Origin of the sequence: uncultured Veillonella sp. (genome assembly GCF_963551295.1) — a bacterium.
Taxonomy (GTDB): domain Bacteria; phylum Bacillota; class Negativicutes; order Veillonellales; family Veillonellaceae; genus Veillonella.
The window spans coordinates 1-43,365 of the sequence record NZ_CAUVFT010000019.1; the positions used below are offsets into that span (position 1 = coordinate 1).

Annotated in this window: 37 protein-coding genes, 1 tRNA gene and 1 pseudogene; 34 read left to right on the top strand and 5 right to left on the bottom strand. The window is 39.9% G+C overall.

The features are described from left to right. From RYO55_RS06385 to RYO55_RS06400, 4 genes and pseudogenes are all read left to right on the top strand, one after another. A pseudogene (locus RYO55_RS06385) lies at nucleotides 1-83 on the top strand (30S ribosomal protein S18); the annotation flags it as partial. 437 nt (nucleotides 84-520) lie between these two features. Beyond that, nucleotides 521-1,384 carry a substrate-binding domain-containing protein gene (locus RYO55_RS06390; protein WP_012863908.1) on the top strand — a complete coding sequence of 288 codons (864 nt, stop codon included), beginning with the start codon at nucleotides 521-523 and terminating at the stop codon, nucleotides 1,382-1,384. Continuing rightward, nucleotides 1,377-2,183 carry a 4Fe-4S binding protein gene (locus tag RYO55_RS06395; protein ID WP_314984698.1) on the top strand — a complete coding sequence of 269 codons (807 nt, stop codon included), beginning with the start codon at nucleotides 1,377-1,379 and terminating at the stop codon, nucleotides 2,181-2,183. The genes RYO55_RS06390 and RYO55_RS06395 overlap by 8 nt, the downstream gene beginning before the upstream one ends. Nucleotides 2,184-2,185: 2 nt before the next feature. Then, the gene (locus tag RYO55_RS06400) at nucleotides 2,186-3,016 is read left to right on the top strand and encodes a radical SAM protein (RefSeq protein WP_314984699.1); all 831 of its coding nucleotides are present in this window, start codon (nucleotides 2,186-2,188) and stop codon (nucleotides 3,014-3,016) included. A 43-nt stretch (nucleotides 3,017-3,059) separates the two neighbouring features. Here RYO55_RS06400 and RYO55_RS06405 read toward each other — a convergent pair whose 3' ends face one another. Continuing rightward, nucleotides 3,060-4,214 carry an aminotransferase class V-fold PLP-dependent enzyme gene (locus RYO55_RS06405; RefSeq protein WP_314984700.1) on the bottom strand — a complete coding sequence of 385 codons (1,155 nt, stop codon included), beginning with the start codon at nucleotides 4,212-4,214 and terminating at the stop codon, nucleotides 3,060-3,062. A gap of 120 nt (nucleotides 4,215-4,334) precedes the next feature. Here RYO55_RS06405 and yedE point away from each other — a divergent pair, with 120 nt between their 5' ends. The 13 genes from yedE to RYO55_RS06470 all read left to right on the top strand — a co-directional run bounded on the left by yedE (nucleotide 4,335) and on the right by RYO55_RS06470 (nucleotide 17,085). Beyond that, nucleotides 4,335-5,396 carry a YedE family putative selenium transporter gene (yedE, locus tag RYO55_RS06410; protein ID WP_314984702.1) on the top strand — a complete coding sequence of 354 codons (1,062 nt, stop codon included), beginning with the start codon at nucleotides 4,335-4,337 and terminating at the stop codon, nucleotides 5,394-5,396. Nucleotides 5,397-5,537: 141 nt separating this feature from the next. Next, nucleotides 5,538-5,786 carry a DUF3343 domain-containing protein gene (locus RYO55_RS06415; protein WP_295816227.1) on the top strand — a complete coding sequence of 83 codons (249 nt, stop codon included), beginning with the start codon at nucleotides 5,538-5,540 and terminating at the stop codon, nucleotides 5,784-5,786. Nucleotides 5,787-6,246: 460 nt separating this feature from the next. Next, nucleotides 6,247-6,933, top strand: coding sequence for a carboxymuconolactone decarboxylase family protein (locus RYO55_RS06420; RefSeq protein ID WP_004697971.1), 687 nt, complete (start codon nucleotides 6,247-6,249; stop codon nucleotides 6,931-6,933). A 201-nt stretch (nucleotides 6,934-7,134) separates the two neighbouring features. Continuing rightward, nucleotides 7,135-7,794 (top strand): tRNA (guanosine(46)-N7)-methyltransferase TrmB, encoded by a 660-nt coding sequence (trmB, locus tag RYO55_RS06425; RefSeq protein ID WP_221741346.1) that lies wholly within the window; start codon nucleotides 7,135-7,137, stop codon nucleotides 7,792-7,794. 1 nt (nucleotide 7,795) lies between these two features. After that, nucleotides 7,796-9,139 (top strand): putative peptidoglycan glycosyltransferase FtsW, encoded by a 1,344-nt coding sequence (locus RYO55_RS06430; protein ID WP_314984704.1) that lies wholly within the window; start codon nucleotides 7,796-7,798, stop codon nucleotides 9,137-9,139. Between the two features lie 110 nt (nucleotides 9,140-9,249). Then, nucleotides 9,250-10,533 (top strand): uracil permease, encoded by a 1,284-nt coding sequence (gene uraA, locus RYO55_RS06435; protein WP_278604930.1) that lies wholly within the window; start codon nucleotides 9,250-9,252, stop codon nucleotides 10,531-10,533. 199 nt (nucleotides 10,534-10,732) lie between these two features. Further along, a complete protein-coding gene (locus RYO55_RS06440; RefSeq protein WP_314984705.1) occupies nucleotides 10,733-11,197 on the top strand; it encodes an NfeD family protein in 465 nt (154 codons plus the stop codon). A gap of 36 nt (nucleotides 11,198-11,233) precedes the next feature. Then, the gene (floA, locus tag RYO55_RS06445) at nucleotides 11,234-12,190 is read left to right on the top strand and encodes a flotillin-like protein FloA (RefSeq protein ID WP_314984706.1); all 957 of its coding nucleotides are present in this window, start codon (nucleotides 11,234-11,236) and stop codon (nucleotides 12,188-12,190) included. A gap of 8 nt (nucleotides 12,191-12,198) precedes the next feature. After that, entirely contained in the window at nucleotides 12,199-12,855 is a 657-nt protein-coding gene (locus RYO55_RS06450; protein ID WP_314984708.1) for a hypothetical protein, read from the top strand. A 252-nt stretch (nucleotides 12,856-13,107) separates the two neighbouring features. Continuing rightward, a complete protein-coding gene (locus RYO55_RS06455; RefSeq protein WP_221741341.1) occupies nucleotides 13,108-13,839 on the top strand; it encodes a sortase in 732 nt (243 codons plus the stop codon). Between the two features lie 54 nt (nucleotides 13,840-13,893). Continuing rightward, complete coding sequence (locus tag RYO55_RS06460) at nucleotides 13,894-14,832, top strand: hypothetical protein (RefSeq protein WP_308521600.1); 939 nt, start codon at nucleotides 13,894-13,896, stop codon at nucleotides 14,830-14,832. Nucleotides 14,833-14,980: 148 nt separating this feature from the next. Continuing rightward, nucleotides 14,981-15,574, top strand: coding sequence for a DNA glycosylase (locus tag RYO55_RS06465; protein WP_221741339.1), 594 nt, complete (start codon nucleotides 14,981-14,983; stop codon nucleotides 15,572-15,574). 260 nt (nucleotides 15,575-15,834) lie between these two features. Next, nucleotides 15,835-17,085: an MFS transporter gene (locus RYO55_RS06470; RefSeq protein ID WP_195394446.1), complete on the top strand. Its 1,251-nt coding sequence runs from the start codon at nucleotides 15,835-15,837 to the stop codon at nucleotides 17,083-17,085. Nucleotides 17,086-17,163: 78 nt separating this feature from the next. Here RYO55_RS06470 and pepT read toward each other — a convergent pair whose 3' ends face one another. Continuing rightward, the gene (gene pepT, locus RYO55_RS06475; RefSeq protein ID WP_314984710.1) at nucleotides 17,164-18,387 is read right to left on the bottom strand and encodes a peptidase T; all 1,224 of its coding nucleotides are present in this window, start codon (nucleotides 18,385-18,387) and stop codon (nucleotides 17,164-17,166) included. Between the two features lie 246 nt (nucleotides 18,388-18,633). Between pepT and RYO55_RS06480 the strand changes: the two genes are divergently transcribed. The 3 genes from RYO55_RS06480 to mmuM all read left to right on the top strand — a co-directional run bounded on the left by RYO55_RS06480 (nucleotide 18,634) and on the right by mmuM (nucleotide 22,810). Continuing rightward, on the top strand, nucleotides 18,634-20,571 hold the full coding sequence (locus RYO55_RS06480; protein ID WP_314984711.1) for an OPT family oligopeptide transporter: 1,938 nt from the start codon (nucleotides 18,634-18,636) through the stop codon (nucleotides 20,569-20,571). A 351-nt stretch (nucleotides 20,572-20,922) separates the two neighbouring features. Then, complete coding sequence (locus RYO55_RS06485) at nucleotides 20,923-21,708, top strand: basic amino acid ABC transporter substrate-binding protein (RefSeq protein WP_314984712.1); 786 nt, start codon at nucleotides 20,923-20,925, stop codon at nucleotides 21,706-21,708. Between the two features lie 76 nt (nucleotides 21,709-21,784). Continuing rightward, entirely contained in the window at nucleotides 21,785-22,810 is a 1,026-nt protein-coding gene (mmuM, locus tag RYO55_RS06490) for a homocysteine S-methyltransferase (RefSeq protein WP_314984714.1), read from the top strand. Nucleotides 22,811-22,899: 89 nt separating this feature from the next. On the opposite strand, the gene RYO55_RS06495 is transcribed toward mmuM, so the two are convergent. The 3 genes from RYO55_RS06495 to RYO55_RS06505 all read right to left on the bottom strand — a co-directional run bounded on the left by RYO55_RS06495 (nucleotide 22,900) and on the right by RYO55_RS06505 (nucleotide 28,355). Beyond that, nucleotides 22,900-22,990 (bottom strand) — tRNA-Ser (locus tag RYO55_RS06495). Between the two features lie 223 nt (nucleotides 22,991-23,213). Beyond that, complete coding sequence (locus RYO55_RS06500) at nucleotides 23,214-24,449, bottom strand: FprA family A-type flavoprotein (RefSeq protein ID WP_221741334.1); 1,236 nt, start codon at nucleotides 24,447-24,449, stop codon at nucleotides 23,214-23,216. Between the two features lie 165 nt (nucleotides 24,450-24,614). After that, the gene (locus tag RYO55_RS06505; RefSeq protein WP_314984717.1) at nucleotides 24,615-28,355 is read right to left on the bottom strand and encodes a phosphoribosylformylglycinamidine synthase; all 3,741 of its coding nucleotides are present in this window, start codon (nucleotides 28,353-28,355) and stop codon (nucleotides 24,615-24,617) included. A 283-nt stretch (nucleotides 28,356-28,638) separates the two neighbouring features. Here RYO55_RS06505 and RYO55_RS06510 point away from each other — a divergent pair, with 283 nt between their 5' ends. From RYO55_RS06510 to menH, 14 genes are all read left to right on the top strand, one after another. Further along, nucleotides 28,639-29,544: a LysR family transcriptional regulator gene (locus RYO55_RS06510; protein ID WP_012863926.1), complete on the top strand. Its 906-nt coding sequence runs from the start codon at nucleotides 28,639-28,641 to the stop codon at nucleotides 29,542-29,544. 254 nt (nucleotides 29,545-29,798) lie between these two features. Continuing rightward, nucleotides 29,799-30,374 (top strand): xanthine phosphoribosyltransferase, encoded by a 576-nt coding sequence (locus RYO55_RS06515; RefSeq protein ID WP_004693737.1) that lies wholly within the window; start codon nucleotides 29,799-29,801, stop codon nucleotides 30,372-30,374. A 27-nt stretch (nucleotides 30,375-30,401) separates the two neighbouring features. Beyond that, nucleotides 30,402-30,848 carry a hypothetical protein gene (locus RYO55_RS06520; RefSeq protein WP_012863927.1) on the top strand — a complete coding sequence of 149 codons (447 nt, stop codon included), beginning with the start codon at nucleotides 30,402-30,404 and terminating at the stop codon, nucleotides 30,846-30,848. 11 nt (nucleotides 30,849-30,859) lie between these two features. Further along, nucleotides 30,860-31,300: a hypothetical protein gene (locus tag RYO55_RS06525; protein ID WP_012863928.1), complete on the top strand. Its 441-nt coding sequence runs from the start codon at nucleotides 30,860-30,862 to the stop codon at nucleotides 31,298-31,300. Nucleotides 31,301-31,735: 435 nt separating this feature from the next. Further along, a complete protein-coding gene (gene purE, locus RYO55_RS06530; RefSeq protein ID WP_314984719.1) occupies nucleotides 31,736-32,227 on the top strand; it encodes a 5-(carboxyamino)imidazole ribonucleotide mutase in 492 nt (163 codons plus the stop codon). A gap of 112 nt (nucleotides 32,228-32,339) precedes the next feature. Further along, a complete protein-coding gene (purC, locus tag RYO55_RS06535) occupies nucleotides 32,340-33,068 on the top strand; it encodes a phosphoribosylaminoimidazolesuccinocarboxamide synthase (RefSeq protein ID WP_295816190.1) in 729 nt (242 codons plus the stop codon). An 11-nt stretch (nucleotides 33,069-33,079) separates the two neighbouring features. Then, the gene (gene purF / locus RYO55_RS06540; protein WP_314984720.1) at nucleotides 33,080-34,498 is read left to right on the top strand and encodes an amidophosphoribosyltransferase; all 1,419 of its coding nucleotides are present in this window, start codon (nucleotides 33,080-33,082) and stop codon (nucleotides 34,496-34,498) included. Beyond that, nucleotides 34,485-35,546: a phosphoribosylformylglycinamidine cyclo-ligase gene (gene purM / locus RYO55_RS06545; RefSeq protein ID WP_314984721.1), complete on the top strand. Its 1,062-nt coding sequence runs from the start codon at nucleotides 34,485-34,487 to the stop codon at nucleotides 35,544-35,546. The genes purF and purM overlap by 14 nt, the downstream gene beginning before the upstream one ends. Further along, nucleotides 35,539-36,162: a phosphoribosylglycinamide formyltransferase gene (gene purN, locus RYO55_RS06550; protein WP_314984722.1), complete on the top strand. Its 624-nt coding sequence runs from the start codon at nucleotides 35,539-35,541 to the stop codon at nucleotides 36,160-36,162. Before purM ends, purN begins: the two co-directional genes overlap by 8 nt. Before the next feature lie 26 nt (nucleotides 36,163-36,188). Next, the gene (gene purH, locus RYO55_RS06555) at nucleotides 36,189-37,718 is read left to right on the top strand and encodes a bifunctional phosphoribosylaminoimidazolecarboxamide formyltransferase/IMP cyclohydrolase (protein ID WP_314984724.1); all 1,530 of its coding nucleotides are present in this window, start codon (nucleotides 36,189-36,191) and stop codon (nucleotides 37,716-37,718) included. Nucleotides 37,719-37,864: 146 nt separating this feature from the next. Beyond that, nucleotides 37,865-39,127, top strand: a complete 1,263-nt coding sequence (gene purD, locus RYO55_RS06560; RefSeq protein ID WP_314984725.1) for a phosphoribosylamine--glycine ligase — start codon at nucleotides 37,865-37,867, stop codon at nucleotides 39,125-39,127. A 263-nt stretch (nucleotides 39,128-39,390) separates the two neighbouring features. Then, on the top strand, nucleotides 39,391-40,533 hold the full coding sequence (locus tag RYO55_RS06565; RefSeq protein WP_314984726.1) for an isochorismate synthase: 1,143 nt from the start codon (nucleotides 39,391-39,393) through the stop codon (nucleotides 40,531-40,533). Between the two features lie 40 nt (nucleotides 40,534-40,573). After that, the gene (gene menD, locus RYO55_RS06570; protein ID WP_314984728.1) at nucleotides 40,574-42,445 is read left to right on the top strand and encodes a 2-succinyl-5-enolpyruvyl-6-hydroxy-3-cyclohexene-1-carboxylic-acid synthase; all 1,872 of its coding nucleotides are present in this window, start codon (nucleotides 40,574-40,576) and stop codon (nucleotides 42,443-42,445) included. After that, complete coding sequence (menH, locus tag RYO55_RS06575) at nucleotides 42,442-43,302, top strand: 2-succinyl-6-hydroxy-2,4-cyclohexadiene-1-carboxylate synthase (protein ID WP_314984730.1); 861 nt, start codon at nucleotides 42,442-42,444, stop codon at nucleotides 43,300-43,302. The genes menD and menH overlap by 4 nt, the downstream gene beginning before the upstream one ends. Nucleotides 43,303-43,365: the final 63 nt, after the last annotated feature.

Here is a 43,365-nt window from a genome sequence, read left to right on the forward strand (position 1 = left end):
CTTGCGCAAAACATCAACGCAAATTGACTACATCTATCAAACGTGCACGTGCAATTGCTTTATTGCCATTCACTGCTGAATAATTGATGAATCAAGGCGGTACAACCATTTGGTTGTGCCGCCTTTTTGCGTTTTTGGGGAGGGAATATAATACTAATAATTTTATTTCTCCTAATGAATGATACATTGTAATTAAGAATTAACCATAGTTGTGAGGGATATAGTCTATAGAGCCAATAAGCCCTTTTTAGTTATGCGTTGTGAGCATAATATGATTTAAAGTATTGATACTCTTAGTAAACAAGTATATTCATTGAGTGTAATAAATATTCAAGAAATTAGATATAAAAATATATCTTAGAAATTTATAATAATACCATTAAAAATAGAACTTATATGCCTAATCTATATAACTAAATTAATCAACCAAATCTATATGCTCATAAAAACTTATAGGTTTTATACTATAATAAAAGTATATACATATTTACTGTAAAGTTCAGTGAAAGGTGGTAAGTACATGGGATTTTTGAAAAAAGATATATCCCGTCGCCAGTTTATTGGTGGTGCTTTAGCTTTAGCGGCGGCCTCAGCGGTACCTTCGTTTATACGTGGTGCCTACAAGCCAACGCAGTCTGACTCCCTTCAAGTGTGGACTTGTGGTGGGTTATCGGAAGCATTTCTTGATTTGAATCAGGTCTATACGATGCACACAGGGCATAATATCCAGTACACTGGTGCCTTTGCAGGGGCTATTGGTAAATCTTTGTTGGCAGAAAAAAGTCGTACCGAAATCTTTGGAGCTCGCGGATTAGAGTTAGCAAAAAATATGCGCAAAAAAGGGATAAGTATCGCTTTTGAGCCGCTGTGTTTTACAGACTACGTCATAGTCACACCTAAAGGTAATCCTGCCGGTATTCGTGATCTTAAAGATATGGCGGAGCCCGGTGTACGCGTCATGTTGCCGTTGGGTGCATCTCCTCCAGGTAGTGCATCTGTAAAGGGCGTCATGAAACTGTCTGGGTTAACCGATGGCATCATGAAAAACTTGATAGCAGAAAATGCTTGTGTTATCTCCATGATGTGTGATCTCGTAGAAGGCAAGGCCGATGTGTCCATCATTGAAAAACGCCTTACCACACATGACCGGTTTAAGGATCGTATCGAATATTTCGACATACCTGCACAGTTTGTGCCACCTGCACCACTGACTTTCACCATTAACACGATGAAATATGTACAAGATCGTGCGTTGGCTGCCGATTATATTGAATTTACACGTTCCCAAGAAGGACAACAAATCTTAGAAAATCACGGATTTACATCCGTTCATAGTGCGAGAGGTCTCGATTTGATAGAAAGGTTTGGTGTAAAAGATGTGTAATCAATGTCCATCATCTACAACCTGTGGGGCTCAAACAAGCTCTGGTATATCTGGATCTAAGGCTCCTAAGAATTTAACGCTTTGGCGTCGTATTGTTCAATTTATCTTTCTCTTTATCATGGGGAAATGGGTATACTTTGGTGTGTTTCGCTGTCCCTATATCGTACCCTTTGTGAGCTGTGAAAGTTGCTCCATGATCACTTGCTGGGGGCGCATCACAACGTATTTTTACGCGTGGTGGATCATCCTGCCGATTATGGTTGTTTTCTTTGGCCGCGCTTTTTGTAGTTGGTTCTGCCCAAGTGGATGGGTCAATCAAATGCTCGGCAAGATTTCTATGGGGCCACTAAGAAATCGTAAACATTATATGCGTTTCCTTCAACTAGGCATGGTAGCAACAATAATTTTAGGTCTCGTAGTATATTATAAATTTGGCAATCCCCGTATCATGATTCCTATACGGACGAGCGATGAATACTTTAATGCTGTTATTTTATCCATGCAGTTTTCCGAATGGTATTGGGCGGCTCGTACCATATCCGTAGTTTCAATTATTGCTGGTTCTCTCATTATCGCCAATGCTTGGTGTCGCTTTGTATGTCCTTTTGGGGGCGTTATGGAATTGCTTCGCAAGATTTCTATTTTTAAAATTTATAAAACGAAAGATTGTGACAATTGTGATGCATGCTTGCGCGTATGTGAAATGGGAACACGACCAAATGAAATGAATTGTACCAATTGTGGTGACTGCTTGCATGTGTGTCATAAGGATGCCATTAGATTTGGTCGGAAAGGTTAGCTATGAAAGAGATTCAAGGACAAAGTTTCCTACAAAACCATCCGTGTTACAACAAGGATGCTTCTGCTAATTGGGGCCGTTTACATTTACCAGTAGCTCCGAATTGTAATATTAAGTGTAATTATTGTAATCGCATGTACGACTGTGCGAATGAAAATAGACCTGGTGTAACGCAACATGTATATACGCCATATGAGGCAGCGGCCTTTGTACATAAGGTATTTGATGCTCGCAAGGATATATCTGTTGTTGGTATTGCAGGACCAGGGGATCCTATGTGTGATGTGGATAAGACGCTTGAAACGTTCCGACTTGTGAAAAAAGATTTTCCTCATGTTATGCTTTGTCTATCTAGTAATGGGTTGGCAGTGCCTGATTATGTTGATGAAATTGCTGATTTAGGGATTACACATGTAACGATTACGGCTAATGCCATCGATCCAGAAGTTGCAAAAAATGTATATGCTATGGTTCGTTACGATGGGAAAATCTACAAAGGTATCGAAGGGGCGCGTATTCTATTAGAGCGTCAGGCTGAAAGTATCCGAAAACTAAAGGAAAAGAACATCATTGTTAAAATTAATACGGTAGTAGTGCCTGATGTAAATATGGACCATGTGCCAGCTATTGCTAAACAAGCGGAAACATGGGGCGTAGATTTGATGAACTGTATTGCGATGATTCCTGTTCACGATACGGCCTTTGAAAATCATCGTAGTCCAACATCAGAGGAAATCGACAATATGCGTCAATTTATTGGTCATTACGTACCGCAAATGACACATTGTAAGCGTTGTCGTGCTGATGCTATTGGTCGATTGTGTGAAGCATAAAAGGCTATATACTTAAAGTACATAGCCTTAATAGTTTTGATTATTAGATCTTATTTGCTATTGTTGTTAACGCAGATAATGCAGTTTCAATATCCTCCATTGTATTAGCATAGCCAAAGGAAAAGCGCACGGTTCCTTCAGGATAAGTACCTAAAGTTTGATGTGCTCGTGGTGCACAGTGGAGTCCAACGCGCGTCATGATGTGATAGGTTGATTCTAGTTCGTAAGCAACGCTCGCAGCATCAGCTCCATCAATTGTAATTGAGACGACAGCAGTTCGGTCCTGAACATCTTGCTTACCAATGATGTTAATGCCATCTATCGGTCGTAAGCCTTTGAGGAAGGCTTCTGTTAAAGCCAGCTCGTGGTTGTGAATGTTTTCCATACCCTTTGATTCAATAAAGGTGAGACCTTCGTTGAGACCTATGATGCCTGGTAGGTTTAATGTGCCTGACTCAAAGGCGTCGGGCATATTCGTAGGCATCGTTTCTAAATGTGAGAAACTACCAGTGCCACCAGCAATAAGAGGAGTTAAGGATTGAGCCATTTCTTTGGTTAAGATCATGCCACCTATACCTTGAGGGCCTAATAAGCCTTTGTGACCTGTAAAGCAGAGGGCATCTATTTGAGATTCTTTTACATCGATAGGTATGATACCAGCCGTTTGTGCTGTGTCTACAATAAAATGTAGATTATGATCTTTGCAGATTATACCGATTTCTTTAATAGGTTGTATGGTTCCACATACATTGGACGCGTGATTAACAATTATAGCTACTGTATTTGGACGAATGAGTGACTCAATAGCGTCTAATTTGATAGAACCTGTAGTATCACAAGGGATAGTATCAAAGGTAATACCTTCATTGAGTAGCTGTGTGAGCGGTCTCATGACAGCATTATGCTCCATAGAGCTAATCAGTACATGGTCTCCTGCTTTCAATAGCCCCTTGATAACCATGTTTAAACTCATCGTCACATTTTGAGTAAAAAAGACATGAGAAGGATCGTGTCCGTTAAATAAGCTGTTTAATCGCTGCCGTGTTGTATAGATAATATCCTCTACATAATAGGCGAGGGCATAGGAGCCACGATTGATATTGATGCCTCTATTCGTTATATAGTCTGACATAGCACTAGCCACAGTTGGTGCCTTTGGAAAGGTGGTACTAGCATTGTCTAAATAGATAGATCTCATAGGTAATCTCCATGAATAACAAGGTGTATTTATGGTTATTATATCATGAGTATAATGTTTGATAGGATAAGAGCGTATACTCATATAGTTATAGTGTAGTTAGGGTGAAAGGAGATTATTATGAGTGGGTCTCATGAAAAACGAAATTTAATTATTGCAGGCCTTATTATTGGCGCTATTGCAGCCTTCCTTGTATTAGCTGGTAATCCGGCTAATATGGGCTTCTGCATTGCCTGCTTTATTCGCGACACCGTAGGTGCTCTTGGGATGCATCGTGCTGCACCTGTACAGTACATTCGTCCAGAAATTATCGGTCTTATATTAGGGGCTTATGTATTGTCCATGATTCGTGGCGAGCACCAAAGTAGAGGTGGTTCATCTCCAATTATTCGTTTTATTCTCGGCTTCTTTGTTATGATTGGTGCGTTAATGTTCCTTGGATGTCCACTTCGCATGATTTTGCGTCTCGGCGGTGGTGATTTAAATGCCTTATTCGGTATTGCCGGTTTTGCAGGTGGCATTGGCTTTGGTACTATTTTCTTGAAACGAGGCTATTCCTTACAACGTACGTATGCGTTGAGCAAATTAGAATCTGCTATGATGCCTGCTATTCAAGTAGCTTTGCTCGTACTTGTTGTAACAGCACCAGCATTTATCTTCTTTAGCCAAAAAGGTCCTGGCGCTATGCATGCTCCATGGCTCATTTCTTTGGCGGCTGGTCTTGTCGTAGGTGGCTTATCTCAATTTAGCCGACTTTGTACGGTTGGTGGCTTCCGTGATTTATTCTTGTTCAAAAAATCTATTCTTATTTTTGGGTACCTTGCAGTACTTGTAGGTGTATTTGTAGTAAATATTAGTTTTGGTAATTTCCATCTTGGCTTTGAAAACCAACCAATTGCTCATACAGATGGTTTGTGGAACTTCCTTGGTATGGCTCTTGTAGGTTTCTGTAGTGTATTGCTCGGTGGTTGCCCATTACGTCAATTGATCATGACTGGTGAAGGTAACTCTGACGCTGCTGTTACTGTGCTTGGCCTTGCAGCTGGCGCAGCATTTGCTCATAACTTTGGTTTAGCTGCTTCTGGCGCTGGTCCTACATTGAATGGCCAAATCGCTGTAGGGATAGGTTTTGTAGTGGCGCTCATCATTGCTGTGCTTAATACAAAACGTTCAAATGCGTAAATTGAATATGCTTAGGTTACATATGATTAGAGTGTAAATGTTTAGATTATGTATGGTATGATTAACGTAAAGCATGATTATCGTATACTATAATTATGCTTTACTATCCTATTCGGTATTGTTAGCTAGAGTTGAGTGTCTATGAAATATATTGCTACTTTTTACTCTCACTTCGGTGCGATTCGCTTCAAGCGAGAAGCTCCTGAAGGGGTAAGTAATATAGAACTTCGTCCTGTGCCGCGCGATTTGAGTTCCTCTTGTGGGACGAGTGCATCCTTTGATGCTGGTGAAAGTTTTACTTTTACGGAGGATCCAACAGAGGAAATTGAACAAATCGTGGCTGTTACGACAGGCGGCTATAAAACTATATATGAAAGCCCAAATAAGTAAATATGTAATTTGGCCTTGTTTTATAAATCAAAAAATGACACAAATTCATATCGTATTATGTGTAATTTATGGTGCATAGAAGTAGATATCCTTTTGGGGATATCTACTTTTTTTATGCAGAGAACTTACTTATATAAATCTTGATTTGTGGTGGTAAAAAATAAGTTTCTTATCTTTATTTTTTAGATGTACATAGTCTCTTTAATAAAGTAATAGCATTGTATTTGGGCTCGTTATTAAGTAGAGTTTATAATTATATAATTTTTATAGATAAATATATATAATTTCTTAAAAGATTATAGATTTTTTTCGAATAGGACTATAAAAATTAGATGAAGTATTATATAATAATATCTACAGTATGTATTACAGTAGAACAGTAAAATAAATCCATTGATAATGTACGCTACTATTGCAGTATTATACAATTAGTATTAATGATAAGGGAGATTGTAAGACGTTGAAAAGAGTATTAACCTTAACATTAGCCGTGGCCATCGTTGCCGGTGGCTATATGTTTGAGGCTAATGGGGCGGGAGAACAACCTTCTAAACAGGCACCATCTATATCTGAGATAAATATATATACGCCAAAAGAGCTTAATGCACGTCAGAAAGACTTGGTTGAAATTGGCCGCTATACTGCGTCTGGTGATCAAGGTGCATTAAAGAGTGTAATTGCATCTGCTATTGAGCGAGGCACGTTGACGCCACAAGAGGTGAGTATCGCCATTCGTCAACTTTACTCTGCTGCTGGCTTGAAACAAATGAATGCTGCTTTAGCTACATTTGATCAATTACGTGATGAACGCCCTGAGTTTGGCGATGAGTACGAAAAATTGGTACCAAAGCAAACAGGACTTAGTGCTTTATTGGGGAATGGCACTAATGGGGCACCTTTAACAAAGCCGAAAGCTGAGGAAGCAAAAGAGGGGGTTCAATATAATACGTTCCGTATGAAAAAACCAAAACCTCAAAATCGTAATCGTTCACGTCTAGGTAAATTGGACCGTGAATTGGTCGCTGCGGCAGCATTAGGTACTCGAGTTGGTAAAAATAATCTTTTCACTGCAGCTGAAAAGAGTTTATCTGAACTTGGCCTAAGTCAATATCAAATTGAAAATTTAGAAGCTATGATTTTCCAATAAAATGTAGACCTACTTCTTTCGGAAGTAGGTCTTTTCTTATAGCTTCTACTTTCACAGTTTTAGTGATTAGGGTTAAATACATAGAATGTAATTGACGTTTAAGGTCCCCTTTTCTATAATTAATAAGATAGGTATAAGACCTGTAATAATAAATATAAACAAATATAAATATATTATTAAAAATAGATGTAAGGAGAAAGTATGCGCCTTCGTAGAAAACCGTGGATTGATGAAGCAATTCACGAATATGACTCTCATATCATTTTGTCTGGCCAAGAAGAGCACAAAGGCAAATGGCGTGAATTATTTGAGCATCCTGAATACCCATTATATATGGAGTTAGGGACCGGGAAAGGTCGCTTTATTGCGGGCATGTCTGAAGCGTATCCAGATGCTAACTTCGTAGGTTTTGAAGTTCAGATGGGGGTTATTTATTACGCAGCACAAAAAATCTTTGAAGGGGAACGGAACAATGCAAAGGTCTCTCTATTTGATATTGCAGGTATTGAAGAGATAGTAGCACCAGGTGAAGTTGATCGTTTCTATATTAACTTCTGTGATCCCTGGCCTAAGGCGAAACATGCAAAACGCCGCCTTACATATCACACATTCCTCGACCGTTATGCTCGTCTTTTGAAAGATGGTGGTGAAGTCCACTTCAAGACGGATAATGAAGGGTTGTTTATGTTTTCTCTCGAAGAATTCAAAGAATGCGGTTGGGAGCTTAAAAATGTAACGTATGATTTACATAGTACGGATCTTCCAAATGTAAAAACTGAATATGAAGAAAAATTTAGTAAAAAAGGTCAACCTATTTTCCGCTTAGAAGCAATTAAGCCAAAAGTACAAAAGGAGGCTTAACATGGAAACACCGAATAAGGGGGATAGTCGGTGGGGCTCACTCTTTAAAAATGACTTACAAGGTATGCTCTTACCTATTCTTCTCATTACAATTATAGGCAGTGTAAATATCTTTAGTGCTACTTATATCAGCTCTATCTATGAAAATACAGGATTATTAGGCTACTTTTTAAAGCACATGACATTCTTGCTTTTGTCTATGGCGGTAGGCGTTATTTTGTATCGTTATGATTACCGTCAGTTACAGAAGCCTCACATGTTGCAAAGAATTATGATTGCCACACTCATTGGTATGATCTTGGTTCTCGCGGTTGGTGCTGTTATTAATGGTGCACGTCGTTGGATTGTTATTGGCCCCGTATCGATACAGCCTTCAGAATTTGCGAAATTAGCAGCCTTAATATGGACGTCGGCTAAATTGAGTACTATGCGAAAATGGGGGAAACCAAGGCATATTAACCCACTCATTAATTTACAAGGTTATTTTAGTGAACGTATAAGTTATATGTTGCCAATGTTAATATGGCCAACTATATTTGCAATTTTAACGATCTTGCAACCAGATATGGGTACTACTGTACTAATCTTTGGATTTTCCTTTGTGCTGATTTACTTAGCGGGTTTTGATGGAAAATTCTTTGGCGGTGCTTTTGCGATAGCTGGATTTCTTGGCTTTATTGCAGCTCGTATGTCGCCATATCGTTGGGAACGTATTCAATCTTGGTTTGATCCTTGGCCTCATGCACAGGATATGGGGTATCAAACCGTTCAAGGCTTGTTGGCTGTAGGTTCTGGTGGCATTTTAGGCGAAGGCTTTATGCAAGGTACATCAAAGTATTTTTACTTACCAGAAGCACACACGGACTTTGCCTTTGCTGTATGGGCGCAAGAAATGGGCTTCATTGGTGCAGTGTTTGTTGTCGTTCTGATTGCAGCTTTTACCTATTTTGGGTTTCGCATTTCTAATAAGGCTCGTGATGAATTCGGAAAATGGTTAGCAATGGGAATAACATTGCTTATCAGTGGGCAGGCCTTGTTTAACATCGCCATGGTATGTGGTATCATGCCTGTAACAGGAGTACCGTTACCGTTTGTTAGTTATGGCGGCTCTTCATTACTGATGAATTTCATGGCTATTGGGTTGTTGGCAAGTATTGGTCGTCGTAATGTAGAAGGGGTAAAGCAAGTTGGTACAGTTGAGGATTTGCCATCTTTGCGTGAAGAAACACAAAGTCGTTTCAAACCTGCCGCTCCAAAGCGTACTAATAACACAAATATGCCTGGCCCGTTTAAACCACGGTCTTCTAAAAAGTCGACTCGTAGACAGACTAAATTTGAACGTTAATATCTAACTTATGTATCATAAGATGAATCTGTTTGTGTAAATTCATAGAGTATATTTAAGGACTGTACTATATGAACTTAGCATCGTTATATTGTGTGTGAGGAGAAACGATGAAAGATTATATTGATATTCAAGAACGCCCATCATGGGGCCGAATGTTACCACTTAGTTTTCAACATTTATTTGCCATGTTTGGCTCTACTGTATTAGTACCGTATTTATTAAAAGTAGACCCAGCGACGGCATTGTTTATGAATGGTATTGGTACATTATTGTACTTATTTGTGTGTAAGGGTAAGATCCCTGCATATCTTGGTTCTAGCTTTGCCTTTATTGCGCCTGTAGCAGGGGTGTTATCTGCAGGTCTTGGTTATGAAGCTGCAAAAGGGGCCTTCGTTGTATTTGGTCTATCTTTTGTTATTTTATCTATTCTCGTTCGTTATATTGGTACGCGTTGGATTGATAAATTATTCCCGCCCGCAGCTATGGGTGCTATCGTAGCTATTATCGGCTTAGAATTAGCGCCAGTAGCGATGAGTATGTCTGGCCTTATCGGCAATCAAGATTTAGGCATGAGCCATAGCCAAGCTGTTATTATCTCGATGTTTTCCTTAGTTGTTACCTTGCTTGGAACTGTTGTATTCCGTGGTTTCTTAGCTGTTATTCCTGTTCTTATTGGGGTTGTCTCCGGTTATGTATTGTCTGCTGTGATGGGAGTTGTTGACTTCTCTGGTGTAGAAGCTGCTCCTTGGCTTTCATTGCCTCAGTTCTACGGCATGCCTGTATTTGATATCAATGCAATTATCATGATTATGCCAGCACTCTTTGTAGTATTTGCTGAGCACGTTGGTCACTTGGTTGTAACTAGTAACATCGTTGCCAGAGACTTGATGAAAGAGCCTGGTCTACAAAGATCCTTGCTTGGTGATGGCCTTGCAAATATTCTTTCTGGTTTCTTCGGTGCTACACCAAATACGACATATGGTGAAAACATCGGCGTACTTGCTATTACTCGTTGCTTCAGCGTATGGGTAATCGGTGGTGCCGCAGTTTTAGCGATGATTGTATCCTTTGTAGGTAAGGTAGCAGCTCTTATTCATGCTATTCCGGTACCTGTTATGGGTGGTGTATCTATTTTATTGTTCGGTATCATCGCAGCATCTGGTTTGCGTATGTTAGTAGAACGCAAAGTAGATTACACAAATCCTGTTAATATGATTCTTACATCCGTTATCCTTGTGGTAGGTCTTAGTGGTGCAGAACTCGCGGTTGGTCCTGTTGTATTAAAAGGGATGGGCCTTGCCACTGTAGTAGGCATGGCCATGAGCATTAGCTTGTTAATCCTTCAAAAAACAGGCGTTGGCAATGACCAATTGAAAAAAACAGAAGTATAATATCATGGCTCTTTAAAATCTTGGAATATAACCTTGAGGTCATAAAGTAAATTGATTTGTACTCAGTATAATAAACGACTACTGAATCAGGTTGTACCTGCGCAAGTAGTCGTTTTTATTTAGTGTCTTTATAATTTATCCTCAATATTGTATAATGAACATATAAGTTGTATAAAATTAATTATAGAGAGGAGGGCCTATGGAGTTTTTAATATGGATGGCTATCGGCGTTGCCTTGATGGCTGTAGAACTCGTAGTACCAGGCGGTATTTTAGGTCTTATCGGTTATTGCGCATTCCTTTGGGGCGTTTATGTAGCTCTTGGGGAAGGTACGATAGCATTGTATGCCGTGCTAGGATTAACAGCCCTGTTAATTGTCATTATCATCGTGTTCTTTAATCACTTTGAAAAGACTTGGCTAGGCAAATTGTTTACTTTAGGGCAACGATCTACGACAAAAGCTGGTTATATATCTAATGATGTATTAGAAGATTTGGCTGGCAAGAAAGGCGTAGCTCATACAACACTGCGCCCTGCAGGTATTGCTAAAATTAATGGTAATTTGGTAGATGTTGTGACCGAAGGTGACTTCATCGATGCCGGTTCACCTATTGTGGTACTTCGCGTTGTAGGTGGCCGCAATATTGTTAGAAAGTGTGATTAAGCTTTCACAACATCGTTGTAAATAATGGAGGTTATTATGGATGTAGGTATTTTAATTTTGATTCCCATTTTGCTGATTGGTATTATGGTATTCTTATATGTTGTGCCATTAGGGCTTTGGATATCGGCTCTAGCAGCGGGCGTTAATGTTGGTATCTTTACACTTGTAGGTATGCGCTTACGTCGTGTAAATCCGTCTCAAATCGTAATGCCTTTGATTAAAGCTAATAAAGCGGGTCTTGATGTGAATGTAAATCAGTTGGAAGCACATTACCTCGCTGGTGGTGACGTTGACCGCGTTGTAGATGCTTTGATCGCCGCTGAACGGGCATCTATTCCATTGACCTTTGAACGTTCCGCAGCTATCGACCTCGCAGGTCGTGATGTATTGGAAGCGGTTCAAATGTCCGTTAATCCTAAGGTTATTGAAACTCCAATTATCTCTGCAGTAGCAAAAAATGGTATCGAATTGAAAGTTCGTGCTCGTGTAACTGTACGTGCTAATATCGATCGTCTCGTTGGTGGTGCTGGTGAAGCCACAATTATCGCCCGCGTAGGTGAAGGTATTGTAACGACTGTAGGCTCCTCTGAAGAACATACAGATGTATTGGAAAACCCAGATCATATCTCTCGTACTGTATTGGGTAAAGGTCTTGATGCGGGTACTGCATTCGAAATCTTGTCCATCGATATCGCTGACGTAGACGTGGGACGTAACATTGGCGCTCAATTGCAAACTGACCAAGCGGAAGCGGATAAGAAAATCGCTCAAGCTCGTGCGGAAGAACGTCGTGCAATGGCTGTTGCTACAGAACAAGAAATGCGTGCTAAAACACAAGACATGCAAGCTAAGGTTGTGGAAGCACAAGCTGAAGTCCCTAAAGCATTGGCAGAAGCTTTCAGAAACGGTAATCTAGGTGTTATGGATTACTATAATATGAATAATATTATTGCAGATACTAAAATGCGTGAAAATTTAGCAGATGGTGAATAGGAGTAGCTATGGACTCTATTTTGTCTTCAGTGCTATCCATCTTTTCGCATAATCCAATCTTTGTTTTAGGTATTATCGCGTACATTGCTTTTTCTATTATAAAAAATAAGAATACTGAAGAATCTGATGAGTATGATGAGTATGAAAGCTCTAGTGGCGGAACTTGGGAAGATATGGAGCGCGAATATGGCATCTCCATAGAACGTAAGTTAGATGAACCATCTATGGATGATTTGTCTAAGGCTGATGACTTTTATCGGGACCCTTATGAAGATAAACCGATTATAGATCAGCAACCAGAAGCTCCATCGCAAACTATGAAAGACATACATTTCAATGAAGAGGCTGCAGCAGCTCAACGAGATATTGAAGCCTTATCAACGAAAAGTTCCAGTAGTACTCCAAATTATAATACTAGTAAGACTCGCTTAGATAGAGAGGCTGTTACGGATCCGACCTTAAGTGAAAGACTGGCTCAGTTTAAACGAGATAAGGCAGCTAAAGAGGGGCAAGTTCTTATTGAAAATGTAGGCATTACACTTGCGCCTACTGCTCCAGCTGCGACTTCAACTCGTGGTCGTAAAACTAACCGTGCTCTAAAAGAGGGGATGAAATGGTCTATCATTTTAAGTAAACCTAAAGCTCTTGAACGTAGATATCGCTAATGAAGTAATCTATTTATAAGCGCATAAACCAATTATGGTTTTATTGGAAAATAAATAATAACGGATTGTGCACTGATGTGGTATAGCAACCATACTGACACATATCATAATGTGGGGTATATAATTACATATTGAAAGAGGTTCCTATTGGTCACCTATGTGACTATTAGAAACCTCTTTTTTATTGTTTTTTTCTAGTGAAACTTTCACAATAATAGGGGAAGGAGTTTGTTTATAAAGAAGGGTAAAATTATGTATCGAAATGTGCGTGTTATACCAAAACAGTTGTTGCAGCAATTATATATAGAGAAGCAATGGAGCATTCGCGATGTGGCGGACTATTTTCAATGTAGTGTTGATACCATCATGCGCCGTATGAAAGTGTACGAAATCGAGCGGAGGCCTTTGAAGAAAGAAATCAATATGGTTCATGTACAAGCTTTGTATGAGACCGGTAAGTGGTCGCTCCATTCATTAGCAAAGCGTTATGATGTTTCTATCACGACGATGGCGAATCGCTTGAAGGAATATGGATTGGCTTGTCAGCAATCAAATAAGAACGTCTCTATAGATGTAGTGCGTATATGTAGGGCCTATAAAAGTGGAAATAGTACAGATGCCATTGCTCGTATGTATGGTATATCGCGATGGAAAGTTCACCATGTATTGCGGCATATGGGAAATTGTTTACTTCCTAAAGTTCGAAAGCCTATGCGCGTAGAGGAGATGGCTTATTTATATATTCATCATCACATGAGTACAGATGACATTGGCCTAGCTTATGGGATACGTGGTTCTACAGTGGCAATTTATTTGCGAGAGCAAGGTATAGAAATAAGGGCAAATACTCTTGATCTAGACGAAAATAAGATTAAAAAACTACGTGCTCAAGGTTATGGAGTTGCAAAGATTGCACAGGTGATGGGCTGCTCTACCTCTGCTGTGCGAAAGCGTCTAGCTATGAAAAAATATATCTCTCCTTGATGTAGTGTGGTAGATACTATATACTTAAATTTATACAATGATGGGAGGAATATTATGCTCGAAATTATATCTGCTTTAATACCGTTTTTATTACTGGGCTTAGTGGCTGCAGGCTTATCTCGCCTTTCTGGGGTAGCCTTATCTATGGTTGTAGTACCAACTTTATTGATTTGGGGTGCAACTGCCGTTGACGTAATCGCCTTTATGTTACTCTTTGTGGTGTACAACAACTTCACTATGGAAACACAAGATATTCGTTTAGATTATAAAGATCTTGTCTTATTCCCTAAATGGCGCCTGTGCATTCCCTTCATTTTGAGTTTGGTAAGCGCTTTCTTTGTTCCTGCTGCAGGCATTGCTATTTTTATGGCTTGCTTCGTTTTAGAATTATTGGCTACTGTGTATAAACGCATTCCTGAAAATAAACGGCCTCGTTTACAGCGTGTAATAATAACATCTGTTTTGAGTGCTATTGTAACAGCTGTAGGTGCTTATATAGGTCCTAAAATTCCTAGTGAATTTTACTTTGTCTGTGCAGGTCTAGCCATTTTAATCATTACAGATTTTGCATGGTATGCCGGTAAGCATAGAGATGTTTTTAGAAGTGCATGGGACATCATTTGGGCTGGTTTTAACATATTCTTAGGCATGTTTGGTGTAGAGGCTTCATATTACCCAGCGGCACTTATGCGATCTATTCCAAATCCAATGGATCGCATGTTGCCTATGGTTACTGTAGTAGGTGGCTATGCAGGTCTTATGGTAGTATTCGGCTTTTATAACATTTTTTCTATACCGTCCTTGATTACGGCCATCGGTGCTGCTATAGGGATACGCCTCTTTGGTATGTATGAATTCCCTCGGAATGGCAGTTTCTCTTATTTGGCAATCGGTTTTGCCGTGGCTGCTGTAATTTGCTTGTACCTCGTATCTCCGACACCAGTTGGTTTTGATCATATTAATACCTTGGTTTCTCAACCAATTGGTCAATAATGATAGATAATATAAGTCTGTTGATATATTTTAACAAGTTCTTTAGTTGCTTTCACATAGGAGCCAATTGGATTATAATGTGTGATGTATCTCATATATTGTATTGAAAATTAAGTTCATATTAGAATGTGAAAGGAGTTGATGCTATATGGCAGAAACAATTGAAACAAGACCATTTCCTCCATTCTTACCGAAGAAGGCAACAGTTATGATGATGGGCACATTTCCTCCAGAACAATCAAAACGTGCTATGGAATTCCATTATCCAAATTTCCAAAATGATATGTGGCGTGTATTTGGCCTCGTATTCTTTGATGAAAAGGATCATTTTAGAAATGGTGAGGAAAAAGCGATGGATTCTGAGAAGATTAAAGCCTTTTTGTCTGAGACTGGAATTGCATCTTGTCCTACTGTTTTAAAAGCTATTCGCGAAAAAGGGAATGCATCTGATGCATTTCTTAAGGTCGTTGAACCAGTTCCACTTGCGGACGTACTGGAGCAAATCCCTGACTGTAAGCATATTGGTACAACAGGTGGCAAGGCTACGGAGATTTTATTGAGTCTTTTGCCAGAAAAGGTTAAATTACCTAAAACTGGTGAAACAATTCCTTTTGTATTTAATGGCCGGGAATTAACGTTGACACGTTTGCCATCTACATCACGTGCCTATCCGTTGAGCCTAGCGAAAAAGGCTGAAGCGTACAAGAACTTCTTCAAAGCTTGTGGTTTAAAAACAAAATAAATATTTAAGGTAGCACCTTTAATAGTTGGCTTTGAGCCTTTTGGTCTCATCTGTCACTGTTGAAGGTGTTTTTATATCGTAAAAATATATGAAATATTAAAATGGAGAATAATGCATATTTAGTGTGAATATATAGTTTGTTATAAATAAAATTGATGAGATATATAATATATTAATTCTTGTTTTTTTTATTGAGAGGTCTATAATTAACCGTTGTCGTAAACTGGTTGACAATAATTTTAAAAAATGGAGTTGATATTATGGATAAGGCTAAGGATGCCTTATGGACAAAATCCTTTGTCCTTGATACTTTGATTAATTTCTTAGTATTTTTGATTTATTATTTATTAATCGTTATTATTGCGGTTGTAGCAAAAGATAATCTTCATGCTACGGCTAGTCAAGCGGGACTTGCTGTTGGTATATATATTATTGGCACCGTTGTAGCCCGTTTATTGGCAGGGCGGTTTATCAGTATCCTAGGATGTCGCAAGATGCTCTATTTAGGGTTATTGATTTACTTGATTTCAACAGCTATGTATTTCTACACACCTAATTTACTAATGCTTGATAGTGTTCGCTTCTTAAATGGTTTTGCTTATGGTATTACATCTACTGCTACAAGTACTATCATAGCTGCTATTATTCCTACGTCACGTCGAGGGGAAGGGATTAACTATTATGGCTTATCTACTTCTCTTGCCGCTGCAGTAGGACCATTCTTAGGTATATTGATGCTTCATAGTCTTGGTTATGATTTTATCATTGCATTCTGTGTTGTACTTATCATCCTTTGCGGTATTGGCTCTGTAATCATGAAATTTAATGAACCTAAACTTGGTATCGAATCTGAAGGACATAAGGGTATTAGAATCTCGGACTATATTGAACCACGGATGAATTCAATCAGTCTTGTTTCCATTCTAGTCGGCTTTGCCTACTCTGGCGTTATTGGCTTTATGGCGGCTTACACAAAAGATCTAGATCTTATTATGGCGGGCACTTTCTTCTTTGTTGTATATGCCGTAGTTATTACTATAACAAGACCATTGCTTGGCATCGTTTTTGATATGAAAGGGGAAAACTTTGTTCTTTATCCTTGTTTTGTATCCTTAGCACTTGGTATTTTCTTATTATCCATCGCTCACTCCACATGGCTTGTGCTTTTATCGGCTGTGTTTGTTGGCCTTGGATATGGTACATTTATGTCCAACGGACAAGCTGTCACTGTTAAGATAGTACCTGTTCATCGTATTGGTGTTGCCACATCTACATACTTCATTGCCTTGGATATGGGGCTTGGCTTTGGCCCCTATATTTTAGGTGCCGTTAAAGAGGTTGTAGGTTATGCTAGTATGTTCCATGTAACTGTTGTTGTTGCGCTCCTTGCGCTGGTTGCCTATTATTTATTATATGGCCGTTATGTGGGGACTGAGAGAGACCTCTCGTTGAAAGCTCGCGCTGAAGAAGAAGAAATTAGGAATCGTAAACATAATGGTAAGCTTGCGTAAAATGTAAAATAAAAGGACTATACGAGCCTAGACTCGTATAGTCCTTTTTGGTTATCTAGTACTGCTTTGCTAATATTATTATTTTTCAATATTTATAATATTAACGATAACTTCAACAGCTTTTTTCATATCATCGATACATGCGAATTCATGACGACCATGTAGATTTTCTACGCCTGTAAAAATATTTGGTGTAGGAATGCCCATGAAGGAGATTTTGGATCCATCTGTGCCACCGCGAATAGGATCACAAATAGGTGTAATTCCAGCTTTTTTCATTGCTGCTTTGGCTACGTTTACGCATTCCATATTGTCTTTGATGATATCGTACATGTTATAGTATTGGTCTTTTACAGAGACCTCACATACCTCACGCCCATATATTTCATTCAATGTTTGACCTGCTTGTAAGAAGAATGCTTTTTTTGCTTCGAACAATTCCTTATTATGGTCGCGGATAATATAGTTCATTTTACCGGTATCTACTTGTGTTTCCATGTTCATGAGCATAAAGAAACCTTGGCGACCACATGTGTGCTCAGGAACAGCTGCTCCTGGTAATAAAGCGTCAAATTGCATAGCTAGTTTAGCACAGTTGATCATAATGCCTTTGGCAGTACCTGTGTGAACGGATACGCCTTTGAGGGTTACTGTACCGCCAGCAGCGTTAAAGGTTTCATATTCGAGTTGGCCTAGGCTTTCACCATCGATAGTGTAAGCATAGTCTACAGGAAATTGTTTGACATCAAAGTGGTCAGCACCAGTACCGATTTCTTCATCTGGACCGAAAGCACACATGATTTTACCATGTTTAATTTCTGGGTGAGATACGAGATAGGCAAGGGCTTCCATGATTTCACAGATGCCAGCCTTGTCATCACCACCAAGAAGTGTTAGACCATCGGTTACAACTAAGGACTTGCCAATGTAATTTTTTAGGTTAGGAAAATCTGTACGACGGGTGAAGATTTGATGTTCTTCGTTAAGGCAAATATCACTACCATCATAGTTTTCTACGATACGGGGCTTAATATTTTCTGCGTTATAATCAGCTGTATCCATATGGGCAATGAAGCCGATGGAAGGAGTTTTCTCATCAGTGTTAGCATTTAATGTGCCGATGACAAAACCATTTTCACGATTATAAATAACCTCATCTAATCCTATTGCTTTTAAATCGGGGACGAGCACATTCGTAGCAAAGTCTACTTGAGTTTGAGTACTAGGAATGGTTGTACTTTCCTCATTAGACCGTGTATTTATGCTCGTATAGCGTACAAAACGTTCGATCATTGATTCCATAATGAGCCTCCTCGTAAGTAAACATACGTGTTATACAGGGCAGTATACGATACCGTTACATAATAGAGATTCTTAATATACTTTCATTGTAGAACAGGGACGCTAAAAATGCAAAATAATTATTTATAGGGGATGTATTGTTTTATTCGCATAGTGCATAGAAAACCATTGAACCATGTGTAGTACCGTGTTAGTATAAAGGTGAATAGTTATACGTTTGTACTTTTTCTGTGAGGAGGTTTTACTATGTCGGACGAGGTTCGTTCCATTCCACCCATAGAACCGGTGTTAGATCCTAAGAAAGATTACGTAGAGATTAACTCATATGTAGTCTTCTGGGGCTTGTTCTATGCGGCAGTTTTCACACTGGCTGTTGGCTATTTATGTTTGAAAATCGGTCAAACAGTAGATGCCTTTGCACCAGTATCTGTACTTGCTATGGGTACAGCAGTTATTTTAAAGCGACAAAATGCTTTTGCCGAAACGGTACACATTCAAGCTATCGCTAGTTCTAGTACGAACACATTAGCAGGGGCTATGTTCTTTTTGCCAGCCCTTTACATCTGGAATGTAACAGATGTATCCTTTGTACAAATGGCGATCCCTATCATTCTTGGCGGCGTTTTAGGTGTTTTATTATGCGTTATGTTCCGTCGCTATTTCGTTGAAGAAATGCACTATGTGTATCCGTTCCCAAGTGGTCGTGCTGCAGCGGAAGTATTGATGAGTAATGAAGGTAGCAAAGCAAAACTTATGCTTGGCTCTGGTTTAATTGCTCTCGTGTATGACTTTATTCTTAATAGTTTAGGGTGGTGGCAAGAGGTTATTCGCACTGCTACCTTTAAGTGGGGGGCAGCTCTTGCAGATCAAACTAAGCTAACTGCAGCGGTAGATACTGATGCAGCATTGCTTGGCCTTGGGTATTTCACGGGCCTTCGCTATGCGGCTATCATTGCAGCCGGTTCTTTCTTCTCTTGGTTTGTATGTATTCCGATTGTGTACTATTTAGCACCTGAACATATTATGCAAATTGGCGGTCATGCAGTTCCATTGGGCGAGGCCCCAATTCGCAAGGTATTCCTCGATTATGTTCGTCATATTGGTATCGGCATGCTCGCTATGGCAGGCATTATTGGTTTAATTACAATGTCTAAAGTGGTAGCAAATGTTGTTAAAAATGCAGTGCTTGATATCTTTAGTTCTAAAACTGTAGATGTTAATTTGCTTCGTACACAACGTGATGTACCTACATCTTGGATTGGTGCTGGCATCTTGTTATGTACAGTTTTATTTGCAGTATATTTCCATTTTATGTATGCTGAAAGCTTCGGACAAACAATTGTAGCGTTCTTAATTGTTCTTATTATGTCATTCCTATTATCTGTAGTGGGGATTAGCTCCATCGCTTATACAGGTACAGAACCAGTTTCAGGTATGACAATCTTTATGATTATTATCTCCGCTGTATGCTTAACCGCAGCAGGTATGACTGGTAAGGTCGGTATGATTGCAGTCCTCATGATGGCATCCTTTATTGGTACTACTATTGGGATGGCTGGTAATTTTATGTCTGAACTTAAGGTGGCACATATGACAGGTGCTACACCTAAAAAAATGGAACAATGGCAAATCGTTGGTACTATTCTTTGTGCCGTACTTTCTGTAGGTGTTATGATTCTTTTAAACGATGCTTATGGATTTGTAGGAGATCATGCATTAAATGCACCTCAAGCGAACGCTATGGCCGCAATCATTGAGCCAATGATGACTGGTGGTAGTGCTCAATGGCCTCTTTACATGGCTGGTGCATTATTTGCAATTATCTTGTGGATGGTAAGAGTTCCGCCGTTGGCATTTGCCTTGGGTACATACTTGCCAATGGAAATTAATACACCATTACTTATCGGAGGTTTGATTGCGTATCTTGTACAAAATAGTACAAAAGATAAAGAATTGGCAGATCTTCGCTTCTCCAAAGGTAGTACAATTGCCTCTGGTCTCGTAGCCGGTGGTGCTATTGGCTCTTTATTCAGTGCAGTGCTTCGCATTGCAGGTGTTGATGTATTCGCTCAAGCTTGGGTAGAAACACCTGAAGCGACATACCTTAGTATCGTAATGTACTTGTTACTCTGTACGTTCTTGTACAAGGTAGCTATGTATATAAAAACTAAACATGCTAAATAAATTAAATATAGTATATCCTTAATAAAGTGAATTCCTTATGTATTTTATAAATAGCTTGGAATTCTCCATCTTGGGGATGACCGCCTTTATCATGTTTCATCTGTGCTTGGTAAAGGCGGTCTTTTTATATACATAGAAATATTCTTCTTGCTATAGCTAAAAGCTATGCTAATATAATACCTATTGGTATAGTCGGATTTATTGACCCTAACTATATCGAATGTTATCATAAAACTATAATACCTCTAGAGGTATTATTTTTATTATCTTCATAAGTGTAAGTATAGATATATTAGTTGATTAAGAAGAACTCTGTTTCTAGATAGAACGGAGAGAAGTAAGGGTAGTAACATGAAATTAAAGAAAATAGCAGCTCTATTGGGAGCTTTCACCATTGCTAGTAGTTTATTAATCGCTGGCTGTGGTAATACAGGTAATAGTCAGAAGGTATGGCGCGTAGGTACTGATGCGACCTATGCACCGTTTGGTTTTAAAGATAAAGATAGTGGTAAACTAGCTGGTTTTGATATTGATATTATCAATGCTATTGCTAAAGAAGAGGGCATAGAAACCGATATTCAAAACTTGAACTTTGATGCGCTTTTACCAGCACTACAAAGTAATACAATCGACATCGCCATATCGGATATGACCATTTCTGAAGAACGAGCAAAATCCGTTGATTTTAGTAAACCGTACTATATTGCAGGTAATGGTCTCGTTGTTAACATTGATAACACCAATATTAACAGCTTTAAGGATCTAGAAGGGAAACGTATTGGTGTTTCTATTGGTTCTACTGGTGCAGAGATTGCTAGCAAGATTCCAAATGCCGAGGTACGTCAGTTTAATATCATCGTCGATGCTTTCTTAGAACTACAAAATAAAGGCGTCGATGTAGTTATCAATGATACACCGGTAAACGAGTATTATGTTAATGGTAAGGGCAAAGGTATCGCAAAGGTTACTGGAGAGGACTATGATGCGGCACCATTAGGTATTGCTGTGAAAAAAGGCAATACAGAGTTACTTAACAAAATCAATGATGGCTTAGCTAAGATCAAGGCAAACGGTAAATACGCAGAGGTTTATAAGAAATGGTTTGGTAAGGAGCCTCCAGCAGAGGTATTAAAATAGTTTGTAGATAGTACCAGAATGTATTATTTGATATAATACGCTTGGTAAGCCTCGTGTTATAAGAGGTATGTATAGAATGGGTGATATGATGGCTAAACGAAGTGCATTTTTAGATATTATTAAGGAAAAGGGCGCCCTCGTCTTAGATGGGGCCTTAGGGACTGAATTAGAGCGTTATGGCTGTGATATTCAACATAAGTTGTGGTCTGCTAAAGTTCTCATGGATCAGCCAGATGTTATCAAGAAAATACATATTTCTTATTTAGCTGCTGGTGCCGATATCATTCAAAGCTCCGGCTATCAAGCAACGGTAGCAGGCTTTAAAGGGTTAGGTTATGGTACGGAAGAAGCAATAGAGCTCGTTAAACTATCTGTTCGTTTAGCCGTGCAAGCTCGTAATGAGTTTTTAGAAGCCAAGGCGAGTGGGGCACTTACATTGCGTGGTATTACGCTTGGTGAAGAGACTCCTGAGGGAATTAGATATTTTTCTGAAGGTGCATTACCTAAACCGTTGGTGGCAGCCTCAGTGGGCCCTTATGGCGCTTTTTTGGCTGATGGCTCTGAATACCGTGGTTATCCTGATGTGCAAACAGAATATCTAGAGGTATTCCATATTCCTCGGTTAGCGTTATTCTGTGAAGAAAATCCAGACGTATTATCCTTTGAGACTATACCGTCTTATGCTGAAGCGATTGCTATTGCGAGAGCTATGTCTGATCCGTTTACATCAAAAGGTATTCCCGGGTGGATTTCTTTTTCCTGTAAGGATGGGCATCATGTTTCTAGTGGCGAAACCATTATTAAATGTGCACAAATGATCGACAAGGTACATCCTATTACGGGGATTGGCATTAATTGTACTAAACCGGAATATGTAGAATCATTGATAAAAGATATTCGAACGGTTACAGATAAACCGATTGCTGTATATCCTAATCTTGGTGAAAGCTATGATAGTAAAACTAAAACATGGTATGGCGATGCTGCATCATTTGTAGATTACGTTGAGGTATGGCGAAAAGCTGGAGCTCAAATCATCGGTGGCTGTTGTAGAACAACACCTGAAATTATCGGTGATATTGCAAAGAGAATTCACAATTAATATATGACCTTAAATATAAAAGAGACGATACTGTGTATCGTCTCTTTGTTTGCAAATAAAAAAGCAGTGCATAAGCACTGCTTTTACTATGGCGGAGAGACAGGGATTTGAACCCTGGGTACGGGATAACCGCACACATGATTTCCAATCATGCTCCTTCAGCCGCTCGGACACCTCTCCATGTATTCTGTTGTGTAACAGGTACTTGTATAGTATATGAAAAAGTTAGATTTATGTCAAGCAAAAAATAGTCGAATTATTGCATATTTACAAGGCTTTTAAAATATAGTATTTGATCTCAATAAATGGGTATAAACCAAAAATCAAAGTTTGGTTTTAGGCGTATAAAATCTGGTATATGAAGAGAAAAAGCCGCCTATTTAGGCGGCTCTTGTATTAGGTATTAGAATACGTCTTTAATTTCAGCGGCTTCAATGGACGCTTTGATATCGTCTGCCATTTTTTCAATTAATGGAAGGTCTTCTTCTTTCAAAGAGGATTTGATATCTAGTGGTTCGGAAACAATTTCAATGTCTTTGAAGTCATTTTCGAAATGGGAAACCATTGTTTTCATCGCAGCGGAAGCCCAAGAGTGGTTACCGATGATGGATACTTTATGGTTTTGGAAGTTAAGGGCTTTTAATTCATGGATAAAGTTTTCCATAGTAAGGTATAGATTCAAGTTATATGTAGGTGCGATAGTTACCAAGTTAGTATATTTCCAAGCATCGGAGATGATGTAGGAAGCATTAGTTTTGGAAACATCGTAAATTTTGATATCTGTAACGCCACGTTTGGATAGTTGTTTAGCTAATTGTTGAGCAATAGCACGAGTATTGCCGTACATGGAACCAAAAGCGATAACAACACCTTTTTGTTCGGCTGTATAGCTGGACCAATGTAAGTATTTGTGCGTGATATATTGGATAGATTCAGGGGTGCGCCAGATTGGACCATGAAGTGGAGCAATGCGTTTGATATCAAGATTAGAAATTTTACGAAGCGCATTTTGTACTTGAGGTCCGTATTTACCAACAATATTTGTATAGTAACGACGGGCTTCTTCTTCATATGTGGCTACGAAATCGGTTTGGTCAGCAAAGATATTACCATTAACTGTACCGAATGTACCAAAAGCATCTGCAGAGAACAATGTGCCTGTAGATTTTTCGTATGTACAAGTTACTTCAGGCCAGTGAACCATAGGCATAGTGTAAGAAACCAATGTATGTTTGCCTAAACAGATTTCATCGCCTTCTTTAATTTGATGGTATTGTTCTGGTTTTGGAGTGTTATAGAATTGCTCAAACATGCGGAATGTTGTAGCATTACCTACCATTTTACAATTTGGATAACGTTCCAATGTTTCCAATAATGTTTGGCAATGATCAGGTTCCATATGGTTTACGACGATGTAATCGAGTTCACGACCATTTAAGAGGTGAGTCAAGTTGTCGAAGTACTCTTCACGAATTTCAGCATCTACAGAGTCTACGACACAAGTCTTTTCATCGTCGATGAAATAGCTGTTATAGCTAACACCATTTGGAATAGGAAATAAGTTTTCGAAACGTTCTGTTGTCCAGTCATTACTACCAATCCAGTAGATATTATGAGTCATTTTCTGAGCACAATGCATAATAAAATCCTTTCTTAACCCACACTAGGTATGTATAGCTTTACATGAGAACTCATGTTTGTAAATATAGTATCAATTTATAATACTAATATTTTCGAAAAAAATCAATATTGAAAAAGCCTACTTGAAGAAGTAGGCTTTCACAGGAAAGTTCATAGTAATCAATTATTTGAAGTATTTTACACCAGATGTAAAAATTGGCATTTCTAGTTGTCCAGGAATATTTTTGCTAATGCCTGCACCACAGCGTTCGGAGTGTGCCATTTTGCCGAATACGCGACCATCAGGGCTATAAATACCTTCGATAGCGGCTACAGATTGATTTGGGTTGAAGCGACTATCCATGGAGGCAATACCATCAAAGTCTACATATTGTGTAGCGATTTGGCCAGTTTTATTGAACTCTAACACTTGTTGAGGGGAAGCAATAAATCGACCTTCGCCGTGGGAAATTGGTACCGTGTAAATTTCACCTGCCTTGGCATCGCTCATCCAAGGAGATTTAGTGGAAATAACTTTCGTGTTGACCATGCGAGACACGTGACGACCGATCGTATTATACGTCAATGTAGGATGATCTTTGGTTAAGGTTTCAATGTGTCCACCAGGTAACAAGCCTAACTTGATGAGCGCTTGGAAGCCGTTACAAATACCTAATACAAGGCCATCTTGTTTATACAAGAGGTTTTCTAAACCTTCTGCAAGGTATGGATTGCGGAAGAGGGTAGCCATGAATTTACCAGAACCATCAGGCTCATCACCAGCACTGAAACCTCCTGGGAACATAAGAATTTGAGATTCTGCTAATTTAGCTTTGATTACGTCGATAGATTCTTTTAATTGTTCTGGAGTTTGGTTGCGGATGACTACGATATCTGTTTCTGCACCAGCTCGTTCGAAGGCGCGAGCAGAGTCAAATTCACAGTTTGTACCAGGGAATAATGGGATGAGAACTTTTGGTTTTGCACCTAAGGAGACACTGCGAGGCTTAGCGTGTTGGTCATGAATGTAAGCGACTGCTTCACCAAAGCCGCTTGGTGCGTGCATAGGGAAGATATCGTTTAGAGGTGCTTCATAGGCCACTTGTACTTCTTTAAGGGATACAGATTGACCTTCCCATTCGATAACTGGATTTGCTTGGGTTACACCGATTACTTTTACATCAGGTAACTCTAAAAGATAGTTAACAGCTGTAATATCTACTTCAACGATGAAGGAACCAAGAGCAGGTTGGAAGATACCACGTTCAGCGTATTTATCGAATTTAACACCGATATTATTGCCAAGCGCCATTTTTGTTACTGCTTCAGGAATGCCGCCTTGATCAACTACATAGGCGGAGTAAACGCGACCTTTTTCAATTTGTTCTTGTAGTGTATCGCAGTTTTCTTTGAATCGATCCCAATCAGGAGTGTCATCGTATGTACGAGGTACATCAAAGAATACAAGGCGGTGATCTACGCCTTTAAGGTCTTGGCTCACGATATTATCTACATGAGCTGTACCAACCGCAAAGGATACGAGGGTAGGCGGAACCGTAAGGTCCATAAATGTACCGCTCATAGAGTCTTTGCCGCCGATAGCGCCGATTTCAAGTTCTTTTTGTGCCTTATAAGCACCGAGAAGTGCAGCTACTGGTTTACCCCAAGATTCTTTAGAGTGGAGGCGTTCGAAATATTCTTGTAATGTTAAGTATGCATCTTCACGGCGACCGCCAAGAGCTACTAATTTTGCTACAGATAAAAGCACTGCATATTGTGCACCATGATAAGGGCTCCATGCAGATAACTCGGGTACAAAGCCATGAGTCATGATGCTAGCCGTTGTAGTTTCACCGTTTAGAACAGGTAATTTGGCCACCATGCCTTGGGTAGGCGTTTTTTGGAACTTACCACCGAATGGCATGAGCACCGTATTAGCACCCACAGTGCTGTCAAAGCGTTCTGCTAAGCCTTGTTGGGAGGCTGCATTTAAATCGGATACAGCTGCGAGCCATTTTTCTTTGAAGTTATCTGCACTAGCAGAACCGCGTAAGAAGTAGGAGCGATCTGCTGGAGCTTTTACGATAGCTTCTTGTTGTTGGCTAGCACCATTTGTATTTAAAAAGTCGCGGCTAATATCTACAATTGTTTTGCCATTCCAGTTCATAATAAGGCGATTTGTATCAGTTACCTTAGCTACAACTGTGCATTCCAAGTTTTCTTCGTCGCAGTATGATTTGAACGCTTCTACATCAGAAGCGGCGATGACACAGGCCATGCGCTCTTGTGATTCAGAAATGGCTAACTCTGTACCGTCGAGGCCAGCGTATTTTTTAGGAACTAAGTCAAGATTGATTGATAAACCGTCAGTTAATTCACCGATAGCGACAGATACACCGCCTGCGCCGAAGTCATTACAACGTTTGATAAGTGTCGTTACTTCGCCACGACGGAATAAACGTTGAATTTTTCGTTCAGTGAGGGCGTTGCCTTTCTGAACCTCTGCACCGCATGTGGATAGAGAATCAACGGTATGTTCTTTAGAGGAACCTGTAGCGCCGCCACAGCCATCACGACCAGTTTTACCGCCCAGTAATACTACAACATCACCGGCAGTCGGCTCTTCGCGGCGAACTTGGTTGCGAGGTGCGGCACCGATAACAGCACCAATTTCCATGCGTTTCGCTACGTAGCCAGGATGATAATATTCTTTTACTTCACCTGTAGCAAGGCCAATTTGGTTGCCGTAAGAGGAATAGCCACGAGCCGCTTCTTGGGTGATTTTCTTTTGTGGTAGTTTTCCTTCTAACGTATCTTCAAGGCTTGTATGTGGATCGCCAGAGCCTGTGATGCGCATAGCTTGGTATACGTAAGCGCGGCCACTCAATGGGTCGCGAATACAGCCACCTAAACAGGTAGCTGCGCCACCAAATGGTTCGATTTCGGTAGGGTGGTTATGGGTTTCGTTTTTGAACAATAACAACCATTCTTCGGTTTTGCCGTTTACATCGACAGGTACGATAATGGTACATGCATTGATTTCATCGGATTCATCGAGATTTGTTAGGCCGCCAGCGTGGCGTAATTCTTTTACAGCCAATGTAGCCATGTCCATGAGGGAGCGAGCTTTTTTCTTAGTCTTGTAGAGCTTGGTACGGCCATCCATATATTCTTCGAGGGCTTCCTTTATAGAGCCTGTGAAGCGACTGTCTTCAATAGTGATATCCGTCAATTCCGTCATAAAGGTAGTGTGACGGCAGTGGTCAGACCAATATGTATCGAAGAGACGAATTTCTGTAATCGTAGGATCGCGGTGTTCTACCTCTGCGTATTGTTGTCTAATCATTTGAAGGTCTGCTAATGTCATAGCAAGACCGTAGTTTTTGATAAGCGCTTCTAAATCAGCATCGCTCATCGTAGTAAATCCATCGACTGTTGCCACCGGCTTTGGATCTTCTAAATCGAGAGCTAATGTATTTGGTACATCAAGGCTCGCTTCGCGGGAATCAACAGGGTTAATGTAGTATGCTTTGATGGCATTTTCCTGTTCTTTGGTGAAAGTACCTTCGATAGCGTATACGCGAGCGCAACGTACGATGTGGCCAGATGTAAGGGTGAGCATAGAAATACATTGCTCTGCACTGTCAGCACGTTGATCGTATTGCCCTGGCACATATTCGACAGCGAATACAAAGCCTTGAACACTTGGGATTTCTTCTAATACTGTATCTACAGGAGGTTCAGAGAAAATTAGATTTTTGGCAGACTCTAAATCTTTTGTATCTAAATGTTCGATATCGTATCGTTCATAGATAGTTACACTTGTAGCAGGCATAGATAATTCCTGTTGTAAGGTATGTAACATGCGTTGTGCTTCTTGGTTGAAAGATTCTCGTTTTGTTACGAATAATCGTTGTATAGCCATTGTAGCCTCCTGTAATGTATATAATTCCTTATGGAATATTGACAAAATGGGATATTGACAAATTAAGTATAGTCGGTCTAGACTTATAAGTAAAGATAATCTTACTAATGAAAAGATTAGAAATACTAATAAATATGAAAAGTTCATGAAGGTCATAAGACCTAGCTTTCATGAAGATTTCTACATATTCATTATATATTGAGAGTCTATAGTTATAATAGAGTAATGATAGGTATATTTAAAAGTAAGACGTTACTATTAGTATATAACAGAGGTGAATAAAATGGCAGTATCTGCAGATTTATATAGAACCTTTTTAGGGGTAGGCTTATATTTATCCTTTTCACGTGCCGCAAAAGAATTAGGCGTGTCCCAATCCGCCATTAGTCAGAGTATTAAACAATTAGAAGGAGAACTTAATATGCCTCTCTTCGTGCGTACTACAAAATCTGTAGGGTTCACGCCAGAAGGCAAAGAATTGTTTGATACGGTAGCTAAAGCTTTCTCCATTCTTGATAATGGTGTTACCCAATTACAAGAACGCGTTAGCCAAGCTTATGAAAGTTTAAATTTGGCTGCCACAGATACTTTGTGTCGCCATTTCTTATTGCCTTATTTCCATAAATGGCAATTACAAGAAAGTGAAATTGGATTACATATCATCAATCGTCCGTCTCCTGATTGTGTAGAATTGGTACTCAATAAAGAGGCACAATTAGCCGTGGTTAATGATTATGAGGGATTGAGAGATAATCCTCAGTTAGAGGTAACTACGCTAGCTACAATTCAAGACGTCTTTGTTGGCGGTCCTGACTATAAAGGGGCAGGATTCTTTGATCAAGGACGCCTTCTTAACGAGCCTATCTTGCTTTTGCATAAAGGCTCTGCTAGTCGTACATTCTTTGACGATGTGACTCATGGTGCTTGTCGTAAGCCTCGTTTTGAATTGGGTAGCGTCGATGTATTACTAGACCTTGTAGAGATCAATATGGGCATTTCCATGTTGCCTAATCATGTGGTGCAACAAAAAATGCAAGAAGGGACGATTGTGCGCATCGATACAGATATTCCGGTACCAACACGGGATATTGTGCTTGTGCGTTCACGCTTGGTTCCTCAATCTGAAGGAGCTGCGAGATTTACTTCCTTGCTAGTTAATCGTGAAAGTACTCGAGATAAAATTTTATAAGAAAAGGACATGTTTAAAGACATACTTTAGGAAACTTTCTTAAAGTGTGTCTTTTTATATATTAGTGTAAGCTTTGCCGTGCTATATTATGTTCTTATAAAGCAGTTGAGTTATATAATTCATATACAAATTATTTAAGTCATATTGGCAATGAGATTTATGGGTTGTATTATAAGACTTTTACTAGATATAGGTTGACCCTAAGGGGTTGTTTACGTTAAAATTTAAAGATAGTTATGCGGAGGTATGAGCACATGGAATTATTAAAAGAACGCATTCGTGAAGAAGGGATTGTCCTCAATAATCGGGTGCTGAAAGTAGATGGTTTCTTAAACCATCAAATCGATCCACAATTGTTTAAGGCAATTGGTAAAGAAATCGCGGATCGTTACCGTGATGCAGGTGTACAACGTATTGTTACCATCGAAGCATCTGGTATTGCGTTGGCGTTGATGGCCGCGCTTGAACTAGACGTGCCATTGGTATTTGCGCGTAAGAAAAAATCCATCCTTATGGTAGATGATGTATATCATAGTGTTGTGTACTCTTATACAAAAGAAGAGAATTATGATATCACTATTTCTAAAAAATTCTTGCCAGCTGGTGAAAAAGTGTTGATTATCGATGACTTCTTGGCATCTGGTGAGGCTGCTATGGGCCTTGCTAAATTGGTTCAAGACGCAGGTGATGAAGTAGTAGGAATGGCGATTGCTATCGAAAAATCCTTCCAACCTGGTCGTGAACGCCTCGAAAATGCGGGCTACCGTGTAGAGTCTTTAGTTCGCATTAAAGAATTCAAAGATAATGGTTGTGTGTTTATCGAAGACTAATTAGTCTGATTATTGTTAGAGGAAATTATGAATAAAAAAGCAGAAAAATTTGACTTACTTGTTGCTGATCTTAACAAAGGCGGCAACACTTGGTTTACAAAGGAAGAAATGACAGACGATCTTAATACAGTTGTATATCATGGTCGTTTGGATGTTCATGATCATAGCCTACCTGTGTTCATCGTTGTAGACGATTCCGCTTTCACTTATGCACGCATTGCTATCACAACAACATCTATTGATGAAAAAGTGATTCCTGCGGTGTTGAAAGAGCTTAACACGTTAAATCAAGATTATAAAGTGTCAAAATATTATGTGAGCGTTGAAGACAATAATATTTATATGGATGTGTCTATGCCATGTTTAAATGAACAATTTGATCCTACCGTAGTAGTAAATCTTTTGCTCGAAGTAATTCAACCGCATTTAGATGCTGTACATAAAGATATTCTTAAAGTAGCTGGTTTAGCTTAATAGAGGTTGTTATGAATCCTAAATCCTTATTATTTGATAAGTTCTTGAAAGAAGAAGAAATCATATCTTTTGAACGCAAGGATTTTGATGATGAAGACGGTACAGTAGTATATCGTTCTTATATCAAATCCCCATTATGGGATATGCCTTTGTTCGTCATTCTCGATAATAGTATTTATAGCGTAATTCGTTTGGTGTTGGGTCCTGAAAAGGTAACGGCACAAAACATGAACGCTTTGAATGCCTTAATCAATCGGGATAATGCGACGTATAAAAATTACAAACTATATATTGATGAACAAGATTCTAGCCTATACTTGGATTGTGTATATATGTGTGGTGATGATGCGTTCGAGCCGGCATTGATGTATGCGTTGATGTCTTCTATTGTAGATTATATTCCTGAATCTGTAGGTGAATTGAAAGCTGCCTTTGAAAGTGGTACTCACTAATCAATAATAGATACAAGTTAAGTGGTCTAATGTTCGGAAATATGAAAAGCGGATAACCTGTTTTTAACGGGGTTATCCGCTTTTTTATATGGATAAGCAAAACCATACAAATATTATGATTGATAGAATAAATTTATGCTGTTATAAGATTGCAAAGACAGTATTCTATTTTGCAGATTTATTTAAGCTTAATTTATATGATGCAATCTACCTTTTTGTAATAGTTCGGAATATAACGAATGATAAAAATATTTAATAAAAAAAATATTCGAAAATAGTATTGATTTTGTAAATCTTAGGTGTTACAATTTGAATACAAGAAGGAGGTAGCGCCGTGAACTATGCAAATCAACAAACTCAAAGCAAGTCTACGGAGGCTATTTGTGCGCATTTGTCCCAGTCTGTTTCGGCTGGGCTTTTTTATTAGGAGGATCTATGAAGGTCGGTATTATCATGGGCAGCAAGTCTGACCTAGACACAATGAAAAAGGCATCTGCCGTACTTGATGAATTCAAAATTTCTTATGAAATGGTTATTGCCTCAGCTCATCGTATACCAGAGGCTGTGAAGAACTTTGTCACGCGACTTGAAGATGAAGGGGCTATCGCTTTTATTGCAGGTGCTGGCGCGGCGGCTCACTTACCTGGTGTGGTGGCGAGCTTCACTACACTACCTGTTATCGGCATCCCTCTTAATGCAACGGCTTTAAAGGGCATTGATTCTTTACTTGCTATCGTTCAAATGCCATCTGGTATGCCTGTAGCTACAATGGCTGTAGACGGTGCTAAAAATGCGGCGCTCTTTGCAGTACAAATTGGAGCAGCTTTCAATAAAGACCTAAAAAAACAATATCAACAATATCGCAAAGATATGGCTGAAAAAGTCTTAGCAGATAATGCAGAGTTACAAGGTGCTATTAAACTATAATCGCTTAACTCATTGCAGATTACCTTACTGGTTAAGAAACATTAATTGTTTTTGTCTTATTAGATATTCATTATATATTTTTATTATTGCTTTTTTATAAAGGAGACACCTCATGGCTAACATCGATTTGGAAAAATTAACATTATTGTACGAAGGCAAAGCAAAACAAGTATATGCAACAGATAACAAAGATGAGTATATCGTTCATTACAAAGATGATGCCACTGCATTTAATGGTGAAAAACATGACACCATCCTTGGTAAAGGCGTGTTGAATAACAAAATTTCCTCTTTCTTCTTTGAATTGTTGAAAAAAGAAGGCGTACCAACTCATTTCGTTCGTCGTGAAGATGATCGCAACCAAACAGTACTTACATTGGACATAGTTCCTCTTGAAGTTATCGTTCGTAATATTGCAGCTGGCTCTATGGCAAAACGTTTTGGTATTGAAGAAGGTACACCGCTTAAACATCCAATTCTCGAGTTCTGCTATAAAAATGATGAATTAGGCGATCCGTTTGCCAACGAATCCCAAATTACTGCACTTGGTTGGGCCACTCAAGAGCAACTTGACGTAATCTCTACTATTACTTTAAAGGTAAACGATATTTTAAAAAAATTCTTGGCTACTAAAAACGTAACTCTTGTAGATTTTAAATTAGAATTCGGTACTCATAAAGGTGAGATATTATTAGGTGATGAAATCTCTCCTGATACATGTCGTTTCTGGGATGCTACAACTGGTGAAAAACTCGACAAAGACCGTTTCCGTCGAGATCTTGGTAATATTGAAGAAGCGTATAAGGAAATGTTATTCCGTCTTACTGGCGAGCGTGCCTAATAGGGGGGAAGATGAACTACGATCCTGTTTTTGATAAATGGCATGAAGAGTGTGGTGTGTTTGGTGTCTATGATAGAACCGTTGATGTAGCACGCTATGTATATTGGGGGCTATTTGCACTCCAACATCGTGGTCAAGAAAGTGCGGGCATTGCTGTTACTGATGGGCACGATGTAGAACTGAAAAAAGGCATGGGCTTGTTGACTGAGGCTATTAAAGAATTACCAGCATTGCCAAGCTATATGGGGACTGGCCATGTGCGGTACTCTACGACAGGGTCTAATAATCCGCGCAATATTCAACCTTTGGTTATTCACTACCAAGGTGGTCAAATTGCGGTGGCTCACAATGGTAATTTAACGAACGCCTTATCTATTCGAAAACGCCTCGAAGCCGATGGTTCAATCTTTCAAACGACGATGGACTCTGAGGTTATTGTAAACCTGATTGCCCGCTCTAAAGCAGAAACACAAGCGGAACGAATTGCCGATGCGGCACGTCAAATTGAAGGGGCTTTCTCTCTAGTCATTACTACGAACGACTCCTTAGTAGGTGTACGTGACCCTCAAGGCTTTAGACCACTTTGCTTAGGCAAAATGGAAAACGGTTATGTGCTTTCTAGTGAAAGCTGTGCTTTTGATGCGATTAAGGCAGAGTTTATTCGCCATATAGATCCTGGTGAAATGGTTATCATCGATGATTCTGGTGTGCGTAGCACAATCTATGCGGAACCAGAAAAAATCGATAAAAAGCTATGCGTCTTTGAATATATTTATTTTGCACGCGGCGATAGTCATATCGATGGTCAATCCGTATATCAATCTCGTCTCAATATGGGCCGCGAATTATATAACGAAACTAAGTATGATGCGGATATCGTCATGTCCATTCCGGATTCCGGTACAACGGCTGCATTAGGTTATGCTCGTGCATCGGGGATTCCTTTTGCGGAAGGGTTAGTTAAGAACCGTTATAGTGGTCGTACTTTTATTAAACCAAATCAAGAGGAACGAGAACTAGCTGTTCGTATGAAGCTAAATGCATTGCCTCATGTCGTTGGGGGAAAGCGTATCGTTCTCATCGATGACTCTATCGTGCGCGGTACTACGAGTGGTATTATTGTAAAAATGCTAAAAGAGGCGGGTGCTAAAGAGATATACATGTGTGTTAGCTCTCCGACCATTGAATACTCCTGTCACTATGGCATCGATACATCGGTGCGTAAAGAGCTTATAGCAGCTACTCATACAGTGGATGAAATTAGAGATTTCATAAAGGCTGATAGATTACATTACTTGTCTCGTGAAGGTTTATGTCGCGCTATATCCGATGTAAAGTCAAATGATTTATGTTTTGCATGTTTTAATGGTGATTATAGTGTAGCGGTTCCTGCGGACCAAGAGGAAGGGGTCAAATATGTGCTCGAATAAAACTAGTTTAACCTATCGCGATGCAGGCGTTGATATCGATGCAGGCAACCGCGCCGTAGAATTGATGAAAGAATCTGTTAAACGCACTTATACACCGGGTGTTGTTGGTGATTTAGGTGGTTTTGGGGGACTCTATTCCTTAGCTGGTCATTCTATGTCGGACCCTATGCTCGTATCTGGTACAGATGGGGTAGGCACCAAATTGCGCCTCGCTATCATGATGGATAAACATGATACTATCGGACAAGACTGCGTAGCTATGAGTGTTAATGATATCCTCGTACAAGGGGCTACGCCTTTATTTTTCCTCGATTATATTGCGGTTGGCAAGCTTGACCCTGTGAAAGTAGCAGATATTGTGCGGGGTGTAGCCGAGGCTTGTGAAGAATCTGGCTGTGCCTTACTAGGTGGCGAAACTGCTGAAATGGCAGGCTTCTATGATAATGATGACTATGATGTGGCAGGTTTTGCCGTTGGCATCGTAGACCGTCCTAAATTGATTACTGGTGAAAGTATTAAGGGTGGCGATGCTATTCTTGGTTTACCTTCTTCTGGGGTTCACTCTAACGGTTTCTCTTTAGTTCGTAAAATTGTATTCGATCATAAAGGTTTCTCCATTAATCAACATATTCCTGAATTCGGCAAAACACTTGGAGAAGAATTATTAACACCAACGCGCCTATACCCTAAGGCCGTTTTGCCTTTGATTAAAGAAAATCTAATTAAAGGTATGGTTCATATTACGGGCGGGGGCTTCTATGAAAATATTCCTCGCGTCTTACCTGTGGGAGTAACGGCAGAGGTCGATTGTGATACATGGCCTCGACTTCCTGTATTTTCAAAACTACAAGAATGGGGCAACGTAGATTGGCATGAAATGTATCGTATTTTCAATATGGGAATCGGCATGATTCTCATCGTGGATGCAGCTGATGTAGATAAGGTAAAAGCAAATCTTGAAAGTCGTAATGAAGCGGTATATGAAATTGGTCACATTGTTGCCGGTGATGGCCCAGTTGTTGTAAAAGGGGCGGTATTTAATGACTAGTTCCACATCTAAAAAGCGTCTAGCTTTATTTGCAAGCGGTAGAGGCTCCAATGGGGAAGCCCTCTACAAAGCTATGCAAGAAGGGTATATTAAGGGTGAATTTGTAGTCATAATTACGGATCACGGTGATGCGGGAATAGTGGAACGCTCTAAATTTTGGAATATTCCACTCATTGTCATCGAGCGTAACGACTATGATTCTAAAACTAGCTTTGAACAAGCTCAGTTAGATGCGTTAGATCCCTATAAGGTAGAGGGTATCGTTTTAGCAGGGTATATGCGCATTGTAGGAACTCAACTTATTGAACGATATGAGCATAAGATATTAAATATTCATCCTGCTTTGCTACCATCGTTTCCAGGTCTTCATGGACATCAAAAAGCCATCGATGCGGGCGTAAAGGTAACTGGTTGTACGGTACACTTTGTTGATGCCGGAATGGATACAGGTCCTATTATCATGCAGAATACGGTTCCTCTATTACCTGATGATACGGAAGATACCTTGAGTGATAGATTATTGCCTATTGAACATAAAACATATAAAGAGGCATTACGACTATTTTGTGAAGATAAGCTCACTATAAAAGGTAGAGTTGTTTACATTGAAGATTGATATGCGAAAGCAAATGGAGAGGTTACATGATTAAAAATGCACTACTAAGTGTTTCTGATAAAACGGGGATTGTAGACTTTGCGAAAGGCTTAGCTAAATTAGGTGTAACCATCTATTCTACAGGTGGTACGTTTAAGGCGATTACCGATGCAGGCATTTCTGCAAAGGCTGTTGAGTCTTTAACGGGTTTTCCAGAAATGATGGATGGCCGAGTAAAAACTTTACATCCAAAGGTACATGGAGGTATTTTAGCTATTCGCGATAATACGGAGCATCAACAAGCTATGGCTGATCATGGTATTGAGCCAATTGATCTTGTGGTGGTGAATCTTTACCCATTCCGTGAAACCATTGCAAAACCAAATGTATCCTTGGAGGAAGCTATTGAAAATATCGATATCGGTGGGCCCACAATGGTTCGTTCTGCAGCAAAAAATCATGCGTACGTAGGCATTGTAGTAAATCCAAATCATTACGATGAAATCTTGGAGATGCTCAAAGACCAAGGAGAATTGACTAAGGAATATCGCTTTGGCCTTGCCAAAGAAGCCTTTGCTCATACGGCGGCTTACGATGTGGCTATCGCTAATTATATGAGTGGAATCTTGAATGAAGGCCCTACACCTCCTGAATATTTGAGCGCTTATGAAAAGGTAACAAATCTTCGATATGGCGAAAATCCGCATCAACAAGCGGCATTTTACAAAGAAATTGGTACAGCTCATGGTATGGGAGCGCTCAAACAATTACATGGTAAAGAGCTTTCTTATAACAATATTGTAGATATGGAAGCGGCTTGGAACATGGTGTGGGAATTTACAGACCCCGCGGCATGTATCATTAAACATACAAACCCTTGTGGCGCCGCTACTGCAGCTACATTACATGATGCCTATGTAAATGCTTATGAAGCTGATTCCGTATCTGCCTTTGGTGGTATCGTTGCTTTAAACCGTGAAGTAGATGCAGCTACTGCGGAAGAAATGAGTAAGATTTTCTTAGAAGTTATTATGGCGCCAACTTTCACAAAAGAAGCATTAGAAATCCTAGAAGCGAAGAAAAATATTCGCCTCATCGAGCTATCTAAGCCGGAATCTGGCCAAGTGACAGTGAAAAAGGTGTCTGGTGGTTTATTAGTGCAAACAGAAGATGATCTTGTAGAAGACCGCGCCAATTATAAAGTTGTTACGAAGGTACAACCGACAGAGGAACAATGGAAAGCCCTTGAATTCGCATGGAAACTCGTAAAACATGTAAAGTCCAATGCTATTTTGATTTCTAATGAAAAGCGTACCCTTGGAGTTGGGGCCGGTCAAATGAATCGCGTAGGCTCTGCAAAAATTGCCCTTGAACAAGCCGGGGCAGCCGCAAAAGGTGCTGTTTTGGCATCCGATGCATTCTTCCCGTTTAGCGATACCGTAGAAACAGCGGCAAAACATGGCATTGCAGCTATTATTCAACCAGGTGGCTCTATTCGCGATGAAGAATCCATCAAAGCGGCTGACGAAGCGGGCATTGCCATGGTATTTACAAATATTCGTCACTTTAAACATTAACTGGTTAAGAACTGTTAGCGGATTGTTAAACACTATTAGGGTAAACTATTTATTGTACGGTCAAGAAGTATTGATGCTTGGCGTGGTCCCGTTATGTGTTTATATTATTATGAACTTGATGGCGTTTAGGCGCCGATGGAGGACTTATGAAAGTATGTGTAATCGGTAACGGCGGCCGCGAACATGCATTGGCGTGGCGATTGTCCATCAGCCCTAGCGTAACAAAGGTATACGCCATTCCTGGTAGCGCGGCCATGTCGGATTGTGCAGAGCTAGTTGGCATCGATTGGCGACAAAGCGATCATTTGATTAGCTTTTTGAAAGAGAATCAAGTTGATTTAGTTGTTGTTGGGCCTGAGGCCCCTTTGGTAGCAGGTTTAGCAGATGTACTCAATAAGGTGGGAATTCCAGTTTTTGGACCATCCAAAGCCGCCGCTCAACTAGAGGGCTCAAAGGTGTTTGCCAAGGATCTCATGAAAAAATACAACATTCCAACTGCTGCGTATGGTGTATTTTACAAGGTAGATGAAGCGAAAATTTTTATCGCTCAAACAGGAGCTCCCATCGTTGTTAAAGCTGACGGCTTGGCGGCAGGGAAGGGTGTTGTAGTAGCCATGACCGTCGACGAAGCGAATGCAGCTGTGGAAGATATGCTCAGAGGTAATCGATTCGGTGATGCAGGCAGCACCGTTGTTATCGAAGAGTTTATGGAAGGTGAAGAGGCTAGTTTATTAGCCTTTGTAGATGGTAAGACCGTTGTTCCAATGATTGCCTCTCAAGATCATAAACGCATCTTTGATGGTGATAAAGGCCCTAATACGGGTGGTATGGGTACCTATGCGCCGGCACCAGTTCTTACGGATGCATTGCGGGACGAAGCGATGAAAACCATCTTGGAACCTATGGTAGCGGCTATGGACAAGGAAGGTATGCCGTATGTAGGCTGCCTCTACGCTGGGCTTATGATTACTGACGAAGGTCCTAAGGTGGTAGAGTTCAATGCACGATTTGGAGACCCTGAAACGCAAGTTGTATTGCCTCTACTAGATAGTGACTTAGGTCAAATCATGATGGCCTGTGCTACGGGCACATTAACAGCTGATATGGTGAAATGGAAAGACTCCTCGGCGGCCTGCGTTATCCTTGCTTCTAAGGGTTATCCTGAAACTTCATCAAAGGGCGATGTCATCAGTGGGGATATTAAACAATATGACACAACCATCGTATTCCACTCTGGTACAAAGCTTGTTGGTGAAAACTATGTCACTAATGGCGGCCGTGTGCTCGGTGTTGTTGGTCTTGGCAAAGACCTTAGAACGGCACTTGATAGAGCCTATGGACGTATAGCGCATATCGACTTTGAAGGTATGCAATATCGTACAGATATTGGGGCTAAGGCTTTCAAATAAAGTAACAACATTTTAAGTATAATGAAAACCTCTACATTCATGCATAACGCATGCGGTGTAGAGGTTTTTATTTTCTACCTTTTAATGGTTACCTGTGATATAATAAATTAGATATAAAGAGGGCCCATCGACGTGTGATGGCGTTAGGCTCATCTCAAAAATTTGGAAACTTATTGATGACGCCTGACGTGTAGAAGCAAATCTTCTACACGTTAGGTGTTTTTACTATAGTCTATTTTATTTTTTAATAGCGATATACAACTATGATATATAATAAAGAACCGTTAGAGCTGAATAGTCCGGTAGCCTTTTGGCTGAATTTCCCCAACGAAGAACGCGTTTTCTGGGTGGATCGTCAAAGTGACCGCATCGTTGTAGGAGCTAAACGTCTGGCGACGGTCAAAGATGATGAAGACCGCCATAATTACGCTTACGTGTTTTATGGGGATACTTTTTTTGAGAACTCCAAGGACCCTAAATGGGCTGGTATGGGCCATGAAATGATTGCTTTCACCCATTACTACATCGTAGAAAATGGGGAATCTTTCTACTTGCACGCTGGTGAAAGCGTCCTTATTAAAGATTTCGAGGTGCCTCGAGTTCGCCATAACTACAAAGAAACCAGTGATGATAAGGCTGCTTGGGATAGTTTGATGAATGCTATCGCTGACGGTATTAGCAGTGGTGAAATGACAAAGGTCGTTTCTTCTCGAGAGGTACAGTTCACTAGTGAAACACCATACAATGTGGCGAGTATTTTGGCAAATTTGGTAGATAATAATCCAAATTGCTTTATCTTTGGTTACGAAAAGGATGGACGCACTTTTGTGGGCGCATCGCCAGAGATTCTAGTTCGCCATCGAGGTAGTGAAATTCTCAGTTATGCTTTGGCGGGGACAGCGCCTAAATATGGACCAAATGCGTGGACTAAGGAAGAACTGTTAACAGATAAGAAAAATCTTTTTGAACATAATATCGTGCGCGATCGTATCGTGAAAACAATGGAGTCTATAACACCTGATGTTACCATAGGTGAAACGGGCATCATGGAGCTAGCTCATCTCTATCACTTGCGCACCATTATTACCGCAAAGGATAGCACAAAATCCCTCGTGGAATGGGCAAAATTGCTACATCCTACACCAGCTCTCGGCGGTGAACCGCGAGAAAAGGCGTTGGCATTGCTACAAAAGTACGAAGCTCATGAGCGTGGTATGTATGCAGCACCTTTTGGCTTTATGAAGGACATGGGGGACGGTATCGTCGTCGTGGCTATTCGATCTGCACTCATCATGAATAATGTTCTTTATGCCTATGCTGGATGCGGCGTTGTCGCCGATTCTGATGCGGATGAAGAATATGCAGAAACTAATAATAAAATGCGCACCATTTTGGATGCGTTATAATACATTTCCAAACCCTTAGAAGTGGTTGAAAGGGAATATAATGAACGAATATATTGCTGCCTTGGTAGATGAGTTTTACCAACTCGGCGTCCGTCATGCAGTATTTAGCCCTGGATCGCGTTCTACGACGATGGCTATGCTTTTCACGGAGTATGAAGGCTTTGAAACATATATGAATATAGATGAGCGCTCTGCTAGTTTTATGGCGCTTGGCATTGCAAAGGCTCATAAAGAACCAACTGTACTAGTTTGTACATCTGGTTCGGCAGTGGCTCATTATTTGCCCGCTATTTTAGAGGCTCAATATAGTGGGGTACCTCTTATCGTATTATCTGCTGATCGACCTCATACCTTGTTACATGTAGGGGCTCCACAGACAGTAGATCAACAAAAGATTTTTGGTACAGCTGTAAATTATTACGAAGAATTAGCGGTGCCGCAAGAGGAGCACTACTACACATATCCACGCCAAGTAGCTCGCAAGGCGTATATGAAATCTATGGATACCAAAAAAGGACCCGTTCATATCAATGTACCTCTCTTTGAGCCATTGGTACCTGAACTGGATAGTAAACACTTTGAAGCGGGACGTAGCCCTTACAAAGTATTTAAACCTAATTACGGTGATGTGTTCAGCTGCCAGAATAGAGGTAATAGTACAAGTAATCCAAGTAACATAAGTAAAGCAAGTAATGTAAGTAACGTAAGCTATACTAAAAATACTACTGATAATAACACTAATAACACTAATAACTCTAATTCATTGCTTGCACAATATAAGAAGGTCCTTATTTTAGCTGGTCCACAAATCGATATAGAAGAAGTTAAATCTATTCATTCCTTTGCGAAGAATTTACAAGCTCCTATCTTGGCGGATCCATTGTCAAATGTAAGACTCTGGCATAAGACTGATGCTATTGATGATAATCATGAAGTTGCTATCAATCGTAGTAATGATACAGATATGACTCAGAAAAAACGGTTCTCTGATGTTGTGATCTCAACGTATGATGCATTTTTAGCGGATAAAGAGTTATGGCCTGTACTAAAGCCAGATTGCGTGATTCAGTTTGGTCAAATCGTTGTGTCTAAACGAGTGCAGCAGATGGTGGCAAGTTGGGATAAGGTGGAGTATATAGAGGTAAATCCTACAATGGACTTCATGAATCCAACGGGGAAAACCACCATACACATGCAAGCAAGCATCGATATGTTTACACATTTGTACGCTGTAAAGAACGAATCTAATGCATATCTTGATAGATGGCAAAGTTTAGAAGTAGTTGGCAAAGCTCAACTAAGTACAGCCATAGAAGAACCAAGTTGTTTTGAAGGTCGCACGATACGCGAGTTACAACAACATATTCCTGACAATAGCCAAGTGCTCGTGGCGAATAGTATGACCATTCGCGACTTTGATTATTTCTGGTTTTCTGGTGAATCCGATGCCGTTCTTTACGGTAATCGTGGTGTTAATGGTATCGATGGTACCATTTCAACTGCACTAGGTCTTGCCACAAATGGTAAGTCTACATATCTTGTAACGGGAGATTTGTCTCTTTTCCATGATCTAAACGGCTTAGCGATCGCTAAAACGCACAATCTAAATTTGACGATTATTTTGCATAATAACGATGGAGGCGGTATTTTTGAATATTTACCGCAAAAGGGGACGAAGCATTTTGATTACTTGTTCTCTACAGAACAAGGGTTAGACTATAGTGGGGTAGCTAACCTATATGGTTGTGACTATACTAAACTATCTAGACCTGATGAATTTGCCGATGTATTAACTAAGGCTAATCAAGAAAAAGGTGTTCATATTATTGAAATTCCTACAAACCGGGAATATAGTCGACAGTTACATAAGAAATATACAAAAGTTTCAGTTGATATGGAGGCATTACTATGAGTCAGTATTTTTGCAGTATTGTAGATAATGCTTTGTGTAATCCAGCTCAGCGTATGTATTTTGACTTGGGCGAGTACCGCTACGGTTTGACTGTGGTTGGAGAAGGTGAACCCATTGTATGTTTCCATGGTTTTTCTGAATCAAGCTACACTTGGGATTCTATTAATCTGCCGGGATATCGTGTGGTCCGTATCGATTTGATCGGCCATGGTGATTCAGATATTCCTGATGAAGATAAGGCTTATACAATTCCTCAAATGATAGAGGATTTGCATACAGTTATCTATCATATGGTTGGTGAAAGCTATTACCTCATGGGTTATTCCATGGGTGCGCGTATTGCACTTTCCTATGCGTTGGAGTATGAAAGTGAAATCAAAGGTCTCGTTCTTGAAAGTGGTTCGGTAGGCCTCGCTTCTGATTCTGAGCGAGCTAAACGCCGTAAGGCTGATGAAGACTTAGCGAGTCAAATCGAAGAGCATGATGGGGCTTGGTTTGCTACACGATGGGCAGAGGTTCCTATTTTTGAAAGTCAAAAACAACTTTCAGAAGGGGTAGAGGAATTAATCTATCTACGTCGATCCAATAATAGTACGTACGCCTTAGCCTGTACATTGCGTGGCTCAGGGCAGGGCGTAATGCCTTATGTAGGAGATAAATTAGAAAAATTCTCTGTTAATGGTTTATATGTGAGTGGCGCATTAGATACAAAATATACTACAATAGGAAGAGATGTATTTGGCAAGTTGCCAAGTTTTAATCATGTCATCGTCGAAGGGGCGGGGCATAATGTACATATAGAGAAACCGCAGATTTTTGAACAAGCGGTGTTAGATTTTTTACAGAAGAAAGGTTAAGTCCATGAGCAAATTTGATTGGAAAGTATTGGATCGTAATTATGAAGATGTAATTTACGAAAC

Excerpts from the sequence above, each read along its gene's own strand:
- RYO55_RS06390 (WP_012863908.1), top strand. The coding sequence starts at position 521 with ATGGGATTTTTGAAAAAAGATATATCCCGTCGCCAGTTTATTGGTGGT.
- RYO55_RS06395 (WP_314984698.1), top strand. The coding sequence starts at position 1,377 with ATGTGTAATCAATGTCCATCATCTACAACCTGTGGGGCTCAAACAAGC.
- RYO55_RS06400 (WP_314984699.1), top strand. The coding sequence starts at position 2,186 with ATGAAAGAGATTCAAGGACAAAGTTTCCTACAAAACCATCCGTGTTAC.
- RYO55_RS06405 (WP_314984700.1), bottom strand. The coding sequence starts at position 4,214 with ATGAGATCTATCTATTTAGACAATGCTAGTACCACCTTTCCAAAGGCA.
- yedE (WP_314984702.1), top strand. The coding sequence starts at position 4,335 with ATGAGTGGGTCTCATGAAAAACGAAATTTAATTATTGCAGGCCTTATT.
- RYO55_RS06415 (WP_295816227.1), top strand. The coding sequence starts at position 5,538 with ATGAAATATATTGCTACTTTTTACTCTCACTTCGGTGCGATTCGCTTC.
- trmB (WP_221741346.1), top strand. The coding sequence starts at position 7,135 with ATGCGCCTTCGTAGAAAACCGTGGATTGATGAAGCAATTCACGAATAT.
- RYO55_RS06430 (WP_314984704.1), top strand. The coding sequence starts at position 7,796 with ATGGAAACACCGAATAAGGGGGATAGTCGGTGGGGCTCACTCTTTAAA.
- uraA (WP_278604930.1), top strand. The coding sequence starts at position 9,250 with ATGAAAGATTATATTGATATTCAAGAACGCCCATCATGGGGCCGAATG.
- RYO55_RS06440 (WP_314984705.1), top strand. The coding sequence starts at position 10,733 with ATGGAGTTTTTAATATGGATGGCTATCGGCGTTGCCTTGATGGCTGTA.
- floA (WP_314984706.1), top strand. The coding sequence starts at position 11,234 with ATGGATGTAGGTATTTTAATTTTGATTCCCATTTTGCTGATTGGTATT.
- RYO55_RS06450 (WP_314984708.1), top strand. The coding sequence starts at position 12,199 with ATGGACTCTATTTTGTCTTCAGTGCTATCCATCTTTTCGCATAATCCA.
- RYO55_RS06455 (WP_221741341.1), top strand. The coding sequence starts at position 13,108 with ATGTATCGAAATGTGCGTGTTATACCAAAACAGTTGTTGCAGCAATTA.
- RYO55_RS06460 (WP_308521600.1), top strand. The coding sequence starts at position 13,894 with ATGCTCGAAATTATATCTGCTTTAATACCGTTTTTATTACTGGGCTTA.
- RYO55_RS06465 (WP_221741339.1), top strand. The coding sequence starts at position 14,981 with ATGGCAGAAACAATTGAAACAAGACCATTTCCTCCATTCTTACCGAAG.
- RYO55_RS06470 (WP_195394446.1), top strand. The coding sequence starts at position 15,835 with ATGGATAAGGCTAAGGATGCCTTATGGACAAAATCCTTTGTCCTTGAT.
- pepT (WP_314984710.1), bottom strand. The coding sequence starts at position 18,387 with ATGGAATCAATGATCGAACGTTTTGTACGCTATACGAGCATAAATACA.
- RYO55_RS06480 (WP_314984711.1), top strand. The coding sequence starts at position 18,634 with ATGTCGGACGAGGTTCGTTCCATTCCACCCATAGAACCGGTGTTAGAT.
- RYO55_RS06485 (WP_314984712.1), top strand. The coding sequence starts at position 20,923 with ATGAAATTAAAGAAAATAGCAGCTCTATTGGGAGCTTTCACCATTGCT.
- mmuM (WP_314984714.1), top strand. The coding sequence starts at position 21,785 with ATGGGTGATATGATGGCTAAACGAAGTGCATTTTTAGATATTATTAAG.
- RYO55_RS06500 (WP_221741334.1), bottom strand. The coding sequence starts at position 24,449 with ATGCATTGTGCTCAGAAAATGACTCATAATATCTACTGGATTGGTAGT.
- RYO55_RS06505 (WP_314984717.1), bottom strand. The coding sequence starts at position 28,355 with ATGGCTATACAACGATTATTCGTAACAAAACGAGAATCTTTCAACCAA.
- RYO55_RS06510 (WP_012863926.1), top strand. The coding sequence starts at position 28,639 with ATGGCAGTATCTGCAGATTTATATAGAACCTTTTTAGGGGTAGGCTTA.
- RYO55_RS06515 (WP_004693737.1), top strand. The coding sequence starts at position 29,799 with ATGGAATTATTAAAAGAACGCATTCGTGAAGAAGGGATTGTCCTCAAT.
- RYO55_RS06520 (WP_012863927.1), top strand. The coding sequence starts at position 30,402 with ATGAATAAAAAAGCAGAAAAATTTGACTTACTTGTTGCTGATCTTAAC.
- RYO55_RS06525 (WP_012863928.1), top strand. The coding sequence starts at position 30,860 with ATGAATCCTAAATCCTTATTATTTGATAAGTTCTTGAAAGAAGAAGAA.
- purE (WP_314984719.1), top strand. The coding sequence starts at position 31,736 with ATGAAGGTCGGTATTATCATGGGCAGCAAGTCTGACCTAGACACAATG.
- purC (WP_295816190.1), top strand. The coding sequence starts at position 32,340 with ATGGCTAACATCGATTTGGAAAAATTAACATTATTGTACGAAGGCAAA.
- purF (WP_314984720.1), top strand. The coding sequence starts at position 33,080 with ATGAACTACGATCCTGTTTTTGATAAATGGCATGAAGAGTGTGGTGTG.
- purM (WP_314984721.1), top strand. The coding sequence starts at position 34,485 with ATGTGCTCGAATAAAACTAGTTTAACCTATCGCGATGCAGGCGTTGAT.
- purN (WP_314984722.1), top strand. The coding sequence starts at position 35,539 with ATGACTAGTTCCACATCTAAAAAGCGTCTAGCTTTATTTGCAAGCGGT.
- purH (WP_314984724.1), top strand. The coding sequence starts at position 36,189 with ATGATTAAAAATGCACTACTAAGTGTTTCTGATAAAACGGGGATTGTA.
- purD (WP_314984725.1), top strand. The coding sequence starts at position 37,865 with ATGAAAGTATGTGTAATCGGTAACGGCGGCCGCGAACATGCATTGGCG.
- RYO55_RS06565 (WP_314984726.1), top strand. The coding sequence starts at position 39,391 with ATGATATATAATAAAGAACCGTTAGAGCTGAATAGTCCGGTAGCCTTT.
- menD (WP_314984728.1), top strand. The coding sequence starts at position 40,574 with ATGAACGAATATATTGCTGCCTTGGTAGATGAGTTTTACCAACTCGGC.
- menH (WP_314984730.1), top strand. The coding sequence starts at position 42,442 with ATGAGTCAGTATTTTTGCAGTATTGTAGATAATGCTTTGTGTAATCCA.